Origin of the sequence: Roseateles hydrophilus (genome assembly GCF_026712245.1) — a bacterium.
GTDB lineage: Bacteria > Pseudomonadota > Gammaproteobacteria > Burkholderiales > Burkholderiaceae_C > Pelomonas > Pelomonas hydrophilus.
In genome coordinates, this window is record NZ_JAPPUY010000002.1 from 505,247 (window position 1) to 559,554 (window position 54,308).

General features: G+C 71.7%; 53 protein-coding genes (2 of these 53 running past the window's edge). 23 read left to right on the forward strand and 30 right to left on the reverse strand.

The genetic code is table 11. The features are described 5' to 3' along the window. The 15 genes from NYO99_RS09440 to NYO99_RS09510 all read right to left on the reverse strand — a co-directional run. Positions 1–440: the 5' portion of a hypothetical protein gene (locus NYO99_RS09440; protein WP_268166928.1), read on the reverse strand. Its footprint begins 1,042 nt before the window's first position; the window shows 440 of its 1,482 coding nt (coding positions 1–440); it begins with the start codon at positions 438–440; the stop codon falls past the left edge of the window. 165 nt (positions 441–605) lie between these two features. Beyond that, entirely contained in the window at positions 606–1,514 is a 909-nt protein-coding gene (locus tag NYO99_RS09445) for a hydroxymethylglutaryl-CoA lyase (protein ID WP_268166929.1), read from the reverse strand. 2 nt (positions 1,515–1,516) lie between these two features. Beyond that, the gene (locus NYO99_RS09450) at positions 1,517–3,499 is read right to left on the reverse strand and encodes an acetyl/propionyl/methylcrotonyl-CoA carboxylase subunit alpha (RefSeq protein ID WP_268166930.1); all 1,983 of its coding nucleotides are present in this window, start codon (positions 3,497–3,499) and stop codon (positions 1,517–1,519) included. Continuing rightward, positions 3,492–3,623: a hypothetical protein gene (locus NYO99_RS09455; protein WP_268166931.1), complete on the reverse strand. Its 132-nt coding sequence runs from the start codon at positions 3,621–3,623 to the stop codon at positions 3,492–3,494. The genes NYO99_RS09450 and NYO99_RS09455 overlap by 8 nt, the downstream gene beginning before the upstream one ends. Before the next feature lie 90 nt (positions 3,624–3,713). Beyond that, the gene (locus tag NYO99_RS09460) at positions 3,714–3,920 is read right to left on the reverse strand and encodes a hypothetical protein (RefSeq protein WP_268166932.1); all 207 of its coding nucleotides are present in this window, start codon (positions 3,918–3,920) and stop codon (positions 3,714–3,716) included. 1 nt (position 3,921) lies between these two features. Then, positions 3,922–4,962: a biotin synthase BioB gene (gene bioB / locus NYO99_RS09465; RefSeq protein ID WP_268166933.1), complete on the reverse strand. Its 1,041-nt coding sequence runs from the start codon at positions 4,960–4,962 to the stop codon at positions 3,922–3,924. Then, positions 4,959–5,663, reverse strand: a complete 705-nt coding sequence (gene bioD, locus NYO99_RS09470; protein WP_268166934.1) for a dethiobiotin synthase — start codon at positions 5,661–5,663, stop codon at positions 4,959–4,961. Before bioD ends, bioB begins: the two co-directional genes overlap by 4 nt. Next, a complete protein-coding gene (locus NYO99_RS09475) occupies positions 5,660–6,199 on the reverse strand; it encodes a hypothetical protein (protein ID WP_268166935.1) in 540 nt (179 codons plus the stop codon). The genes bioD and NYO99_RS09475 overlap by 4 nt, the downstream gene beginning before the upstream one ends. Continuing rightward, complete coding sequence (locus tag NYO99_RS09480) at positions 6,196–7,410, reverse strand: aminotransferase class I/II-fold pyridoxal phosphate-dependent enzyme (protein WP_268166936.1); 1,215 nt, start codon at positions 7,408–7,410, stop codon at positions 6,196–6,198. Before NYO99_RS09480 ends, NYO99_RS09475 begins: the two co-directional genes overlap by 4 nt. Beyond that, on the reverse strand, positions 7,397–8,683 hold the full coding sequence (gene bioA / locus NYO99_RS09485) for an adenosylmethionine--8-amino-7-oxononanoate transaminase (RefSeq protein WP_268166937.1): 1,287 nt from the start codon (positions 8,681–8,683) through the stop codon (positions 7,397–7,399). The genes NYO99_RS09480 and bioA overlap by 14 nt, the downstream gene beginning before the upstream one ends. Before the next feature lie 10 nt (positions 8,684–8,693). Next, on the reverse strand, positions 8,694–9,176 hold the full coding sequence (locus NYO99_RS09490; RefSeq protein ID WP_268166938.1) for a hypothetical protein: 483 nt from the start codon (positions 9,174–9,176) through the stop codon (positions 8,694–8,696). Positions 9,177–9,179: 3 nt separating this feature from the next. Then, positions 9,180–9,965, reverse strand: a complete 786-nt coding sequence (locus NYO99_RS09495; protein WP_268166939.1) for an enoyl-CoA hydratase/isomerase family protein — start codon at positions 9,963–9,965, stop codon at positions 9,180–9,182. Next, positions 9,962–11,155, reverse strand: coding sequence for an alpha/beta hydrolase family protein (locus NYO99_RS09500; protein WP_268166940.1), 1,194 nt, complete (start codon positions 11,153–11,155; stop codon positions 9,962–9,964). The genes NYO99_RS09495 and NYO99_RS09500 overlap by 4 nt, the downstream gene beginning before the upstream one ends. Beyond that, positions 11,152–11,685, reverse strand: coding sequence for a GNAT family N-acetyltransferase (locus tag NYO99_RS09505; protein ID WP_268166941.1), 534 nt, complete (start codon positions 11,683–11,685; stop codon positions 11,152–11,154). The genes NYO99_RS09500 and NYO99_RS09505 overlap by 4 nt, the downstream gene beginning before the upstream one ends. Continuing rightward, positions 11,685–13,292, reverse strand: coding sequence for a carboxyl transferase domain-containing protein (locus tag NYO99_RS09510; RefSeq protein WP_268166942.1), 1,608 nt, complete (start codon positions 13,290–13,292; stop codon positions 11,685–11,687). Before NYO99_RS09510 ends, NYO99_RS09505 begins: the two co-directional genes overlap by 1 nt. Before the next feature lie 159 nt (positions 13,293–13,451). Here NYO99_RS09510 and NYO99_RS09515 point away from each other — a divergent pair, with 159 nt between their 5' ends. The 5 genes from NYO99_RS09515 to NYO99_RS09535 all read left to right on the forward strand — a co-directional run bounded on the left by NYO99_RS09515 (position 13,452) and on the right by NYO99_RS09535 (position 20,999). Beyond that, the gene (locus tag NYO99_RS09515; RefSeq protein ID WP_268166943.1) at positions 13,452–14,144 is read left to right on the forward strand and encodes a TetR/AcrR family transcriptional regulator; all 693 of its coding nucleotides are present in this window, start codon (positions 13,452–13,454) and stop codon (positions 14,142–14,144) included. A gap of 113 nt (positions 14,145–14,257) precedes the next feature. Then, complete coding sequence (locus tag NYO99_RS09520) at positions 14,258–15,856, forward strand: FecR domain-containing protein (RefSeq protein ID WP_268166944.1); 1,599 nt, start codon at positions 14,258–14,260, stop codon at positions 15,854–15,856. After that, on the forward strand, positions 15,853–18,249 hold the full coding sequence (locus tag NYO99_RS09525) for a hybrid sensor histidine kinase/response regulator (RefSeq protein ID WP_268166945.1): 2,397 nt from the start codon (positions 15,853–15,855) through the stop codon (positions 18,247–18,249). Before NYO99_RS09520 ends, NYO99_RS09525 begins: the two co-directional genes overlap by 4 nt. Before the next feature lie 61 nt (positions 18,250–18,310). Next, positions 18,311–18,766, forward strand: a complete 456-nt coding sequence (locus NYO99_RS09530) for a (2Fe-2S)-binding protein (protein ID WP_268166946.1) — start codon at positions 18,311–18,313, stop codon at positions 18,764–18,766. Between the two features lie 10 nt (positions 18,767–18,776). Continuing rightward, complete coding sequence (locus NYO99_RS09535) at positions 18,777–20,999, forward strand: xanthine dehydrogenase family protein molybdopterin-binding subunit (protein ID WP_268166947.1); 2,223 nt, start codon at positions 18,777–18,779, stop codon at positions 20,997–20,999. Positions 21,000–21,068: 69 nt separating this feature from the next. Here NYO99_RS09535 and NYO99_RS09540 read toward each other — a convergent pair whose 3' ends face one another. Then, on the reverse strand, positions 21,069–22,031 hold the full coding sequence (locus tag NYO99_RS09540) for a hypothetical protein (protein WP_268166948.1): 963 nt from the start codon (positions 22,029–22,031) through the stop codon (positions 21,069–21,071). A gap of 79 nt (positions 22,032–22,110) precedes the next feature. Next, positions 22,111–22,320: a heavy-metal-associated domain-containing protein gene (locus tag NYO99_RS09545; RefSeq protein ID WP_268166949.1), complete on the reverse strand. Its 210-nt coding sequence runs from the start codon at positions 22,318–22,320 to the stop codon at positions 22,111–22,113. Between the two features lie 59 nt (positions 22,321–22,379). Here NYO99_RS09545 and NYO99_RS09550 point away from each other — a divergent pair, with 59 nt between their 5' ends. Genes NYO99_RS09550 through NYO99_RS09560 form a run of 3 tightly spaced genes read left to right on the forward strand, consistent with a single transcriptional unit; the run spans position 22,380 to position 25,947 of the window. Further along, on the forward strand, positions 22,380–24,503 hold the full coding sequence (locus tag NYO99_RS09550) for a heavy metal translocating P-type ATPase (RefSeq protein WP_268166950.1): 2,124 nt from the start codon (positions 22,380–22,382) through the stop codon (positions 24,501–24,503). Beyond that, on the forward strand, positions 24,500–25,054 hold the full coding sequence (locus NYO99_RS09555) for an NADPH-dependent FMN reductase (RefSeq protein WP_268166951.1): 555 nt from the start codon (positions 24,500–24,502) through the stop codon (positions 25,052–25,054). Before NYO99_RS09550 ends, NYO99_RS09555 begins: the two co-directional genes overlap by 4 nt. Continuing rightward, positions 25,051–25,947 carry a pirin family protein gene (locus NYO99_RS09560; RefSeq protein ID WP_268166952.1) on the forward strand — a complete coding sequence of 299 codons (897 nt, stop codon included), beginning with the start codon at positions 25,051–25,053 and terminating at the stop codon, positions 25,945–25,947. Before NYO99_RS09555 ends, NYO99_RS09560 begins: the two co-directional genes overlap by 4 nt. Here the strand turns inward: NYO99_RS09560 and NYO99_RS09565 are convergent. After that, positions 25,944–26,960: an STAS-like domain-containing protein gene (locus tag NYO99_RS09565; RefSeq protein WP_268166953.1), complete on the reverse strand. Its 1,017-nt coding sequence runs from the start codon at positions 26,958–26,960 to the stop codon at positions 25,944–25,946. The genes NYO99_RS09560 and NYO99_RS09565 overlap by 4 nt on opposite strands. 144 nt (positions 26,961–27,104) lie before the next feature. Here NYO99_RS09565 and fba point away from each other — a divergent pair, with 144 nt between their 5' ends. The 6 genes from fba (at position 27,105) to NYO99_RS09595 (ending at position 35,592) form a co-directional block, all read left to right on the forward strand. Next, entirely contained in the window at positions 27,105–28,169 is a 1,065-nt protein-coding gene (gene fba / locus NYO99_RS09570; protein WP_268166954.1) for a class II fructose-bisphosphate aldolase, read from the forward strand. After that, a complete protein-coding gene (locus NYO99_RS09575) occupies positions 28,166–28,594 on the forward strand; it encodes a gamma-glutamylcyclotransferase family protein (RefSeq protein ID WP_268166955.1) in 429 nt (142 codons plus the stop codon). Before fba ends, NYO99_RS09575 begins: the two co-directional genes overlap by 4 nt. Positions 28,595–28,696: 102 nt before the next feature. After that, positions 28,697–31,825: a PAS domain S-box protein gene (locus tag NYO99_RS09580; protein WP_268166956.1), complete on the forward strand. Its 3,129-nt coding sequence runs from the start codon at positions 28,697–28,699 to the stop codon at positions 31,823–31,825. A gap of 11 nt (positions 31,826–31,836) precedes the next feature. Further along, positions 31,837–32,733, forward strand: a complete 897-nt coding sequence (locus NYO99_RS09585) for a phosphoribosylaminoimidazolesuccinocarboxamide synthase (protein WP_268166957.1) — start codon at positions 31,837–31,839, stop codon at positions 32,731–32,733. Positions 32,734–32,755: 22 nt separating this feature from the next. Beyond that, on the forward strand, positions 32,756–33,877 hold the full coding sequence (locus NYO99_RS09590; RefSeq protein ID WP_268166958.1) for a hypothetical protein: 1,122 nt from the start codon (positions 32,756–32,758) through the stop codon (positions 33,875–33,877). A 59-nt stretch (positions 33,878–33,936) separates the two neighbouring features. Beyond that, the gene (locus tag NYO99_RS09595; RefSeq protein ID WP_268166959.1) at positions 33,937–35,592 is read left to right on the forward strand and encodes a serine/threonine protein kinase; all 1,656 of its coding nucleotides are present in this window, start codon (positions 33,937–33,939) and stop codon (positions 35,590–35,592) included. Between the two features lie 28 nt (positions 35,593–35,620). Here the strand turns inward: NYO99_RS09595 and NYO99_RS09600 are convergent, their stop codons facing one another. Next, positions 35,621–36,565: a tetratricopeptide repeat protein gene (locus tag NYO99_RS09600; RefSeq protein ID WP_268166960.1), complete on the reverse strand. Its 945-nt coding sequence runs from the start codon at positions 36,563–36,565 to the stop codon at positions 35,621–35,623. A gap of 112 nt (positions 36,566–36,677) precedes the next feature. On the opposite strand from NYO99_RS09600, the gene purE reads away from it, so the two are divergent. The 4 genes from purE to NYO99_RS09620 are packed head-to-tail and all read left to right on the forward strand — an operon-like array spanning position 36,678 to position 40,291. Then, positions 36,678–37,142, forward strand: a complete 465-nt coding sequence (gene purE / locus NYO99_RS09605; RefSeq protein ID WP_268167369.1) for a 5-(carboxyamino)imidazole ribonucleotide mutase — start codon at positions 36,678–36,680, stop codon at positions 37,140–37,142. After that, positions 37,142–38,329: a 5-(carboxyamino)imidazole ribonucleotide synthase gene (locus NYO99_RS09610; protein WP_268166961.1), complete on the forward strand. Its 1,188-nt coding sequence runs from the start codon at positions 37,142–37,144 to the stop codon at positions 38,327–38,329. Before purE ends, NYO99_RS09610 begins: the two co-directional genes overlap by 1 nt. Continuing rightward, a complete protein-coding gene (locus NYO99_RS09615) occupies positions 38,329–39,312 on the forward strand; it encodes an L-threonylcarbamoyladenylate synthase (protein WP_268166962.1) in 984 nt (327 codons plus the stop codon). The genes NYO99_RS09610 and NYO99_RS09615 overlap by 1 nt, the downstream gene beginning before the upstream one ends. Positions 39,313–39,340: 28 nt before the next feature. Then, complete coding sequence (locus tag NYO99_RS09620) at positions 39,341–40,291, forward strand: SGNH/GDSL hydrolase family protein (RefSeq protein WP_268166963.1); 951 nt, start codon at positions 39,341–39,343, stop codon at positions 40,289–40,291. 53 nt (positions 40,292–40,344) lie between these two features. Here the strand turns inward: NYO99_RS09620 and NYO99_RS09625 are convergent, their stop codons facing one another. After that, positions 40,345–42,087 (reverse strand): long-chain-fatty-acid--CoA ligase, encoded by a 1,743-nt coding sequence (locus NYO99_RS09625; protein WP_268166964.1) that lies wholly within the window; start codon positions 42,085–42,087, stop codon positions 40,345–40,347. A 64-nt stretch (positions 42,088–42,151) separates the two neighbouring features. After that, entirely contained in the window at positions 42,152–42,853 is a 702-nt protein-coding gene (locus NYO99_RS09630; protein WP_268166965.1) for a DUF8198 family protein, read from the reverse strand. A gap of 35 nt (positions 42,854–42,888) precedes the next feature. Here NYO99_RS09630 and NYO99_RS09635 point away from each other — a divergent pair, with 35 nt between their 5' ends. Further along, positions 42,889–43,752, forward strand: coding sequence for an esterase/lipase family protein (locus tag NYO99_RS09635; protein ID WP_268166966.1), 864 nt, complete (start codon positions 42,889–42,891; stop codon positions 43,750–43,752). On the opposite strand, the gene hppD is transcribed toward NYO99_RS09635, so the two are convergent. Together hppD and NYO99_RS09645 are read right to left on the reverse strand one after the other, a co-directional pair. Beyond that, positions 43,707–44,843 carry a 4-hydroxyphenylpyruvate dioxygenase gene (gene hppD, locus NYO99_RS09640; RefSeq protein WP_268166967.1) on the reverse strand — a complete coding sequence of 379 codons (1,137 nt, stop codon included), beginning with the start codon at positions 44,841–44,843 and terminating at the stop codon, positions 43,707–43,709. The genes NYO99_RS09635 and hppD overlap by 46 nt on opposite strands. A gap of 118 nt (positions 44,844–44,961) precedes the next feature. Further along, positions 44,962–45,714, reverse strand: a complete 753-nt coding sequence (locus NYO99_RS09645) for a substrate-binding periplasmic protein (RefSeq protein ID WP_268166968.1) — start codon at positions 45,712–45,714, stop codon at positions 44,962–44,964. Between the two features lie 54 nt (positions 45,715–45,768). Here NYO99_RS09645 and NYO99_RS09650 point away from each other — a divergent pair, with 54 nt between their 5' ends. Both NYO99_RS09650 and NYO99_RS09655 read left to right on the forward strand, forming a co-directional pair. Further along, complete coding sequence (locus NYO99_RS09650; protein ID WP_268166969.1) at positions 45,769–46,251, forward strand: Lrp/AsnC family transcriptional regulator; 483 nt, start codon at positions 45,769–45,771, stop codon at positions 46,249–46,251. Between the two features lie 117 nt (positions 46,252–46,368). Then, on the forward strand, positions 46,369–47,016 hold the full coding sequence (locus NYO99_RS09655) for a PEP-CTERM sorting domain-containing protein (RefSeq protein ID WP_268166970.1): 648 nt from the start codon (positions 46,369–46,371) through the stop codon (positions 47,014–47,016). On the opposite strand, the gene NYO99_RS09660 is transcribed toward NYO99_RS09655, so the two are convergent. The 4 genes from NYO99_RS09660 to NYO99_RS09675 all read right to left on the reverse strand — a co-directional run bounded on the left by NYO99_RS09660 (position 47,001) and on the right by NYO99_RS09675 (position 49,270). Beyond that, positions 47,001–47,834 (reverse strand): HDOD domain-containing protein, encoded by an 834-nt coding sequence (locus tag NYO99_RS09660; protein WP_268166971.1) that lies wholly within the window; start codon positions 47,832–47,834, stop codon positions 47,001–47,003. The two genes, NYO99_RS09655 and NYO99_RS09660, sit on opposite strands and share 16 nt — an antisense overlap. Positions 47,835–47,902: 68 nt before the next feature. Further along, positions 47,903–48,139: a hypothetical protein gene (locus NYO99_RS09665; RefSeq protein WP_268166972.1), complete on the reverse strand. Its 237-nt coding sequence runs from the start codon at positions 48,137–48,139 to the stop codon at positions 47,903–47,905. A gap of 67 nt (positions 48,140–48,206) precedes the next feature. Further along, the gene (locus tag NYO99_RS09670) at positions 48,207–48,398 is read right to left on the reverse strand and encodes a hypothetical protein (protein ID WP_268166973.1); all 192 of its coding nucleotides are present in this window, start codon (positions 48,396–48,398) and stop codon (positions 48,207–48,209) included. 287 nt (positions 48,399–48,685) lie between these two features. After that, a complete protein-coding gene (locus tag NYO99_RS09675) occupies positions 48,686–49,270 on the reverse strand; it encodes a hypothetical protein (protein ID WP_268166974.1) in 585 nt (194 codons plus the stop codon). 59 nt (positions 49,271–49,329) lie between these two features. Here NYO99_RS09675 and NYO99_RS09680 point away from each other — a divergent pair, with 59 nt between their 5' ends. Further along, a complete protein-coding gene (locus tag NYO99_RS09680; protein WP_268166975.1) occupies positions 49,330–50,733 on the forward strand; it encodes a M28 family metallopeptidase in 1,404 nt (467 codons plus the stop codon). Between the two features lie 67 nt (positions 50,734–50,800). Then, positions 50,801–51,988, forward strand: coding sequence for a PQQ-dependent sugar dehydrogenase (locus tag NYO99_RS09685; RefSeq protein ID WP_268166976.1), 1,188 nt, complete (start codon positions 50,801–50,803; stop codon positions 51,986–51,988). Here the strand turns inward: NYO99_RS09685 and NYO99_RS09690 are convergent. The 3 genes in view from NYO99_RS09690 to NYO99_RS09700 are tightly spaced (at most 8 nt apart) and all read right to left on the reverse strand, a layout consistent with a single transcriptional unit that may run on beyond the window. Next, the gene (locus tag NYO99_RS09690) at positions 51,985–52,680 is read right to left on the reverse strand and encodes a TorF family putative porin (protein ID WP_268166977.1); all 696 of its coding nucleotides are present in this window, start codon (positions 52,678–52,680) and stop codon (positions 51,985–51,987) included. The two genes, NYO99_RS09685 and NYO99_RS09690, sit on opposite strands and share 4 nt — an antisense overlap. After that, positions 52,680–53,864 (reverse strand): S8 family peptidase, encoded by a 1,185-nt coding sequence (locus NYO99_RS09695; RefSeq protein ID WP_268166978.1) that lies wholly within the window; start codon positions 53,862–53,864, stop codon positions 52,680–52,682. Before NYO99_RS09695 ends, NYO99_RS09690 begins: the two co-directional genes overlap by 1 nt. A gap of 8 nt (positions 53,865–53,872) precedes the next feature. Next, on the reverse strand, positions 53,873–54,308 hold the 3' portion of the coding sequence (locus NYO99_RS09700) for a zf-HC2 domain-containing protein (RefSeq protein ID WP_268166979.1). Its footprint extends 173 nt past the window's final position; only the last 436 of its 609 coding nucleotides appear in the window; its start codon lies beyond the right edge, outside the window; it ends in the stop codon at positions 53,873–53,875.

A 54,308-nucleotide genomic window follows, 5' to 3' on the forward strand; every position in this document is an offset into this window, starting at 1 on the left:
AGCAGCTCCGCGCCCCAGCGGGGCGTGGCAGGAATCACGGGGTCGTGGGGTTCCACCAGGCCGGTGCGGTCGCTGACGCGGTAGTAGCCCAGCATGCGGGCCCGGTAGCGCAGCGTGGCCGCATGGGCGACGCCGCTGTCGATGAGCAGGATGGTCTGGTCGGCCCGCAGCCGGGCCGGCAAGGCCTGACCCTGCGAAAAGCGGAGGTCGCGCAGCGTCTCGCAGTCGCCGGTCGTCGACTGGCTGCAGTCCAGCGTGGCAAGCCGGGCCTTCTGCTGGGCCACCCAGGTCTGCACCTGTGCGCGCAGCACGAGCTTGTCGATGCCCACCGGGTCACCCGGTGGCGGCGCTGGCTGAGGGGGCGGTGAGGCCTCCGTACTGCCGCCGCCGCCACAGCCCGCCAGCAGCAGGGCCAACACCCAGCTGGCGCACAGGGGCATCCCCGCCCAGCGCCTCGCCCGTTCACGCATGCCATCCTCTCCCTGGTTATCGGCCGTCGCGCGGCCGGCCAAGCTGCGGGCCGTCCGTCGCGGGGTGCCGATTCCAGCAGGTCAGAATGAACTGGGCGTTAAGTCATGGGTGCATCGCACCCGCTGATCGCCCTGTCAGCCTGTGCGCTTGGCCAGCAGCGCCCGCGCCACGCGCGACACCGGCGGGCGGCCAAGCACGCCGGAGATGAAGGCGCCGGCATCCACCAGCTTGTCCAGGTCGATGCCGGTCTCAATGCCCAGGCCGTTCAGCAGGAACACCACGTCCTCGGTGGCCACGTTGCCGGTGGCGCCCTTGGCGTACGGGCAGCCGCCCAGGCCCGCCACGCTGGCGTGGAAGCTGTGCACGCCCAGCTCCAGGCTGGCGTAGAGGTTGGTCAGCGCCTGGCCGTAGGTGTCGTGGAAATGGCCCGACACCTCCGCGGTGGGGAAGTGCTTCAGCGCCCGCTCCATGGCCGCCTGCACCTGGCGCGGCGTGCCCACGCCGATGGTGTCGGCAATGTCGATGGCGTCCACGCCCAGCGCGCGCAGCGGCTTCACCACAGCCTCCACCTGGTCGGCGCTGATGTCGCCTTCGTAGGGGCAGCCCAGCGCGCACGACAGCGCCGCGCGCACCTTCACGCCCGCCGCGTGCGCGCCTTCGATGACGGGCGCGAAGCGCTCCAGACTCTCGGCGATGGAGCAGTTGATGTTCTTCTGTGTGAACGCCTCGCTGGCCGCTGTGAAGACGAGGATCTCGTCGGGCTTGCTCGCCAGCGCCGGCTCCAGCCCCTTGAGGTTGGGCACCAGCACCGAGTACCTCACATCGGAACGCCGGCTGATTGCGGCCATCACCGCGGAGTTGTCGCCCATCTGCGGCACCCACTTCGGGCTGACGAAGCTGGTGACCTCGATTTCCTTCAGGCCGGCGTCCTGCAGCATCGCCACGAGCTGCGCCTTGTGCTGGGTGGCGACGTTCTCTTTCTCGTTCTGCAGGCCGTCGCGGGGGCCGACGTCGAGGATCTTGACGTGCGAGGGCAGGGCCATGCTCAGGCCTCCAGCTTCAGCAGTTCCGCGCCGTCGCTCACCTGGTCGCCCACGGCGAACAGCAACTCGGCCACGGTGCCGTCGCGCGGCGACGAGATGGTGTGCTCCATCTTCATGGCCTCCATCACGGCCAGCGGCTGGCCCTTGGTGACGGTGTCGCCGGCCTGCGCGAGGAAGGCGATGAGCTTGCCGGGCATGGGCGCGGTGAGCCGGCCGCCTTCCGTCCCGCCTTCGCCGGCGTGGGCGATGACGTCCACCTCGGTCAGCACGGCCGAGCCGTTCGCGGCGAACACGGCGACGCGCTCGCCCTGGGCGTAGGTCTTCACGCGAATGCGGTCGGTGCCCAGGAAGAGTTCATGTGTTTCAGCGTCGCTCGATTGCACGGCGAAATCGATGGCCTCGCCGGCGACCGTCAGCGTCATGCCGCCACGGTGGTGGCGGGCCAGCAGCACCTCATGGTGCGTGTCGCCCGCGGCCAGGTCGAAGCGGCGGGTGGCCGCGCCGAACAGGCGGAAGCCGTCGCGCGCGCTCCACGGGTCGGCGCCTTGCGTGGCCGCTTCCACCGCCAGCGTGTGGGCGACGACGGCAGCTGCGCTCACGCGCAGCGGCAGGCCGGGCTGGTCGAACAGCACGGCCTTCTCGCGCTCGATGAGGCCGGTGTCCAGGTCGGCGCCCGAGAACGACGCCGTGGCCGCGCAGCGGCGCAGGAAGGCGACGTTGGTGTGCAGGCCGACGATGTGGGTGTCGCGCAGCGCGGCGTCCAGCCGGGCCAGGGCTTGCGCCCGGTCCTCGCCCCAGACGATGAGCTTGGCGATCATCGAGTCGTAGAAGGGGCTGATCGCGTCACCCTCGCGCACGCCGGCGTCGATGCGGGTGTTGCCTCGTTCAAACGCGACATGGTCCGGCCAGCGCGCCACGTCCAGCGAGCCGGTGGCGGGCAGGAAGCCACCATCCGGGTTCTCGGCGCAGATGCGGGCCTCGATGGCGTGGCCGTGCATGCGCAGCTCCGATTGCTTGAGCGGCAGTGGCTGGCCCGCGGCCACACGCAGTTGCCACTCCACCAGGTCTTGCCCGGTGATGGCTTCCGTCACCGGGTGCTCCACCTGCAGGCGGGTGTTCATCTCCATGAAGTAGAAGCGGCCGTCCTGCTCGGCGATGAATTCCACCGTGCCGGCGCCCACATAGCCCACGGCCTTGGCGGCGGCGACGGCCGCTTCACCCATCTGCGCGCGGCGCTCCGGCGTCATGCCGGGCGCGGGGGCTTCTTCCAGCACCTTCTGGTGGCGGCGCTGCACCGAGCAGTCGCGCTCGAAGAGGTAGACGCAGTCGCCGTGGGTGTCGCCGAAGACCTGGATCTCGATGTGGCGCGGGCGTTGCACGTAGCGCTCGATCAGCACCGCGTCGTCACCGAAGCTGTTGATGGCTTCTCGCTTGCAGGAGGCGAGTGCGGCGTCGAACTCGTCAGCGCTGAACACCGCGCGCATGCCCTTGCCGCCGCCGCCGGCGCTGGCCTTGATGAGCACCGGGTAGCCGATGCGGTCCGCCTCGCGCTTGAGCAGCGCGGGGTCCTGGTCGGCACCGTGGTAGCCGGGCACCAGCGGCACCTTGGCCGCTTCCATCAGCCGCTTGGACTCGGCCTTCAGGCCCATCGCCTGGATGGCGCTGGGCGGCGGGCCGATGAAGACGACGCCGGCATCGGCGCAGGCCTGGGCGAAGGCCTCGTTCTCGCTGAGGAAGCCATAGCCGGGGTGCACGGCCTCGGCGCCGGTCGCCTTGGCGGCGGCCAGGATGCGCTCCCATTGCAGGTAGGAGTCGCGCGGCGCGGGGCCGCCGATCAGCACGGCCTCGTCACAAGCCTTGACGTGCTGTGCGTTGGCGTCAGCCTCGGAATAGACGGCGACGGTCTGGATGCCGAGGCGGCGCGCAGTGGCCGCGACGCGGCAGGCGATTTCCCCTCGGTTGGCGATGAGGATCTTCTTAAACATGGCGTGCTCCCGAGGGGAACTCGCCTGTGTGCTCGGCTGCGCCGAGCACCATGCAATTTGTCGCTTGCGCGACCGCGCCTTCGGCGCGAGCACCGCGGTTGGCGATCAGGATCTTCTTGAACATCTCTCTTGTCTCCGGTCTTGTGAACCTTCTACAGGCTTGTTCTTCTGGGGCCGGGGTCACCGGCGGGTGAGGCAGGCAGGCGGCGGGCGGTCAGCCCGGCTGGCCTTCCTTCAAGCGCTTGCGGCGCGCCTCGTAGTCGTCATAGGCCGGCGCGTTGCGCTTCTCGCAGGCGCGGCGGTCCTGCGGGTTGCTGTTGCTGCTGGCGCACTGGGACTGCGCCACCTCCTGCGCGTAGTCGTAGACAACAGCGCAGCCGGACAGGGCGAGCGAGGCGAGGATGAGCAGGGCGTACTTCATGTCAGTGCGTGCAGACCTGCACCTTGGCGGCGGCGTCAGACGGTGTCAGCTCCGCCTCGGTCGAGCAGCGCATGCCCAGGCGCTCCAGCAGCGCGCGGTCCTTCTCGGCCTGCGGGTTGCTGGTGGTCAGCAGCTTGTCGCCGTAGAACATGGAGTTGGCGCCGGCCAGGAAGCACAGGGCCTGCATGGTCTCGGGCATCTCCTCGCGGCCGGCACTCAGGCGCACCATCGCGCGCGGCATGGTGATGCGGGCGACGGCAATCGTGCGGATGAACTCCAGCGGGTCCAGCGGCGCCACGCCGGCCAGCGGCGTGCCCTCGACCTGCACCAGGTTGTTGATGGGCACGCTCTCGGGGTAGGGGTCGAGGTTGGCCAGTTGCACGATGAGGCCGGCGCGCTGGCGGCGCGTCTCGCCCATGCCGACGATGCCGCCGGAGCAGACCTTCAGGCCCTGCGCGCGCACGCGGTCCAGCGTGTCGAGACGGTCCTGGTAGGTGCGCGTCGTGATGATCTGGCCGTAGAACTCGGGCGCGGTGTCGAGGTTGTGGTTGTAGTAGTCGAGGCCTGCTTCCTTCAGCTGCTCGGCCTGGCCGTCTTCCAGCATGCCGGCCGTCAGGCAGGTCTCCAGGCCCAGCGCCTTGACCTCGGAAATCATTTCGCCGATGGCTTCCAGATGGCGGGCCTTGGGCGCGCGCCAGGCGGCACCCATGCAGAAGCGCGTGGCGCCGTTGGCCTTGGCGGCGCGGGCAGCTTCCATCACCTCCTGCAGCGGGATCAGCTTCTCGGCCTTGAGGCCCGTGTCGAAGTGGGCCGACTGCGGGCAGTAGGCGCAGTCCTCCTCGCAGCCGCCGGTCTTGATGGACAGCAGCGTGGACAGCTGAACCGCGTTGGCGTCGAAGTGCTCGCGGTGCACGGTCTGTGCGCGGAACAGCAGGTCGTTGAAGGGCAGCTCGAACAGCGCGGCCACCTCGGCCACGGTCCAGGGCTTGGCCTGGCGGCGGTCGGCGTCGGTGGTGGGGGTGAGGGTCTGGATCTGGTTCATGCGAAAGCCACCAAGGGGGAAATGTCGAGACACGCCGGCGCGGCCAGCGGGTCGGAAAGTCGGGGGATGTGTCCGAGGCAGGGGGCCTTCAGGCCGGCCTGCAGCGCGTGCAGATTGTCCGTGACGTGGGGTTGATGGGCGTCCACGGTGTTGGCCACCCACGCGGCGAGTCGCAGGCCGCGCGCGCGCACCGCTTCGGCCGTCAGCAGCGCATGGTTGATGCAACCCAGCCGCAGGCCCACGACGAGGATGACGGGCAGGCCCAGGTCCACGGCGAGGTCGGTCGTGTCCCAGGTGTCGGTCAGCGGCACGCGGAAGCCGCCGACGCCTTCGACCAGCGCGAGGTCGGCCCGGGCCGCCGTGGCGCGGATGGCGGCCAGCAGCGCGTCGCGGGCGATGCCGCGGCCTTCCAGCCGGGCCGCGATGTGCGGCGCACAGGGCTCGCGGAACTGCAGCGGGCCCACCTCCGCGTCGGTCAGGCCCAGGTTCTGCGCCGCGAGCAGCGTGGCCACGTCCTCGTTGACCCAGCGGCCGTCGACGAATTCCTGCCCGGCGGCCAGCGATTTGACCGGCGCGACGCGCCGGCCCGTTGCCGCCAGCGCGCGGGTCAGCGCGGCGGTGACGAAGGTCTTGCCGATCTCGGTGTCGGTGCCGGTGATGAAGAAACCCTGCATGGCCTGGGCGAGTGGGCGGAGTGTCATCGGAAGGTCGCCCACGAAAACCCGTTGACCGGGTGGTTCATATGCAGCACGGGACATTGGCAGTCCGATGAACGCACCACGGCGACGGAGACCGGCAGTTGCGCCAGTGCCTGGAACTGCGGCGAGCCGGCGACCTGCTGCTCGAAGGCCAAGGCGTTCGCCTTGTCCCAGCAGTCGAGGGTCGCGACGACGGGGCTCAGCTGGAAGATGCTCAGGTCGGGGTTGGCGCCGATCTGCAGGGTCAGCTGCGATGCTCGTCGCCAACCGCTGCGGCCGAGGGCGTCGGCATCGGCCGCGGCCGCCACCACGCGGCAGAGCGTCATCACGAAGTTCGTCCTCCGGTCCCGGAGCAGGTCGAAGTTGACGACCAGCCCGTCGTCTGGCGCATCCCCCAGATCATTGACCGCGGTGGTGCGCCAGTGCTGGACGAAGCTCGCCAACGCCTGCGCCATCGATAGGGATTTCAGCGTCGGCGTTTCGCGGCGCAGCGCTGCCCGCAGCGACTTCTCGAGCTGGTCGTGCGCAATGGCGCTCATGCCGCCATCTCCTGCGCCGCCGCAGCGCGTTCCAGCGCGGTCAGCAGCGCGTCGACATCCGCCGCCGTGTGCGTGCCGCACAGCGTGATGCGCAGCCGCGCGGTGCCGGCGGCCACCGTGGGCGGGCGGATGCCCGGCACGCGCAGGCCAGCCGTCTCCAGCGCGGCGGCCAGCGCCATGACCTCGGCATTGCCGCCGACGATCAGCGGCTGGATGGGCGTGGCCGCGTCAGTGAGCTGCCAGCCCAGGTGCGGGTGGCGGGTGATCAGTGCCAGCAGTCCGTCACGCAGTTGCGCTTGCCGCGCAACGAGGTTGGCGCGGCGTTGCGCGCCCAGCGGGCCTTCGATGAGCGCGAAGCTGGTCAGCAGCGCATGTTCTACCGCCGGTGGCGACGCGGTCGAGAAGATGAAGTTGCGCGCGGCCTGCAGCAGGTACTCGACGATGGTGGCGTGCGCCGCGACGAAGGCGCCGGCCAGGCCGGCGGCCTTGCCCAGCGTGCCGACGAGGATCAGCCGCTCGCTGTTCAGGCCGAAGTGCTCCAGCGTGCCACGGCCGCGCTCGCCCAGCACGCCAAAGCCGTGGGCGTCGTCCACCACCAGCCAGGCGTCGAACTCGTTCGCCAGCGCGAGCAGCGCGGGCACGGGGGCGAGGTCGCCGTCCATGCTGAACACGGCGTCGGTCACGATGAGCTTGACCTTGGCCGAGCTGGCCGCCAGCAACGCACGCAGGCCGGCCACGTCGGCATGGCCGTAGCGCTTGACGGTGGCCTTGGCGAGCCGCGCCGCGTCGATGAGCGACGCGTGGTTCAGCTGCTCCGAGAAGATCTCGGTGTGCTCGTCGCCCAACGCGGTGACGACGGCGAGGTTGGCCATGTAGCCGGTGCAGAAGCCGATGGCGCGGGCCTGCGGGATGTGGGGTGCGTACCAGCGCGCCAGCGTGTCGGTCACGGCTTCGTGCGCAGCGCTGTGGCCGCTGACGAGCGGCGACGCGCCGGAGCCGCCGCCCCAGCGGCGGGCGCCGTCGGCCAGCGCGTCGGCAATCGCCGGTTCGGCGGCCAGGCCGAGGTAGTCGTTCGAGCAGAACATCAGCAGCTCGCGGCCGTTGACGGTCTGGCGGGGCGCGGTGCCGGTGTCGGCACGGCGCAGGGCGCGCTTGAGGCTCTGCGCCGAGATGGCGCCGAGCTTGGCGCTCAGGTGATCAAGCAAGGACATCGTTCAGCGTCGCCGTCACGGCCTGGGCCAGGAAAGCCGCGGTCGTGTCGTCGATCAGGTAGGGGGGCATCAGGTAGACGGTGCTGCCGATCGGTCGGATCAGCAGTTCGTGCGCGCGGGCCTTCAGGTGGAAGGTCTCGGCGAAGCGCGCGGGGGCGTTCGGCACATCGAAGGCCAGGATCATGCCGCGTTGGCGCAGGTGGGTCACGCGGCCGGCCAGTGGCGCGAAGGCGCGGGTGAGGCGGTCGGCCTGCGCGCGGGTGTCGTCCAGCAGGCCGGCGTCGAAGCGGTCCAGCACCGCGTTCGCTGCCGCACAGGCCAGCGGGTTGCCGGTGTAGCTGTGCGAATGCAGGAAGCCGCGGGTGACATCGTCGCTCCAGAACGCGGCGAACACGTCATCGGTGGTGAGCACCAGCGACAGCGCCATGGTGCCGCCGGTGATGCCTTTGCTGAGCAGGATGAAGTCGGGCCAGTCGGCGCCAGTGTGTTCCCAAGCGAAGAAGGTGCCGGTGCGGCCGCAGCCCACCGCAATCTCGTCGGCGATGAGGTGCACGCCGAATTCGCGTGTCAGCGCGCGCAGGCCGCGCAGGTACTCGGGCGAGTACATCACCATGCCCGCCGCGCCCTGGATCAGCGGCTCGACGATGACGCAGGCGATCTGCGCGTGCCGCTCAGTCAGCAGCGCGCGCATCGCAGCCAGCGCCTCGGCCTCGTTGCCCCGGCGGGCATCGGGCGAGGCCACGATGTGCGCGCGCATCAGCAGCGGGTCGTAGGCGTCGCGGAACACCTGCACGTCGGTCACGCTCAACGCGCCGAGCGTCTCGCCGTGGTAGCTGTTCTGCAGGCACACGAACTCGCGCTTGTCCGCCTGCCCCCGGTTCTTCCACGAGTGGAAGCTTTGCTTGAGCGCAATCTCGACAGCGCTGGCGCCGTCGCTGCCGAAGAACACATGGCCCAGCGCACCGCCGGTGCGGGCCGACAGGCGCTCGGCCAGGCGCACGGCGGGCTCGTGCGTGCAGCCGGCCAGCATCACGTGGGGCAGGGTGTCGAGCTGCTGCTTGATGGCGTCGTGCAGGGCGCGGTCGCTGTGGCCGAACAGGTTGACCCACCAGGACGAGTTGGCGTCGAAGTAGCGGCGGCCGTCGGTGTCGATCAGCCAGGGGCCCTCGCCGCGGGCGATGGGCAGCGGCGGCACGTTGGCGAGGCGGGCCATCTGCGTGCAGGGGTGCCAGACGGCGGCGCGGCTGCGTTGGGCGAGGTCGGGGGCGGTCATCGGGGAAGGGTCAGGGCAGGCGCGGCTTGAAGTGCGGCACCGTGGCGTTGAACAGGGCGAGCGCGGCCGCCCGGTCGGGGCCGCAGATCATCAGGAAGTGCAGCAGTTTGCGCGGCGTGGCGTAGCCCAGGTACAGCGCCACCTGTTGGCCGGGCAGCTCGGCGGCGAACGACAGCTCCAGCCCGGCGTCGCTGCGGTGCGGGCGCACCTGCTGCTGCAGCGTCTGCCAGTCGCCGGGCGTGGCCTGGGCCAGCGCGGCGAGGCGCTGCGCGATGACCTGCTCGCCCAGCGCCTGCAGGTCGTCGGCACCGCTGGCGATGAAGTCCACCGACACGACCAGCGCCGCGTCTGCGGCCGGTTGGTGGAAGGCGACGGCGTTGTCTGCTTCCGGCGCCTGCGCTTGCCAGGCCGGCGGCAGGTCCAGCACGAACTCGGAGTAGACCGAGTCGCGCGTGGTCGCTGGCGTCAGCGAGACGGTGTAGCGGTAGACCATCGCTCAGCTCGCCAGCCAGCCTGGCTTGCGCTTGGCGAGGAAGCTCTGCACGCCCTCGCGGCCTTCGGCGCTGGCGCGGATGTCGGCGATGCGGCGCGCGGTGTCGTCGCGCAGCGCGGGCGTGATCTCGCGGCCGGCCACGTCCTTCACCAGCTGCTTGCAGGCGCGCACGGCGGCAGGGCCGTTGGCCGCGATGGCGGCGGCAAGCTCGTCGACCTTGGCGTCCAGCGCGTCGGCCGCGACGACTTCGTGCACCAGGCCCAGCCGCTGCGCCTCGGCGGCGCCGAAGCGCTCCGCCGTCATGAAGTAGCGGCGCGACGCCTGCTCGCCGAGCGCGCGCGCGACGTAGGGGCCGATGGTGGCGGGCAGCAGGCCCAGCTTGGCTTCGCTGAGGCAGAAGCCGGCGGTGTCCACCGCCACGACGATGTCGGCACACGCCACCAGGCCCACGCCGCCGGCGTAGACGTCGCCCTGCACGCGGGCGATGACGGGCACGGGGCAGCTGTAGAGTGACCACAGCATGTCGGCCAGCCGGGTGGCGTCGGCATGGTTTTCCTCCCACGAGTAGCCAGCCATGGCCTGCATCCAGTTCAGGTCGGCCCCGGCGCAGAAGGCCTTGCCCTCGGCGGCCAGCACGACGGCGCGCAGCGACGCGTCCTGGGCCAGCGTCGTGAAGGCGTGGGTCAGTTCGGCGATCAGCGCCTCATTGAACGCGTTGCGCACGTCGGGGCGGTTCAGTGTGACGCGGGCGGTGTGCCCGTGGCGGGCCAGCGTGAGGTGAGAGGTCATGGCGTGCTGCGGACGAGGGCGTCGTCGACCGCGTGGAGGTGGCAGGTGGAGGCGGGCGTGCCGTCCGTGGCGGTGGGCACATGGCGCTGGCAGAAGGCCAGGGCGCGCGACAGTGCGTCGTCGCCTTGGGCGTAGCCCCAGCGACCGGCGCCGTCGGTGGCGAAGGCGCGGGGCGGCTGGGTGGCGAGGAACTTCTGGAAGCCTGCCCGCAGCCGGGCCGGTGCGCTGGCCTCGCCGTCCAGCGGCCGCACGGGCGCAGGCCGGGCGACGCTGCCGGGCTGGCCGAACCCCAGCGGGGCCAGGAACTCGTCAACCAGTGGCTGCCAGACGTCGTTGCCGGCCGCGAACAGCTTGTGGCCGTCCTCGCCGTGCGCGGGCAGCAGGCGCAGGTCCACGGCGCCGCCGCCGTCGGCATAGGCGCTGGCCCAGCGGCTGGCATGGCTGGGGGCGAAGTAACGGTCGTTCTCGGCGTAGATCCACAGCGTGGGTGTCGCCGCCCCGGCGGCCGCGTTGGCCTCGGCGTAGGCGCGGTAGAGCTTGCGCAGCTGGTCGCTCTGGCAGGGGGAGCCGGGGCGCTTTTCCGGGTTGCCGCCGTGGCCGCCGGCGAAGCTGATGGCGGCGACCTGGCCCGGTGCGCGCGCCGCCGTGGCCGCGATGGTGGCGATGCCGCCGACCGACACGCCCACCAGCACGGTGCGGTTGGCATCGATGTCGGGCTGGCCGGCCATGAAGTCGCGCACGGCCAGGATCTGCTGGGCCGCCGCCCTCAGTGCGGTGCCGTAGCGCGGCGCGTCGCAGGACACGCTGCTTTCCGGGTCGCCCGCGTCGGCCAGCTCGCCATAGCCCAGGCGCAGCGGCACGGCGACGGCGAAGCCCTTGCGCACGAAGTAGCGCGCGGCAGACTCGAAGCGCGGGCGCTTGTAGTCGGCTCGCTTGTCCGAGTTGCGCCCGTGGCTGATGACGGCCAGCGGGAACGGGCCCGGCCCCGCAGGGCGGAAGGTGGTGACGAGCAACTCGCCCTCGACCGGCTTGCCGAAGGCATCCACCACACGGGCTGGCACGCGCACGATGGCTTCGCGCACATCCGCCTGCAGGCGCTCGGGCGCCGAGGCGGACGCGTCCGCGGAGGCGGGCGGCTGCGCGTGCGCCAGGGCCGCGCCAGCCAGGCAAGCCATCAACAGCCACTTCATGCCACGGCCTCCGGCGCGGCCAGCGTCTTGACCATCAGCACGCTGGCGTAGGTTTTGCCCCGCCACTGCACGCCGCCCACGGTGCGGTAGCCACGGCGCTCGTAGCGGCGGCGCAGCGCGGTGGCGGGCTCGGCGGTGTCCAGCGCGATCTGCGTGAAGCCCTGGGCGAGCGCCCAGGCCTCGGCGGCGGCGATGAGCTGCTCGGCCAGGCCCTGGCCGCGGCAGTCCGGGTGCACGGCCAGCTGCGACAGGATGGCCGTGCCCGGCGTGGTGTAGAGCGCCGGTGGCGGGTCGGCGATGTAGGCCTCGCCCGCTGGCTTGGGGCCTCGCACGGCCACGGTGCCTGTCAGCCGACCGTGCTGCTCGGCCACGAAGGCCTGCGCCCCGGCCAGCCGCTGGCGCGTGACCTCCACCGGCTGATCCACCGCCGTGAAGTTCCAGCCCTGGGCGGCCAGGCTGGCGTAGGCGGCGTGCAGCAGGTGGGTGAGGTCGTCGAGCGAGTCGCTCGGTTGCAGGGGGCGAACGGTCATCACATCCGGAACACGCCGAACTTGGTGTCCGGGATCGGCGCGTTCAGTGAGGCGGACAGGCCCAGCGCCAGCACGCGGCGGGTGTCGGCGGGGTCGATGACGCCGTCGTCCCACAGGCGCGCCGACGCGTAGTACGGGTGGCCCTGGTCTTCGTACTGCTGGCGCAGCGGGGCCTTGAAGGCTTCTTCCTCGTCAGCGCTCCAGGTGCCGCCCTTGGACTCGATGGCGTCGCGGCGCAGGGTGCTCAGCACGCTGGCGGCCTGCTCGCCGCCCATGACGGAGATGCGCGCGTTGGGCCACATCCACAGGAAGCGCGGGCTGTAGGCGCGGCCGCACATGCCGTAGTTGCCGGCGCCGAACGAGCCGCCAATGATCACGGTGAACTTGGGCACCTGGGCGCAGGCCACGGCCGTCACCATCTTGGCGCCCGCGCGGGCGATGCCCTCGTTCTCGTACTTGCGACCCACCATGAAGCCGGTGATGTTCTGCAGGAACACCAGCGGAATCTTGCGCTGGCAGCACAGCTCGATGAAGTGCGCGCCCTTGTTGGCGCTCTCGGCGAACAGGATGCCGTTGTTGGCGACGATGCCCACCGGCATGCCCTCGATGTGCGCGAAGCCGCAGACCAGCGTGGTGCCGTAGCGCGACTTGAACTCGTCGAACTCGCTGCCATCGACGATGCGGGCGATGACCTCGCGCACGTCGAAGGGCTTGCGCGTGTCGGTGGGGATGACGCCGTGCAGCTCGGTGGGGTCGTAGGCGGGTGCCTTGGGGGCCTGCACGGCCAGCGGGTTGGTCTTGCTCCAGTTCAGGCGGGCGACCGACTGGCGGGCGATGGCCAGCGCGTGGGTGTCGTTGTTGGCGAGGTGGTCGGCCACGCCGGACAGGCGCGTGTGCACATCGCCGCCGCCCAGGTCTTCGGCGCTCACCACCTCACCGGTGGCGGCCTTCACCAGCGGCGGGCCGCCCAGGAAGATGGTGCCCTGGTTCTTGACGATGATGGTTTCGTCGCTCATGGCGGGCACGTAGGCGCCGCCGGCCGTGCACGAGCCCATGACGACCGCGATCTGCGGAATGCCCTGGGCGCTCAGGTTGGCCTGGTTGAAGAAGATGCGGCCGAAATGGTCGCGGTCGGGGAACACCTCGTCTTGATTCGGCAGGTTGGCGCCGCCGCTGTCCACGAGGTAGATGCAGGGCAGGCGGTTCTGGTCGGCAATCTCTTGTGCGCGCAGGTGCTTCTTGACGGTGATGGGGTAGTAGGTGCCGCCCTTCACGGTGGCGTCGTTGCACACGATCACGCACTCGACGCCGGCCACGCGGCCGATGCCGGCGATGACGCCACCGCCCGGTGCGGCGTTGTCGTAGAGGTTCAGGCCGGCCAGCGGGGCAATTTCCAGGAAGGGCGTGCCCGGATCCAGCAGCATCTCCACGCGGTCGCGCGGCAGCAGCTTGCCGCGGGCGGTGTGCTTGGCGCGCGCCGCCTCGCCGCCGCCTTGGGCGATCTGGGCGAGCTTGGCGTTGAGGTCGTCGATCAGGCCGCGCATCGCGTCGGCATTGGCCTTGAAGTCGGCCGAGCGCGGGTTGAGCTGCGTGTTCAGGACCGGCATGGAGTCTCCTGGAGCGGGGCCCGGCAGTGCTTAAGCTGGGCTCAATTATTTGAAGGTCGGCCCGGTAAGGCGCGCAAAGGCCGTCAGGATAGACCAGCGATTGCATGGATGCAATGCCGACTTGAGTGATCCTCAAAAGTTGCGCAGAATGCGTCTGCCATGTGCGCGCTCGCTCCCCCACCGCAACGCCGTTCGCCCGCCGGCCCCAAGGCCGAGCAGCGCGTGCGCGACATCCTGCGCGTGGGCCGTGAGGTGTTTGCCGAGCGCGGCTACGAGCGCGCCACGACGACCGAGGTGGCGCAGCGGCTGGGCGTGTCCGAGGCCACCGTCTTCACCTACTTCCGCAGCAAGCGGGAGCTGTGCGTGCGCGTCATCCAGGACTGGTACGACGAGATCATCGCGGCCATCGAGGCCGGCCTGCCGCGCGAGGCGCCGGTGCGCGAGCAGCTGGAGTTCGTCGTGCTGACCCATCTGCGGCTGTTCCTCATCCAGGGCACGGGGCTGTGCGCGCTGGTGCTGTCCGAAGGCCGGACCAAGGGCCAGGACCTGGGCGAAGGCTTCGTCGAGCTGCAGCGCCGCTACACCGCGCCGCTGATGGACCTGCTGGCGCGCGGCCAGCAGGCCGGCGAGGTGCGCAGCGACATCCCGCTGCGGCTGCTGCGCTCGCTGGTGTTCGGGCCGATGGAACACATGCTGTGGGAGGTGGTCATCACCGGCCGGCAGATCGACGTGGCGCAAAGCAGCCGCGACCTCGTCGCGCTGCTGTGGCCGGCGCTGCAGGCGCCCGAGCATGAATTGCTGCAACTGCGCGCGCTGCGCGATCAGCTTCGCAGCGCGCTCGCGCACACCTGAACCTTCCCTGAGGGGCAGGGTGCTGACAGCGCAGTCGCTACCATCGCCCGCTGGAATTTCAGGGAGGGTCTGCGATGAACGGACGCAAAGTCTGCTTGGCAGGTTTGTTATGGATGAGCGCCGCATGGGCGGGTGCGGCGCCGGAGGCGGCTGACGCCGATTGGCGCTACACCATTCAGCCCGGCGACACCTTGCTGTCACTGACCGAGGCCTGGCTGGACGCGGGCAAGACCTGGCGTGACCTGCAGAAGCTCAACCGCGTGCCCGACCCGCTGCGCCTGCGCCCCGGCGCCACGCTGCGCATGCCGGTGGCCTGGCTGCGGCGCGAGGCCGGTGTGGCCGAGGTGCTGTTCGTGCGCGGCGATGTGCAGCGCCAGCGCGGCGCCAGCAGCGAGCCGCTGGCCGCCGGCGCCACGCTGCAGGGCGGCGACCGCCTGCGCACCGGGCCGCAGGCCAGCGTGTCGCTGCGCTTTGCCGACGGCTCGCGGCTGCTGCTTCCGCCCGGCAGCGAGGTGACGCTGACGCAGCTGCTGGTGCTGGGCCGCGGCGCGCTGCCGGCCGTGCGGCTGAACCTCGACAAGGGCGGTGCCGACAGCCGCGTGGCGCCCAATGCGCAGCGCGTGCCGCTGTACGAGCTGCGCACGCCGCACGTCAACCTGGGCGTGCGCGGCACCGAGTTCCGCGTGCAGGCTGCGGCGGCACAAAGCCGCATGCAGGTGCTGGCCGGTGCGGTGCAGGCCCACGGCATGGCGGCCACCGTGAATGCCGGGCAGGGCCTGCTGGCCGATGGCCAGGCGCTGTCGGTGAGCGCGCTGCTGCCCCCGCCGGACCTGGGCGGCATCGCGGCCGTGGCCGATCGCCTGCCGCTGCACCTGGCCTGGACGGGCGGCCCGGCTGGCGCCCAGACCTGGCGCGCACAGCTCTACCCCCGGGGCGACTTCGACCGCCTGCTGCTGGACGCCGAGGTCGGCGAGCCCGCCGTCACCTGGCCCGAGGCGCGCGAGCTGCCCGACGGCGACTACACGCTGCGCGTGCGCGCCATCGACGCCCGCGGCCACGAAGGGCGCGCCGCCGATGCCGAGCTGCGCCTGCAGGCGCGGCCCGAGCCGCCGTTCATCCAGGCGCCCGCGCCGGGCGCCGTGGGCTACGGCAGTGGCATGGCGCTGGCCTGGAGCCGCAACACGGCGGCCCCGGCCGTGCGCCTGCAGATCGCCCGCGACGCCGCATTCAAGGATCTGGTGCTGCAGCCGCCGCCGCTGGACGCGGCCCGCTTCGAGGCGCGCCTGGCCGACCTGGGCGGCCACGGCGTCTATCACTGGCGGGTCGCGTCCGTGGAGGCCGGCGGCCGCGCCGGGCCATTCAGCGAGGCGCAGAGCTTCGAGCTCCAGCCGCCGCCGCCCGCGCCGCCGCCGGCCCAGCCCGACCTCAGCGGTGACCAGCTGCAGCTGCGCTGGCGCGCCGACAAGGGCGTCGTGCGCTACGAGCTGGCGTGGAGCAGGACGGACGCCTTCGACGGCACCGACGTCCAGCACTTCACGACCGACAAGCCCGAGCTGACCATGCCCAAGCCGTCCTGGGGCCACTACTTCCTGCGCGCACGCGGCGTGAACGCAGCCGGTGTGGCCGGCCCCTGGGGCCAGACGCAGCGGATCGAGGTGCCTTACCCGCGCTGGTTGTGGTTGCTGCCGCTGCTGCTCGTGCCCGTGCTTTGAAGCACCTGCGCTGGCTGGCCCTGCCTGCGGCGCTGCTGCTGTGGGCGCTGCTGGGCCTGGTGGGCGTGCAGCCGCGGCTGGACCGTGCGCTGGCCGACCTGCTGCTGCAGGCCACGGCGGCGCCCGCGCCGCGCGCGTCGGGTAGCGTCGTCGTGGACATCGACGACGCCTCGCTGCGCGCGCTGCGCGAGCCGCTGGGCGAGTGGCCGTACTCGCGCGAGGTGCATGCGCTGATGCTGGACTACCTGCGCCAGGCCGGCGCGAAGCTGGTGGTGCTGGACATCGTGTTCGCCGGCCCGCGCGAGGGCGATGCACGGCTGGCGCAGGCGCTGGCCCAGGCGCCGCCCGTGGTGCTGGCTGCGGCCGGGCTGGCGCCCGGGCAGCGCGCCGCCGTGGAGCTGGCGCCGGCCACGCCGGCCGAGCGGGCGGCGCTGCAGCGTCTGGGCGGGCCGCCGGCCGGCATCGCCTGGGCCGGGCTGACGCCGCCGGCCGACGTGCTGCTGGATGCACTGACCGCGCCCGGCAGCCTGGGCGTCATCTCCGCCGCGCTGGACGACGACGGTCGGCTGCGCCACCTGCCGTTGCTGCACCAGGTGCAGGGCCGCTCGCTGCCCAGCCTGGCGCTGGCGGCGCGGCTGCGGGCCGACGGCGCGACGGGCTGGCGGCTGGACGGCGGCGAGCTGGTGGCCGGCGCGCGGCGCTGGCCGGTGGACGCGCAGGCCCGGCTGCGGCTGCGCCTGCCGCCACAGGGCGGCGAGCTGCCGCGCGTGAGCTGGCAGCGGCTGATGCGCGCCGCGCTGGGTGAGGCCGACGATGCGGAGCTGCCTCGGCTGCTGGCGGGGCGCAGCGTGTTCGTCGGCAGCAGTGCGTTTTTTGCGGACGAGGTCATGCTGCCCGAGGGGCGCGTCAGTGGCACGGTGCTGAACGCGGCGGTGTTCGAGGCCCTGGGGGCTGAGCCCCTGCCGCTGCTGCGCGAGCGCGGCGCGGCGGTGTGGGTGCTGAACGGCCTGCTGCTCGCGCTGGGCGCCCTGCCGCTGCTGCTGCGGCGCCAGCTGCTGGCGGCCGGCCTGGCGCTGGCCGGGTTGGCGGCGGCGGCCTGGGCTGCCGTGGGGGGCGGGCTGCTGCCGTCGCCGGTGCCGGCGCTCTATGGGCTGGCGGCGGCGCTCGCGCTGAATGCGCTGCTGCGCGCCCGCCAGGCCCGTGCGCGCGAGCGCGAGCTGCTGCGTGAGCGCGAACTGGCCGACGCGCGCAGCCGCGCCAAGACGGAGCTGCTGGCCCAGGTCAGCCACGAGATGCGCACACCGATGAACGCGGTGCTTGGGCTGTCCGACATCCTGGCGCGCTCGCCGCTGCGGCCCGAGCAGGCGCATCACGTCGAGGTGCTGCGCCACGCCGGCCGTCAGGCCTTCGCCCTCATCAACGACCTGCTGGACAACGCCCGCATCGAGAGTGGCCGCCTGACGCTGGCCTCACACCCGTTCAACCTCGTGGACCTGGTGGAGCTGCAGCTGGAGCTGCTGCGCGAGCGTGCCCAGGCGCAGGGCCTGTGGCTGCGCGTGTTTGCGCGCACCGACGCGACGGGCTGGGTGCTGGGCGACGAGCAGCGCGTCGCGCAGATCGTCAACAACCTCGTGGGCAATGCGATCAAGTTCACCTCGCAGGGTGGCGTGGTGGTGGAGTTGTCGCGCGAACCCGGCGACGGCGTGCACGAGGGGCGCATCGTCATCGCTGTGCAGGACACCGGCATTGGCATCGATGCGGCGCAACTGGCCCGCATCTTCGAGCCCTTCGAGCAGGCCGATGCCAGCATCTCGCAGCGCTTCGGCGGCACGGGCCTGGGCCTGCCCATCACGCGCAGCCTCGCGCGGCTGATGGGTGGCGACATCAGCGTGCGCAGCACGCCCGGCGAGGGTAGTCGTTTCGAGGCGCGGCTGGACCTGCCGCCCGGCCGGCCGCCTCAGGACGACGGCGTGCCGCCACGCGCCGAGGGCGTGGCGCCCACGCGCGCGCTGTCGCTGTTGCTGGCCGAGGACAACGAGGTCAACGTGCTCGTCATCGAGGGCATGCTGGCGCCGTTGGGCCACCGCGTCACGCGCGTCAGCGACGGCGCGCAGGCCCTGCAGGCGCTGCAGGCCGGGCAGTTCGACCTGGTGCTGATGGACATGCTGATGCCGGTACTGGACGGCCTGTCGGCGACGCGCCAGTGGCGCGCCGTGGAGGCCGCCGAGGGGCGCGTGCGCACGCCCATCGTCGCGCTGACGGCCAGCGCGGCGGACACCGACGCCCAGCAGTCGCTGGCGGCCGGCTGCGATGCTCACCTCACGAAGCCGCTGAGCCTGGCCGCGCTGCTGCAGGCGCTGGCCCGTCATGCCCGCCGCGCGGGCAATGCCTGACTGGCAGACGGGGGCAGGCGTTCTGGCTAGAGTGCCCGCTTCCCACACCCGGAGGCCCCCGATGATCAACCTGACCGTGAACGGCCGCGCCGTTGCACTGGACGCCGAGCCCGACATGCCATTGCTGTGGGCCGTGCGCGAGGAGCTGCAGCTCACCGGCACCAAGTTCGGCTGCGGCGCCGCGCAGTGCGGCGCCTGCACCATGCACGTGGCCGGCGCCCCGGTGCGCTCCTGCCTGATGCCGGTGTCCGCCGTGCAGGGCCCGGTAACCACCATCGAGGGCCTGGCGAACGACAAGGTCGGCCAGGCCGTGCAGGCGGCCTGGGTGGCGCACGACGTGGCCCAGTGCGGCTACTGTCAGAGCGGCCAGGTCATGAGCGCCACGGCCCTGCTCAAGGCCAACAAGAAGCCCACCGACGCGCAGATCGACGAGGCCATGGCCGGCAACATCTGCCGCTGCGGCACCTATCCCCGCATCCGTGCGGCCATCCACGCCGCCGCCGCGGCCCTGGCTTGAGGAGAACGGCATGCTGAACCCCCGTCGCATCGACGAGATCGTGACCGGCGGCCTGTCCCGCCGCGCCTTCGTGGCCACCACGGTCGGCGGCGCCGTCGGCCTGGCGCTGCTGCCCGGCGCCGCGTCCGCCCAGGCCGCCGCCAAGCCTGGCAGCAAGCCCACCGAGCAGCCGCTGGCCTTCGTCAGCATCGCGCCGGACGGCACCACCACCATCCTGTGCAACCGCATGGACATGGGCCAGGGCATCGAGACCGGCCTGGCCATGATCTGCGCCGAGGAGCTGGAGGCCGACTGGAGCAAGGTGCGCACCGGTTTCGGTGACCAGCGCGGCGCCTACGTGGACCCGCTGTTCGGCATGCACCTGACCGGCGGCTCCAACTCCATCAAGAACAGCTACGGGCAGTACCGCGAGCTGGGGGCCCGCACCAAGGCCATGCTGGTGGCCGCGGCGGCGCAGCGCTGGGGTGTGCCGGCCGCGTCGCTGACGGCGGCCAACGGCGTCGTCAGCGGTGCTGGCCAGTCGGCCGGTTATGGCGAGCTGTTCGAGGCCGCGATGAAGCTGCCCGTGCCCGAGGCCGTCACGCTGAAGGACCCCAAGGCGTTCAAGCGCATCGGCCAGCCCACGGGGCTGGTGGTCAGCCAGGCCAAGAGCAGCGGTGCCCAGGCCTACGGCATGGACGTGCAGTTGCCCGGCATGGCGGTGGCCGTCATCCAGCGCCCGCCGGTGTTCAACGGCAAGGTCGCCAAGCTCGATGCCAGCGAGGCGCTCAAGGTCAAGGGCGTGAAGGCCGTGCTGCCGGTGCCGCTGGACCGCGGCGGCCAGGGCGTGGCCGTCGTCGCCAGCGGCTACTGGGCCGCCAAGAAGGGCCGTGACGCGCTGAAGGTGGACTGGGACCTCGCCGGCCTCGGCAAGCCCGACACCGCCGCGCTGACGAAGCAATACTTGGCGCTGGCCAGGACCGCCGGCACGCCCGCGCCCAAGCCCGAGTTCCAGGCCGACGTCAGCGGCTGGAGCAAGGCGCCGAAGAAGATCACGGCCGACTTCTTCTTCCCCTACCTGAACCACGCGCAGATGGAGCCGCTGGCCTGCACGGTGGACCTGAAGGCCGATCGCTGCGACGTCTACTACGCGGCGCAGATGCCGGGCCTGGACGCGATGGCGCTCGCTAAGACCGTGGGCCTGAAGCCCGAGCAGGTGCAGATCCATGTGCAGATGGCCGGCGGCGGCTTCGGCCGCCGGGCCACACCGGCCAGCGAATGGCCGCGCGAGGCGGCCGCCGTCGCCGTGGCCCTGCAGCAGTCCGGCAAGCCCATGCCGGTCAAGGTGATCTGGAGCCGCGAGGACGACGTCAAGGCCGGCTACTACCGGCCCATGACCGTGCACCGCGCCGAGATCGGCTTCGACGCCACAGGCAAGATCGCCGGCTGGCAGCACCGCATCGTCAGCCAGAGCATCCTGAAGGGCTCGCCCCTGGAGGGCTTTGGCTACCAGAAGGGCGTGGACGGCACGACCACGGAGGGCATGCGCGACCCCTACGACATCCCGATGCACCTCAGCGTGCACCACCCGGACGTCAACGTGCCCGTGCTGTGGTGGCGCTCGGTGGGCGCCACGCACACGGCCTATGTGATGGAGACGCTGATCGACGAGATCGCGTTCACCACCAAGCAGGACCCGGTGGCCTACCGCCTCCAGCTGATGGCCGGCAACGCCAAGGCCGAACGCCACCGCCTGGCGCTGCAGGCGGCGGTGGACAAGAGCGGCTACGGCAAGCGCAAGCTGAAAGTCGGCCAAGCCTGGGGCGTGGCGGTGCACGAGAGCTTCGAATCCGTCGTCGCCTACGTCGTCGTCGCCAGCCTGAAGGGCAAGGGCAAGGACCGTCAGCCGGTGCTGCAGGAAGTGCATGCCGGCGTGCACTGCAACCTCTGTGTGAACCCCAAGGCGGTGGAGGCCCAGGTGCAGGGCGCGGCCATCATGGCGCTGGGCACGACGATGCCGACGCACCGCGTGACCTTCAAGGACGGTGTCGTGGAACAGGGCAACTTCTACGACATGGCCATGCCGCGCATCACCGACGCGCCGGCCGTGATGACCGTCAGCATCGTGCCCAGCCAGGACCCGCCCAAGGGCATGGGCGAGCCGGGCCTGCCGCCGCTGGCTCCGGCGCTCGCCAACGCCGTGGCCCGGCTGACCGGCCAGCGCCAGCGCGAGCTGCCGTTCCGCTTCGCCTGAACGGCCAAGGCGCGGGCGTGAAAAAGGCGGGCCAGCGGCCCGCCTTTTCTTTGGCTGTTGGTGCTGCGCTCAGCCTTGGCGGCGGCGGCGCACGCCGGCGGCGGCCAGCAGCGCGGTCAGTGCGAGGCCGGCGCTCATGGGCTCGGGCAGGCCGGCGGGCACGTCTTGCACGCGGGCGATGGCAGGGAAGGGGTCGCCCGTGCGTGCGCCTGCGCCGCAGTAGGACGTGAAGGCCTCGCCCCGGGGCTCATCCGGGACTTCGGCCACCAGAGCCGCCACCTCACCGCCGCCTTCCAGGTTCTTGTTGCTCTGCAGGTAGGCGGTGCAGACGCTGGTCTGGGACACCTGGCCCGAGGCCGTTGACGTCATCACGTAGGAGATGTCGTAGGTGCCGGCATCCAGCGGGATGAAGTAGTTGCCGCCCGCGAAGCCGTAGCTGTAGAAGCCGTCTGCGGCGCCGCCCGTGCCGCTGGAGCTGATCGCGTAGGTGCCGTTGGACGTGTAGCTGTTCGTCACGGCGCCACCGGCGGCAACTTCCACGCTCCACAACTCGTCCAACCAGGTGGTGGTCTGGCCCGAGGTGGTGTTGGTGATCTGCAGCTTGATGGCCAGCATGGCCTTCTGGAACTCGCCAGCTGCGAAGGCCGTGCTGCCGAAGGCGCCCACTTCGCCCGCGTCCAGGTAGAAGCTGAAGCCGTCAGCGGCGTCGAGCGTCAGCTGGGTCAGCACCGAGCCGACGCCGTTGGCGTAGAAGGTGTTCTCGCCGGAGGCACGGCTGCCGAAGTAGTTCGGCGTGCCATCGCAGGCGTAGGCGTGGACGACGATGTTGTTGCCGTTGGCATCGCCGTCGAACGCGATGGCGTCCTGGCCCAGTGCCGCGCCGCAGCTGGAACTGCCGGCGGCCGTGAGGCCGGGCGGTGTGGCGCTGCCGAGGTTGTAGCTGCCGACGCCGGTGTAGGTGGGGGCGGCCCATGTGGGCGCGGCGAGCGCAGCCAGCGTGGCGGCGAGGGCGATGTGACGGACGTTGTGCATGACGGATTCCAGCGCGGAGGTGCGTCATGCTAGGCGGCGCGGTCGTTGCTGCCTGTCCCGTGCTTCAGGGGCGCCCCCCTCAAATGCGGGTGGCGTCCGGCGCGGGCGGGTAGCCGGCCTCGGCAAGCGCGGCGGCCAGCGTCTCGCGGGGCAGGGCGCTGTCCACCTCGGCCGTGCGGGCGTCGCGGTCGATGGCGATGCGGGCCTGCGCGTCCAGCGCCTGCAGCGCCTCGGTGATGGCCGCCACGCAGTGGCCGCAGCTCATGTCGGGCAGGGTGAAGCGGTACATCGCGAGGGCTCCTGGCGCAGATCAAGTCGGGGCGTCATCGTAGTCCTCATACTCGGGGCATGAGGACGCTGAAGCTGAAGATCTCGGGCATGAGCTGTGCCAGTTGCGTGGGCCGGGTCGAGAAGACCTTGAAGCGGCAAGCGGGCGTGCTGGGCGCCGAGGTCAACCTCGCGGCCGAGACGGCCCGTGTGTTGCTGCAGGACGACGCCCGCGCGGAGCCGTTGCTGGCCGCGCTGGCCAAGGCCGGCTACCCCGCGGCGCTGGACGGCCCGCTGCGCACGCCCTGGGGGCAGACCGGCTGGCCGGTGCTGATCGGCGTGCTGCTCAGCCTGCCGCTGGTGGCGCCCATGCTGCTGGGCCACGGTGCCATGTTGCCGGGGTGGTGGCAGCTGGCGCTGGCCGCGCCGGTGCAGTTCGTGCTGGGCGCGCGCTTCTACGCCGCCGGCTGGCGGGCGCTGCGCGACGGCAGCGGCAACATGGACCTGCTGGTGGCGCTGGGCACCAGCGCGGCCTTCGGGCTGTCGCTGTTCGAGTTGTGGCGCGGGCAGGAGCATGCGCTTTACTTCGAGTCCGCCGCCGTCGTCATCACGCTGGTGCTGGTGGGCAAATGGCTGGAGGCCCGCGCCAAGCGCGGCACCGGCGAGGCTATCCGTGCGCTGGCCCGCCTGCAGCCCGAGACGGCGCGGGTGCTGCGCGAGGGTGCGGAGCAGGAGCTGCCCATCACCGCGCTGCGCGTGGGCGACCTGGTGCGCGTGCGGCCCGGCGAGCGGTTGCCGGTGGACGGCGTCGTCACCCAGGGCCACAGCGCCGTGGATGAGGCCCTCATCACCGGCGAAAGCCTGCCGGTGGCCAAGACCGAGGGTGATGCGGTGACCGGCGGTGCGGTCAACGGCGAGGGGCTGCTGACGGTGCGCTGCACGGCGCTGGGCGCGGAGTCACGGCTGGCGCGCATCGCCCGCTTCGTGGAAGACGCGCAGGGCGCCAAGCCGCCCATCCAGCAGCTGGTGGACCGCGTGTCGGCCGTGTTCGTGCCCGTGGTGGTGGGCCTGGCGCTGCTGACGCTGCTGGGCTGGGGCTTCGCGCGCGGCGACTGGGCGCAGGCACTGCTGCACGCGGTGGCGGTGCTGGTGATTGCCTGCCCCTGCGCGCTGGGCCTGGCCACGCCGGCGGCGCTGATGGCCGGCATGGGCGCGGCGGCGCGGCACGGCATCCTCATCAAGGACGCGCAGGCGCTGGAGTTGGCGCGTGGGCTGGATGTCGTGGCCTTCGACAAGACCGGCACGCTGACCGAGGGCCGGCCGCGCCTGGTGGCGCACAGCGCACCGCTGGCGCTGGCCGCCGCACTGCAGTCCGGCAGCGAGCACCCGTTGGCCCGGGCCGTGTGCGACGCCGCGCCCGGTGTGCCGCCTGCGCAGGCGCTGCAGGCCGTGCCGGGCCGGGGTGTGCGTGGTGAGGTGGACGGCCAGCTGCTGGCGCTGGGCAGTACCGCCTGGCTGGCCAGCCTGGGCGTGGCGCTGCCCGACGATGCGGCCGCCGAGGCGCAGCGCCGGCAGGGCCACAGCCTGTCGTGGCTGGCGCAGCTGGGCGAGGCGCCGCGGGTGCTGGGCTGGCTGGCCTTTGGCGACGAGATCAAGCCTGCGGCCGCCGAGGCCGTGGCCGCGCTGCATGCGTTGGGCGTGCGCACGGTGCTCATCAGCGGCGACCACCGCGCCGCAGCCGAGGCGGTGGCGCACCGGCTGGGCATCACCGAGGTGCATGCCGAGGTGCTGCCCGAGGACAAGGCCCTCGTCGTGGCCCAGCTGCGCGGCGCCGGCCGCGTGGGCATGGTGGGCGATGGGCTGAACGACGCGCCCGCGCTGGCGGCGGCCGATGTGGGCCTGGCCATGTCCACCGGCACCGAGGTGGCCATGGCGGCGGCCGGCATCACGCTGATGCGCGGCGACCCGCGCCTGGTGGCGGCGGCCATCGAGCTGTCGCGCCGCACGGTGGCCAAGATCCGCCAGAACCTGTTCTGGGCCATGGCCTACAACGTGGTGGGCATCCCGCTGGCGGCGCTGGGGCTGCTGAGCCCGGTGTTCGCGGGCGCGGCGATGGCGCTGTCCAGCGTGTCGGTGGTCAGCAATGCGCTGTTGCTGACGCGCTGGCATCATGGCCCGGCCATCCGTGGAGAGACCCGCCCATGAAGATCCTCGCCCTCAGCGGCGCGCTGCGCCGCGCCTCCGTCAACACCGCGCTGCTGCGCGCCGCCGCCACGCTGGCGCCTGCGGGCGTCACGGTCGACGTGCGCACGCTGCACGGCATCCCGCTGTACGACGGCGACGTCGAGGCCGAGGGCATCCCCGCGGCCGTGACGACGCTGCGCGAGGCCATTCGCGCCGCCGACGCGCTGCTGATCGCCACGCCCGAGTACAACAACAGCATGCCTGGCGTGCTGAAGAACGGGCTGGACTGGCTGTCCCGCCCCAGCGGCGAGGGCGGCAAGCTGTTCGGCGGCAAGCCCACCGCGCTCGTCGGCGCGACGCCCGGAGGCTTCGGCACCGTGCAGGCGCAGGACGCGCTGCTGTCCGTGCTGCGCGCCTTCGGCAACGACTTCTGGATGGGCGGGCGCCTGATGGTGTCCAAGGCCGGCACGGTGTTCGACGCCGACGGCCAGCTTGTCGACGACAAGGTGCGCGCGCAGCTGCAGCAGTTCGTCGCGGGCTTCGTCGGCTTTGTGCAGCAGCGGTCGGCATGAGCGCCGTGCTCGTCGAGCGCATCACCAGCCACGTCGGCGACGTGGGCGGCCTGCCCATCCAGCGCGCACTGCCGAACAAGGGGCGCCGCGTCATCGGTGCCTGGTGCTTTGCCGACCACGCCGGCCCGGCCACGACAGTCAAGCGCATGAATGTCGGCCCGCATCCGCACACGGGGCTGTCCACCTTCAGCTGGATGATCGAGGGCGAGATCCTGCACCGCGACAGCCTGGGCTCCGAGCAGGTGCTGCGCGCCGGCCAGGTGAACCTGATGACGGCCGGCCACGGCATCTCGCACAGCGAGGAGTCGCTGAGCGACCGTATCCACCTCGCGCAGCTGTGGATCGCGCTGCCTGACGCCGAGCGCGAGCGCGCGCCCAGCTTCCAGCACTTCCCCGAGCTGCCGCGCTGCGCGGTGGGCGGCTTCGACGGCACGCTGCTGGTCGGCGAACTGGACGGCCAGCGCTCGCCGGTGCCCAGCTTCACGCCGCTGCTGGGCGTGGACCTGGCGGCCGACGGCCCGGCGGATGTGACGCTCACGCTGAACGCGGACTTCGAGCATGGCGTCATGCTGCTGGAGGGCGAGGTGGAGGTGGCGCCGGCCGGCCATGACACGGTCGAGACCGTCGTGCCGGGCACGCTGCTCTACATCGGGCCGGGCTGCGCGTCCGTCGAGCTGCGCTGCCTGTCGGCCACGCGCTTGTTGCTGCTGGGCGGCGAGCCCTGGGCCACGCCGCCGCTGCTGTGGTGGAACTTCGTCGGCCGCGAGCCGGCGGAGATGCAGGTCTGGGCCGAGGACTGGGCGCGGGAGGACGGCGGCCGCTTCGGCACCGTGACCGGCTATGTCGGCCCGCGCATCGCGGTGCCGCCGGTGCCGGCCTTGCGCAAGCCTTAGGTGCGGGCGCTCTTGATGAGCGCCTCGATGCGCGGGCTGGTGTTGACAGCCACCAGCTCCACCTGCGGATTGGCCTTGGCGAACACGCGGAACAGCTCGTCCGTGAAGCCGTGGCCCACGTCGGTCACGCCGTCGAAGTCGATCTCGGCGCGCTTGAAGGTCGTCAGCCGCGAGCCCACGCGGCGGGCGGCGGCGCGCGAGTCCAGCGCCTGGCCCTCGGTGGTCAGCAGGCGCAGCTGCACGCGGGTCTGGTCGAACTCGATGCCATCGCCGCTGAGGCTCCACGCGTTCATCACGCCGTCCAGCGTGCGCGTGGTGTTCAGCGCCAGTGCCATGTAGATGGAGCTGCCCTGGCGTGGCAGACCCTTGCCCTTTTTCCAGCCTGAGGCATCCCAGGCGCGGCGCTGGTAGGCGGTGTTGTTGGCGTGGATGTCGAACACATCGGCCAGCTGGCTGCTGAAGAACAGGCCGCGGCCGGTGTGCGCGTCGGGCGCGCTGGTCAGCCGCCCCTTGCTGAGCTCCAGCATCGCGTGCTGGGGATCCTCCAGCTGGAAGGCGGTGCAGATCTTGTCGAACACGCCCACACCGTCGTCGCTGACCAACAGTTGGACGTGGGACGGCGTCTGGCGCAGCGACACCGTGACACTGGTGCCGCCGGAGTGGTCGGCTGCGTTGTTGACCAGCTCGGTGAAGCCGTGCTGCACCATGCGCTCCACATGCTTGGGCAGCGCGAAGTGCGGCGCGAAGTCGCGTTGCCAGGGCAGGTCTTCCTGCAGGCCGTACAGCGTGTAGCTGCGCACCACCTGACGCAGCGCGCCGGGCGCGAACACCGGGCGGCGGCTGGTGCCGCTGCGCGTCAGCCAGCCGGCGTCCACCAGGCGCTTGAGCGCGGCGAGCGCGGCGCGGCGGCTGGCGCCGGTGCGCTCCTCGATGTGGGCGGCCAGGTCCAGCGAATGTTCGCCAGCGGCGGCCGTGATCCAGTTGGTCAGGTGGTCCAGCACCAGTCGTGTCATTTGCGCATTGTGCTGACTACTCCTATCCGTGGGGGTGGGGCATGCCCGCGCCTCCATAGAATCCCCTACCAGTTACGGCGCGGTTACCACCTACGTTGGCAGTCGCAGTCGGCCCAGATTTCTCAACTCCACCCGGGATTTCCCATGCCTCTCGTCTCCATGCGTCAGCTGCTGGACCACGCCGCCGACAACGGCTACGGCATTCCAGCCTTCAACGTCAACAACCTGGAGCAGGTGCAGGCCATCATGGCCGCTGCCGACGAAGTCGGTGCGCCGGTCATCCTGCAAGCCAGCGCTGGCGCCCGCAAGTACGCGGGCGAGCCGTTCATCAAGCACCTGATCCAGGCCGCGGCCGAGATGTACCCGCACATCCCGCTGGTCATGCACCAGGACCACGGCACCAGCCCCAAGGTCTGCCAGGGCGCCATCGATCTGGGCTTCGGCTCGGTGATGATGGACGGCTCGCTGATGGAAGACGGCAAGACGCCGTCAAGCTTTGAGTACAACGTCGAGGTGACCCGCAAGGTCGTCGAGATGGCGCATGCCGTGGGCGTGACCGTCGAGGGCGAGCTGGGCTGCCTGGGCAACCTGGAAACCGGCGATGCCGGCGAGGAAGACGGCATCGGCGCTGCCGGCAAGCTGGACCATTCCCAGATGCTGACCGACCCCGAGGAGGCCGCCACCTTCGTGAAGGCCACGCAGCTGGACGCGCTGGCCATCGCCATCGGCACCAGCCACGGCGCCTACAAGTTCAGCCGCAAGCCCACCGGCGACATCCTGGCCATCAGCCGCGTGAAGGAAATCCACGCGCGCATCCCCAACACCCACCTCGTGATGCACGGCTCGTCGTCGGTGCCGCAGGACCTGCTGGCCATCATCAACCAGTACGGCGGCAAGATGAAGGAGACCTTCGGCGTGCCGGTCGAGGAGATCCAGGAAGCCATCAAGCACGGCGTGCGCAAGATCAACATCGACACCGACATCCGCCTCGCGATGACGGGCGCGGTGCGCAAGTTCATGGCCGAGAACCCGGACAAGTTCGACGCCCGCGAATGGCTCAAGCCCGCCCGCGAGGCCGCCAAGGCCATCGCCAAGCAGCGCTACATGGAGTTCGGCTGCGAAGGCCAGGCCGCCAAGATCAAGGGCCGCACGCTGGTCGACATCGCCGCCGCCTACGCGCGCGGCGAGCTGGCGCAGAAGGTGCAGTGAGCACGGCTCACTGCTTCACCTACGGCTCGCTGATGTGGGCCGACATCATGGCCCGCGTCTGCGGGCGTGAGTTCGCCAGCGAGCCCGCCTCGCTGGCGGGCCACAGCCGCCACCCGGTGCGTGGGCAGGACTACCCCGGCCTGCGGCTCGCGCCCGAGGGCTGTGTGCCCGGGCGGCTGTACCGCGACGTGGATGCCGCGGCCTGGGCACGGCTGGACGCCTTCGAGGGCGAGGAGTACGAGCGCGTCGAGGTGCCCGTGGCGCTGGCCGATGGCCGCAGCGAGACCGCCTGGGTCTACCGCTTCCGCCCGGCGTTCGCCGAGCGCCTGCTGCCCGGCGCCTGGGATGCCGACGCTTTCGAGCGCGAGGGCCATGCCCGCTTCACCGCACGCTACGTCGGCTTCGAGCTGTTGACGCCGCGCTGAACCGGCCGGCGCGCCAGCGGAAAACAGTTCCCCCGCCGGCCCGACAAGTCGTCACAATCAGCCGACATAACCTCACTTTTTGAGTGAGGCGGGGAGCGTGTGATGGACGAGCTGACCGGTTTGGTGGCGCGGGCAGGCTTCCTGCCCCACGGCTATTGCTTCCAGTGGTCGCCGGGGCTGTTGTGGACCATGGTCGGCTCCGACCTGGGCACGGCGCTGGCCTACTTCTCGCTGCCCTTCATCATCACGCGCCACGCGCGGCTGCGCCCGCAGCTGAACCTGGGGCGGCTAGCCACGCTGTTTGCGGTGTTCATCTTTGCCTGCGGCATCACGCATGTGCTGGATGTCTGGACCATCTGGCGCCCCGACTACGAACTGCAGACCCTGGGCAAGACCGTCACGGCGCTGGCCTCGGTGCTGACGGCCATCGTGGCCTGGCGGCTGAGCCCGCGACTGCTGGCGCTGCCCTCGGTCGAGGAGATGCGCCAGGCCAACGAGGCCTTGCGGCGTGAGATCGACCGCCGCGCCAGCGCCGAGGATCACTTGCTCGAGACTGAGCAGAGCCTGGCCACCACGCTGGCATCCATCGATGCCGGCTTCCTCACCACGGATGACCGCGGCTGCATCACGCGCCTCAACGCCGTGGCCGAGCGCCTGACGGGCTGGCCGGTGGGCGAAGCCCGGGGGCTGCCGCTGTGGGAGGTTTTCGTGTGCGAGGGCCTGCCGCCCGAGTGGGCCGGCCGCAACCCCGTGGACCTGGTGCGCGACCAGGCGGCCGACGTGGCGCTGCGGCGCCAGGCGGTGTGCCTGTCTCGCGAGGGTGGGCGCTGCCCGGTGGAGTTGCAGGTCAGCCCCACGCACCACGCTGACGGCCGGGTGCGCGGCCTCACCGTGGTGTTCCGCGACATGGGGCGGCTGACCCAGGCCGAGGCCGAGGTCAGGCGGCTGGCGGCCGTGGTCGAGTCCTCGGCCGACGCCATCGTTGTGAAGTCGCTGGACGGTCGCATCACCAACTGGAACGCGGCTGCCGAGCGCATGTTCGGCTACACGGCCGATGAGGCCGTGGGGCGGCCGGTGCAGATGCTGATTCCCCCCGAGCGCGAAGCCGAGGAGCGGCGCATCCTCGCTGCGCTGGCGCGCGGCGAGCAGGTGCCGCCGTTCCGCACCGTGCGCCTGGCCAGTGACGGGCGGCGCGTCGAGATTTCGGCCCAGGTCTCGCCGCTGCGCGATGCCGGCGGGCGCATCGTCGGCGGCATCAGTTCGGCGCGTGACCTCACGCACCAGCGCCAGATCGAGGCTGCGCTGCGCCAGAGCGAGGCCCGGCTGCGCTTTGCGCTCGAATCGGCCGCCATCGGCGACTGGGAAATGGCGCTGCACAGTGGGCAGATCCTGCGCTCGCGCCGCTATGACCAATGCTTCGGCCTGTCCGATCCGGCAGCGCCCTGGGATCGCGAGTGCCTGCTGGCGGCTGTGCACGCCGAGGACCGCGCAGCCGTGCAGGCCGGCCTGGCCGCGCCGCAGGCGCCCGACGCCATGCCCTCGCCCTGGCATGCGGAGTTCCGTGTCCTCTGGCCCGACGGCAGCCTGCACTGGCTGCGCATGGATGCGCGCGCCACGCGCGACGAGGGCGGCGAGCCCCGCCTGGTGGGCATCGTGGCCGACGTGACGGCCACGCGCACGGCTGAGCAGGCGCGCCAGCAGTCGGTCTGGCTGGCCGCCGAGAACCACCGCGTGCAGGAAGGCAGCCGGCTCAAGAGCCTGTTCCTGGCCAATATGTCGCACGAACTGCGCACGCCGCTGAACGCCATCATCGGCTTCTCCGACCTGCTGACCATGGGCGGCCCGGCCGTCGACCCGGCGCGCCAGCAAGAGTGGCTGCAGCACATCGGCAGCAGCGGCCGCCACCTGCTGGCCATGATCAACGACGTGCTCGACCTCTCCAAGATCGAGGCCGGCAAGATGGACTTCCGCGCCGAGCCCGTCGACCTGCCCGCCGTCGTGCACGACGTGATGACCACTGTCGATGTGCTGGCGAGCCAGCGCGGCCTGCGCCTGGTCGCCAGCATCGAGCCCGGCTTGAGCGGCCTGGTGCTGGACCCGTCGCGCCTCAAGCAGGTGCTGCTGAACTACCTGTCCAACGCGGTGAAGTTCACGCCCGCCGACGGCCAGGTGACGCTGCGCGTGCTGGGCGAGGGGCCGCGGCTGTGGCGGCTGGAGGTGGAGGACACCGGTGTTGGCATTCCGCTCGATCGCCAGGATCAGCTCTTCGTCGAGTTCCAGCAGCTCGATGACAGCGCCACCAAGCGTCACCAGGGCACGGGGCTCGGGCTGGCGCTGACGCGCCGCCTCGTCGAGGCCCAGGGCGGGCGGGTCGGTGTCTACAGCGAGCCCGGCCGCGGCAGCCGCTTCTACGCCGTGCTGCCGCGCACGCCCGAGCCGGCGCTGGCGCCCCGCGCCGAGCATCACCAGCTGGTGGCGCTGCGCGCGCACCCGCTGCGCGACGGCTTGGCCCGCGAGCTGGCCCAGGCCGGCGTGGCGGTCGATGTGGCGGCCAGCGCAGCCGATGTGATGCGGCTGGCCGGCGCGCGCCGCTACACCGAGCTGGTGCTGGACCTGGCGCTGCCCGACGCGCAGGGGCTGGGCGTGCTGGCCCAACTGCGCGGCGGCGGTCCGTCCATGCATGCCGCGGTCAAGGCGCTTGCGCTGACGCCGCCGTCGAGCGCGGGTGTGGCCTTTCCCGTCTTCGACGTGCTCGCCAAACCGCTGCGCCGCGTGGCGCTGGCGCGTGTGCTGGTGCCGCTGCGCGCCCGCCTCGGGCCGGGGCGGCCCATGCTGGTGGTGGACGACGAGGCCGCCTCGCGCGAGCTGATGTGCGCCGCGCTGGCCGCGCACGGCATCGAGGCCGTCGCGGTGAGCGGCGGCGCCGAGGCGCTGCAGCTGCTGCCCCGCCTGCAGCCGGGCGCGCTGATGCTGGACCTGATGATGCCGGGCATCGACGGCGTGCAGGTGCTGCACGAGCTGCGCAGCGAGCCGCGCTGGGCCGAGCTGCCCGTCGTCGTCTGGACCGCGCTGTCGCTCGGGGCCGACGATGTGGAGCTGCTGGCGCGCTCGGCCAGTGCCATCGCCACGGCCCAGGAGGCGCCGCCGCTGGCCCAGGTGCGCGATGCGCTGCTGCAGGCCGCCCGCCAACCCCGCCCCGGCCGCCGCCGCGCGAGCGAACCGGGCACCTAAAATCCGCCGCCATGCCTCAAGCCCTCTACGAATCCAGCCTCACCTCCCTTCCCCTGCTCGGCCGCGGCAAGGTGCGTGAGAACTACGCCGTTGGCGACGACCGCATCCTGATGATCGCCAGCGACCGGCTCTCGGCCTTCGACGTCATCATGGGCGAGCCCATCCCGGGCAAGGGCGCGCTGCTGACCAAGATGGCGCTGTTCTGGTTCGACAAGCTCGACGGCATCGTCCCCAACCACCTGACCGGCGAAGACCCGCTGTCGGTCGTCACCGACGCTGAGCGCGCGCAGATCCGCGACCGCGCCATGCTCGTCAAGCGCCTGAAGCCCCTGCCCATCGAGGCCGTCGTGCGCGGCTACCTGGCCGGCAGCGGCTGGGCCGAGTACCAGAAGACCCAGAGCGTCTGCGGCGTCGCGCTGCCCGCCGGCCTGCGCAATGCCGACAAGCTGCCCGCGCCCATCTTCACGCCCGCCACCAAGGCCGAGATGGGCGACCACGACGAGAACATCTCGTTCGAGCAGGCCGCGGCCATCATCGGCACCGAGCTGGCCGCCCGCGTGCGCGACATCTCCATCCAGCTCTACCAGCGCGCCGCCGACTTCGCGCTGACCAAGGGCATCATCATTGCCGACACCAAGTTCGAGTTCGGCCTCGACGCCGATGGCACGCTGACGCTGATGGACGAGGTGCTGACGCCCGACTCCTCGCGCTACTGGCCCGTCGAGAGCTACGCGCCCGGCAGCAACCCCCCGAGCTACGACAAGCAGTTCGTGCGCGACTGGCTGGAGCAGGCCACCGTGGACGGCCAGCCCTGGGGCAAGGTTGCGCCCGCGCCCGCGCTGCCGGCCAGCGTCATCGCCAAGACCGTCGAGAAGTACGAGGAAGCGCTGCAGCGGCTGACGGCCTGAGCGCCGCGCGAAGGGTGCACCCGTGACCGTCAAGCTGCGCAGCCGGTTGGCCCAGCGACTGGATGGCGAGATCGCCGCCGTTGCCGCCATGCCGGGGCGCAGCGCCGTGCTGCAGGTGCAGCGCGCCATCCTGTGGCTGCGCCATGGCCGGGAGGCCGAGGCCCGCGAGGAGCTGAACCGCCTGCAGGCCCGCGCGCTGGCGCAGCCGCGCATCGAGCTGGCGGCCTGGCTGCATCTGGCGGAAGGGCTGGCCGCCTACTTCGCGGCCTTCGGCGGCGGTGCCCGTGACCGCGTGCGCCGCGCCCAGGTGATGGCCGCCGCGGCCGGCCTGCGGTCGCTGCAGGCGCTGGCCGACGCGTGGCTGGCGCAGATGGCCTTCGTCGATCGCGACATCGACCGCCTCGTCGCCCACGCGGCCGCCGCGCTGGCGGCGCCGGCCGACAACGCCGCCGCCTGCCGCGTGGCCTCGGCGCTGGGCATGGCCTGGGACCTGGCCGGCGACCCGGCGGCAGCCTCGGGCTGGTATGCCTTCGGCCGCCGCGCGGCCGGCGCGGATGGCGACGACGCCGGCCTGGCGGCGCTGCTCTACAACCAGACCCAGATGCGTGCGCTGCGCCTGCGCCACGCGGCGCTGGCCGGCGAGCCCGGCGAGGCGCCGGCCGTGCTGCTGGGCGTGGATTCCATTGGCCACTTCGACGAGGCCGTGGGCGGCTCCGCGCGGGCCGATCTGACGCCGCTGCTGCGCGCGCAGCTGCTCACCGTGCAGGGCGATTTCGCCGCCGCCGCCGCGCTGCTGGAAGCCCACCTGCCCGACGCCGTGGCCACGGGCTTGGCCCGCGTGGGCGGCAGCCTGCTGGCCGACCTGGCCTGGTGCTGGGTCAACAACGGCGAGGCCCTGAAGGCCCGCGCGCTGGCCGACCAGGCCGCCGTCGAGGTGCTGGCCGAAGACTCGCCGCACTGCGACCTCGACGAGCGCGCCGCCCTGCACGCGCGGCTGGCGCAGGTCTACGCGCGGCTGCGCGACGAACTGCTGGCCACCCGCCATGCCGATGCCGCCCAGGCCGCCTGGGCTGACGACGCTGCCCAGCGCCGGCAGTGGGCCCAGCGGCTTGCCGACGCGGGCCTGACGAGCCCGCCGCGCTGAGCAGCGCGTCGCTTTTTTCCGGCTGTCGGCCGTGCGGCGCTGCGTTACCCTCGCGCGCCATGACCGCCGCTGCTGACGACGCCGACAACGCCCTGCTGGCCCTGCCAGCCGGCACGCGCTTCGGCGAGCTGGAGATCCTGGGCACGTTGGGCGTGGGCGGCTTCGGCATCGTCTACCTGGCGCGTGACCATGCGCTGGAGCGCGAGGTGGCGATCAAGGAGTACATGCCCAGCCAGTTCGCGCAGCGCGACGGACGTTCGCACGTGTCGGTGCGCTCCGCCGCGATGCGCGACACCTTCGAGCTGGGCCGGCGCAGCTTCGTCAACGAGGCACGGCTGCTGGCCCGCTTCGACCACCCGTCGTTGCTCAAGGTCTACCGCTTCTGGGAGGCCAACGGCACGGCCTACATGGCCATGCCCCGGCTGGTGGGCCAGAACCTGCGCGAGGGCCGCAAGACGCTGCCCACGCCGCCGCCCGAGGCCTGGGCGCGGCGCGTGTTCGACGCCGTGCTCAGCGGCCTGGAGGCGCTGCACGCGCAGCAGGTGTGGCACCGCGACGTCGCGCCCGACAACATCTTCCTGCCCGCGGATGGCGCGCTGCCCATCCTGCTGGACTTCGGCGCCGCTCGCCAGGCAATCGGCGACCGCACGCAGGTGTTCACCGCCATCCTCAAGCCCAGCTTCGCGCCCATCGAGCAGTACGCCGAGGCCGCCAGCCTCAGGCAGGGCCCGTGGACGGACTTCTATGCGCTGGCCGCCGTCATGCATGAGCTGCTGACCGGCCACCCGCCGCCGCCCTGCACCGCGCGTGCGATGGGCGACGAGCTGGCGCCGCTGGCCGTGCCCGGCTTTTCGCCGGCCTTCCTGTCCGCGCTGGACTGGGCGCTGCGCGTGGCGCCGCATCAGCGGCCGCCGAGCGCCGCAGCATGGCGCGAGGCCGTCGACGGGCGCGCCGAGGTGCCGGCGCCCCAGGCGCTGCACGCTGCCGCGCCGCGGCCGGCGCCCGTCATGGACGACGCCGAGGCGCCGACCGGCCGGCTGGACATCGAGTTCGCCGACACCGTGCAGGCGCTGCCCGAGGATGTGCCACCGCTGCCCGTCGTGGCGCCGCCGCCCCGCCGCCAGCCCTGGCTGCTGGCCGGTGCCGGTGTGATGGCGGTGGCCTTGCTCGGGGCCTTCGTGCTGCAGTTGCGCCACAACCTGCCGGCTGCGGCGCCGGCGCCGGTGGATGCCGCCGCCAGCGCAGCGTCCGCGGCCGCGTCGCCGGCCGATGCCGTGCTGGCCGATGCCGTGCTGGCCGCCTCGGCGCCTGCTCCCGCCAGCGCCGTGCCCGTGACCCAGGTGACCACCGTCTCGCTCGCCGGGCCGGCCTCGGCGCCGCGTGCGTCGGCGGCGCCGACCTCACCGACGCCCCGGCGTGAGAGCGGGGCGCTCAAGCCCATCGTCACCGAGAAGGCGGGAGAGTTCCGCCCGGTGCCGCGCAGCCCGGTGTTCGCGGCGCCGGAGCCGGCCGCCTCGGCCGTGGCCGCACCGGTGCAAGCTGCGGCGGCCTCGGTCGCCGCCGAGCCCCGCACGGCGGCTGAGGCCTGCGGCGGCCGCGTGCTGCTGGCGCGTGCCTGGTGCATCGACCGGCAGTGCGAGAAGCCGCAGTTCCGCAACGATGCGGAGTGCGTGAAGCTGCGCGAGCTGCGCAGCAACCACGGCGGCGTGCCTTAGGCGGCTCGGCCGCGGGCGGGCCGGTGCGTCAGAACAAGGCCATCGACAGCCGGCGGCGGTAGCTGTCGATCAGCGGGTCGCTCTGCACGACGGCGGCCTTGCCGGCGAGTTCCAGCGTGCCGGTCTTGGCCTCGGCTGCCGGCTTGGGCGCGGGCTTGGTCAGCAGCTCCAGGATGGCCACGTAGGCCTTGCGCGCCGCCTCGCCGTTCCAGGCCTTGTCGCGCATGATGATTTCCAGCAGCTCGTCCATGGCGTCGGTGAAGCGCTGGCCGGCCAGGTGGGTCTGGGCCAGCGCGAAGCGGGCGTCGAAGTCGCGCTTGTTGGTGGCGATGGCTGCCTGCAGCGCGGCGGGGTCGGCGCTGGCGGCGGCTTCGCAGGCGGCCAGCCACGTGGCCAGCGCGGCCAGGCGGGGCGAGGGCACCAGCGTGTCGGCCGCCTTGGCGGCCACGGGTGCGAAGGCTTCGCGGGCCTCGGCCACCAGGCCCAGCTCCAGCAGCGCCTTCACGTAGTCGAAGCGGGCGGCGTCGTTGGCCGGGTCGGCCTGCACGGCGTGGGCCAGCTTGCCCAGCACGGTTTCGAGGTCGGCATCGCCTTCGGCATCGGCGGGCGCCTCGTCCTCGGCGGGCAGTTCCTCGCCGGGCGGCACATGCTTGTCCAGGAACTCGCGGATCTGTGCCTCAGGGAGGGCGCCGACAAAGCCGTCCACCGGCTGGCCGCCGGCGAACATCACGCAGAACGGGATGGAGCGCACGCCGAACATCTGGCTCAGCTGCGAGGCGATCTCGGGCACCTCGTCGCTGTTGAGCTTGGCCAGCGTGAAGCGGCCCGCGTAGGCCGTCTCCAGCTTCTCCAGGACGGGGCCCAGCGTGCGGCAGGGGCCGCACCACGGCGCCCAGATGTCCAGCAGCACGGGGCGCTGCTGGGAGGCGACGATGAGTTCGGCTTCGAAGTTCTGGAGGGTGATGTCGATCATGGTCGGAGGGAGTTGAGGCCCCGGCTTCTACAATTCAAGGCTTTTCTGGCCCTCGGAGTGCGTCTTGTCCATCACAGCCCCCACGAACCCTGACGCCGTGATCGGCATCGTCATGGGCTCCAGCAGCGACTGGGACACGATGAAGCTGGCGGCCGAGATTCTGACCGAGTTCGGTGTCGGCTTTGAGGCGCGGGTTGTGTCGGCCCACCGCATGCCCGACGAGATGTTTGCCTATGCCGAGGCCGCCAGCGGCCGGGGCCTGAAGGCCATCATCGCCGGTGCCGGCGGCGCCGCCCACCTGCCGGGCATGCTGGCCGCCAAGACGACCGTGCCCGTGCTGGGCGTGCCGGTGGCCAGCCGCCACCTGCAGGGCGTGGACTCGCTGCACTCCATCGTGCAGATGCCCAAGGGCATCCCGGTCGCGACCTTCGCCATCGGCACGGCCGGTGCCGCCAACGCGGCGCTGTTCGCCGTGGCCATGCTGGCCACGGGCGACGCAGTGCTGCTCGAGAAGCTGAACGCCTTCCGTGCGAAGCAGACGGCCGCCGCCCAGGCCATGACCGAGGACCTCCGCTGATGACGGCGCTGCTTCCGGGCGCCCCGGTCGCGGGCGAATCGCGTCAGGCGACGCTGGGCGTGTTGGGGGGCGGCCAGCTGGGCCGCATGTTCGTGCACGCCGCCCAAGCGCTGGGCTACCGCTGCGTGGTGCTGGACCCCGACGCCGTCAGCCCGGCTGGCGCCGTGGCCGAGCAGCACATCCAGGCTGATTACCTGGACTCCTTCGGCCTGGCGCAGCTGGCGCGCGACTGCGACGCCATCACCACCGAGTTCGAGAACGTGCCGGCGTTGGCGCTGGAGACGCTGGCCGGCATGCGCACGGTGGCGCCGGCCGCTGCCTGCGTGGCCGTGTGCCAGGACCGTGCGGTCGAGAAGGCGCACTTCGAGGCGGCTGGCGTCGCGTGCGCGCCGCATGCCGTCATCACCAACGACATCGAGCTGGCGGCTGTGGACCCTGCGCTGCTGCCCGGCATCCTCAAGACCAGCCGCATGGGTTACGACGGCAAGGGCCAGGTGCGCGTGAGCACGGCCGCCGAGCTGGCCGCTGCCTGGAATGATCTGAAGCGCGTGCCCTGCGTGCTGGAGCAGCTGCTGCCCCTGAAGGCCGAGCTCAGCGTGCTGGTGGCGCGCGGCGCCGATGGCCAGCTGGTGAACTATCCCGTGCAGCAGAACCTGCACCGCGGCGGCATCTTGTCCGTTACCGAGGTGCCGGCGCCCGCCGTGCCGGCCGACGTGCAGCAGCAGGCCGTGGCCGCCGCCCGTCAGGTGGCCGAGGCGCTGGGCTACGTCGGTGTGCTGTGCATCGAGTTCTTCTGGCTGCAGGACGGTCGCCTGGTCGTCAACGAGATGGCGCCGCGCCCGCACAACTCCGGCCACTGGACGATGAACGGCGCCAGCGTGTCGCAGTTCGAGCTGCAGGTGCGGGCGCTGGCCGGCCTGCCGCTGCCCGAGCCGCGCCAGCACTCGGCGTCCGTCATGCTGAACCTGCTGGGCGACCTGTGGTTCAGCGATGAGGGCGGCCCGACCCCGCCGCCCTGGGACCGCGTGCTGGCCCTGCCGGGTGCGCACCTGCACCTGTATGGCAAGGCCGAGGCGCGCCACGGCCGCAAGATGGGTCACCTCAACATCACGGCCGCGACGGCCGAGGCGGCGCACCTGATCGCGCTGGAGGCCGCCCTCATCCTCGGCCTGCCGACCGACTTCTGATGCTGCAGCCCGGCACCGACCCCGCCGCCGTCGAGGCCGCCGCGCGCCGCCTGGCTGATGGTGAGCTGCTGGGGCTGCCCACCGAGACCGTTTACGGCCTGGCCGCGCGGGCCGACCGTGACGAGGCCGTGGCCAAGATCTTCGCGGCCAAGGGGCGGCCCAGCGATCACCCGCTCATCGTCCATGTGCTGGACGCCGCGGGCGCCGAGCCGTTTGCCGATCACCTGCCCGACACCGCACGTCGGCTGATGGATGCCTTCTGGCCGGGGCCGCTGACGGTCATCGTGCCGCGCGCGCCCGGCATGGCCGAGGCTGCCGCCGGCCGGCAGGCCACGGTGGCGCTGCGCTCGCCGGCGCACCCGGTGGCGCGTGCGGTGCTGGCCGCCGCGCGCGACCTGGGCGTGTTGGGCGTGGCTGCGCCCAGCGCCAACCGCTTCGGCCGCGTGAGCCCGACGCTGGCGACCCATGTCGTCGAGGAGTTCGGCGCTGGCCTGCTGGTGCTGGACGGGGGCGCCTGCGAGGTGGGCATCGAGTCCAGCATCGTGGACTGCAGCCGCGCCCATCCCGCGCTGCTGCGCCCGGGCCTGCTGAGCCGCGCGCGCATCGAGGCCGCGCTGGGCCAGCCGCTGGCCGAGCCCGATGCGGCCGCGCCCAAGGCCTCCGGCACGCTGGCTGCGCACTACGCGCCGGCTGCCCGCGTGCGACTGCTGGATGCCGCGGGTCTTTCTTTACGTCTGGCGGCCGCGACCGCCAGCGGGAGCCTGGAAGGGCTGGCGGTATATTCACGCGCCCGGTTGCCGGCCTGGCGCTGGCAGGCCCAGCCGTCCGATCCGGCCACGGCGGCCCACGAGTTGTTCGCGGTGCTGCGGGCGCTGGATGCGGCTGGCGCCCGGGAAATCTGGGTCGAGGCGCCTCCGCACGACCCGGCCTGGGATGGCGTCCGGGACCGGCTCAGCCGGGCCGCCGCCGCCTTCACCGATTGAGTTTTCCCCTGTCCCTGAATTGATCGCCATGCAACGTGTTGTCTCGAAGAAACTGAAGCGCGGACTGGCCGCGATGGCGGTTGCGGCGCTGGTCGCTGGCTGCGGCGGCGGGGGCACCGCGCAGATCGAACCCTTCGCACCCAACCGCATCATTGCCTTCGGTGACGAGAGCGGCACCATCCTGCAGAGCGGCAAGAAGTACACGATCAACGGCCTGAATGCCGACACCCGGCAGGTGGAGTGCGCCGGCAACCCGGTCTGGACGCAGGTGCTGGCCAGCGGTTTCGGCTTCGTCTACTCGCAGTGCAACACGTCGTTCGTGGCGCTGCCGCAGGGCATCATGTACGCAGCGGCAGGCGCCAAGGTGGCGGACGTTCGCGACAAGATCGATCAGCACCTCTCCAACGACCGCTTCGGCCCGAAGGATCTGGTGTCCATCATGGTGGGCGTGAACGACATCCTGGAGCTGTACCGCCAGTTCCCGGCCGTCAACAAGGACTCGCTGATCAACGAGGCCAAGGCGCGCGGCAAGCTGCTGGCCCAGCAGGCCAACCGCATTGCCAATGCCAACGGCCGCGTGGTCATCGCCACGATCTTCGACGTGGGCCTGACGCCGTTCGGCCAGAACGAGCGCCTGCAGCAGACCGACATCGACCGCGCCGCCTTCCTGGACCAGCTCAGCGCGGCCTTCAACGTCGAGATGCGCCTGAACCTGCTGAACGACGGTCGTCTGGTCGGCCTGGTGCTGGTGGATGAAACCATCCAGCAGATCGCCCGATTCCCGGCCGCTTTTGGCTACTCGGACGTCACGCAGGCCGCCTGCCGCAGCGACGTGGCACAGCAGGACTGCACGACGGAGACGCTGAAAGCGGACGCGTCGTCGACCTGGCTGTGGGCCGGTGACACGCTGTTGGGCCCGACCGCGCAGCAGCGCATCGGTGTGCTGGCGCTGACGCGCGCCAAGAACAACCCGTTCTGATCGGTTGCTGTGGCGGCGCCAGGCGGTAGGCCGGGCGCCGGCCTGGCTCGCCGTCAGGCGGTGTTGGTGCGCAGCTCGCGGCGCAGGATCTTGCCGACGTTGCTCTTGGGCAGCTCGTCGCGGAACTCGATGAACTTGGGCCGCTTGTAGGCCGTCATTTGCTGGGCGCAGTAGCTGGCCAGGTCTTCCTCGGCCAGCGCCGGGTCGCTCTTGACGACGAACAGCTTGACGGCCTCGCCGGACTTGGCGTCGGGCACGCCGACCGCGGCGCATTCCAGCACGCCCGGGTGCATGCCGACGACCTGCTCGATCTCGGTCGGGTACACGTTGAAGCCGCTGACGAGGATCATGTCCTTCTTGCGGTCGACGATGCGCACGTAGCCGCGCTCGTCCATGATGCCGATGTCGCCGCTCTTGAAGAAGCCGTCGTCGTACATGACGTTGGCCGTTTCGTCCGGGCGGCGCCAGTAGCCGGCCATGACCTGCGGGCCGCGGATGCAGATCTCGCCGCGCTCGCCCAGGGGCAGGTCTTGCCCGTCGTCGTCGCGGATGGTGATCTCGGTGCCCGAGATGGGCAGGCCGATGCTGCCGTTGAAGGCGCGGATGTCCAGCCGGTTGATGGTGGCGGCCGGCGCGGTCTCGGACAGGCCGTAGCCCTCGACGACCGGGCAGCCGGTGACCTTGAGCCAGCGCTCGGCCGTGGCCTGCTGCACGGCCATGCCGCCGCCGTTGGAGATGGTCAGCTCGGAGAAGTCCAGCCGCGCAAACGCAGGCTCGTTGGCCAGCGCGTTGAACAGCGTGTTGACGGCCGGGAAGATGTGGATCTTGTGGCCGCGCAGCGTCTCGATGAAGCCGGGGATGTCGCGCGGGTTGGGCACCAAGATGTTCAGGTGGCCCATGCGCGCGCCGAGCATGAAGCAGGCTGTCAGCGCGTAGATGTGATACAGCGGCAGCGCGCAGACGTTGGTGAACTGCACGTCGCCGTTGTCGTAGCCGGGCACGGTGGACAGCATGGGCTGGAACCAGGCCTCCACCTGCAGGATGTTGGCGACGATGTTCCGGTGCAGCAGCGTGGCGCCCTTGGACACGCCGGTGGTGCCGCCGGTGTACTGCAGGAAGGCGACGTCGTCGGGGCCCAGCTCGGGCTTCTTGAGGTGCAGGCGCTCGCCGTGGCCGAGCGCCTCGTTGAAGCGCACGACGGTGCGGCCGTCGCCGACGGGCAGGCGGAACTCCGGCACCATCTTCTTCAGGTGGCGCACGGCGAAGTTGATCAGCGGGCCCTTCCACCAGCTCAGCAGGTCGCCCATGGAGGCGAGCACGACGTGGTGGATGTCAGTGGCGGTGATGACCTCGGCCAGCGTGTGCGCGAAGTTCTCCAGCACGACGATGGCGCGGGCGCCCGAGTCCTTGAGCTGATGCTCCAGCTCGCGGGCGGTGTACAGCGGATTCACGTTCACGACGACAAAGCCGGCGCGCAGGATGGCGGCGATGGCCACGCCGTACTGCAGCACGTTGGGCATCATGATGGCCACGCGGTCGCCCTGCTTCAGGCCCTGGGCCTGCAGCCAGGCACCGAGCTGCACGGACAGCCGGTCCATCTCGTCGAAGCGCATGCGCTGGCCCATGCAGATGGCGGCATCGCGGCGCGCATGCTGGCGGAATGCGGCTTCCAGCAGGTCTACCAGTGAGCGGTAGGTGCTGGTGTCGACCTGCGCCGGTACGCCGGCGGGATAGCTCGCCAGCCACGGTTTGGCGCGAGATGTCACATGCGGGACGTCGGCAAGAACGGCGGTCATCGGCGGGCCCTTTTGGCGTGCTCTGCGTGAAGCCGCCGATGGTGGGACTGCCGGTTACATCGAGCTAGGGGAGTTGCCCTAGGGCGGCGGTATCGGCTTGAAAGAGAGCGCGCGCCAATGTGTCTTCGCGCTGTCGCACAGTGGACAGGAACTCGGCCGCGCCGCGCATCGCGCGGAAGGTGTCGAAGCCGGTTTCCAGGAAGGTCTGCAGCGTGCCCAGGCCCGCGACCTGCGCGGGGCCGCGCATCAGTCGCAGGGACTGGCGCAGCAGCGGCTTGCGCGTGAGCCGGTCGAGCGAGTCGCCGACGGCCATGGTCAGCTCGATCTGGCGCTGGCGCGCGTCCGGCTCGCCGCAGGCACGCCATGCGAGGGCGTAGTCCGGCGCCGTGATGGCGGGTGAAGCCAGGTGCTCGGCCATGCGCGTGTCCAGGCGTTCCGACAGCGCGTGCAGGCGGGCGAGCTTGGCGACGGTGTCCACCACCTCGTCGGGGAACAGCCGGGTCAGTGTGGGGATGACGCGGGCGAATTGCGCGTCACGCTGGCGGTAGTCACCAGGGCCGTAGAGCTCGTGCAGGAAGAAGCGCGTGGCAGCGGCATAGCGCGGCGTGGCGAGCAGGTCGGCGTAGGTGTGGGCGAAGCGCTGTTGCTGGTAGCCCTTCAGGGCCTGGACGCGCGCCTGCAGCGCGGGGTCGGCGGCGCGCCGCGCACGCTCGGCGTCGACGGCGCGCAGTTCAGTCAGCAGGGATTCGGCGCTGCGGGAGTCCATGAGGCGCACCGATTTTGCCTTCCTACACTGCGGCGATGAATGCACGACTGCAGAGGATCTGGGTATTGCTGCGGCTGGCCGTGGCGCTGTGGGTGGGCTGGCGTTTCGGCTGGGCCTGGGGCGTAGCGACCTTGGGCCTGCATGCCGCGGTGCTGGCACTCGGCTTTGCGCAGCTGCGCTGGGTCAACCGGCCTGCGCCGGGCTGGGGTCAGCTCTTGCGTGCCTGGGCGGGGGAGGTGGCGGCCAGCGAACTGGCGTTCTCCTGGCGGCAGCCGTGGCGGGAGTGGGCCGAGCCCGATCACCTGCCGGCTGGCGCCACGCAGGGCGTGCTGCTGGTGCATGGCTTCTCGTGCAACCGCGGGCGCTGGAACGGCTGGATGCGGCGTCTGCGCGCGCAGGGCGTGGCCTTTGTCGCGCCGACGCTGGAGCCCGCCTTCGGCAGCATCGACGCCTATGCCGATGAGATCGAGGCCGGCGTGCAGCAGCTCAAGCGCCTGACCGGCCGCATGCCGCTGCTGTGCGCGCACAGCATGGGCGGCCTGGCGCTGCGGGCCTGGTGGCGCCGGCACGGCGCGGGGCACGGGGAGGCGCCGCGCGTCATCACGCTGGGCTCGCCGCACCAGGGCACGCGCATGGCGGCGTTGGGGCTGGGCGTCAACGCGGCACAGATGCGCCAGGGCAGCGCCTGGCTGGCGCAGCTGCCGGGATTGCCGGACGTGGACTGCTTCTGGACGCCGTGCGACCAGATCGTCAACCCGGCCGAGCGCGCCGTGCTGCCCGGCGCGCGGGCGCACCGGCTGGACGGCGTGGGCCACATGGGCCTCGTGCATGCGCCCGAGGCCTGGCAACTCGTTCAGGACGCGCTGGCTTCTTCTTTCAGCACGCCGCGGCGGATCTGATCGAGCTCGATGCTCTCGAACAGCGCCTTGAAGTTGCCCTCGCCGAAGCCCTCGTTGCCCTTGCGCTGGATGAGCTCGAAGAAGATCGGGCCGATCACTTCCTTGGTGAAGATCTGCAGCAGCAGCTCGTTGTCGGCGCCCAGGTGCGTGGCGCCGTCGATGAGGATGCGCAGGCGGCGCAGCTCCTCGACCTTCTCGCCGTGGTTGGGCAGGCGCTTGTCGATGAGGTCGAAGTAGGTGTCGATGGTGTCCTGGAACACCACGCCCGTGCCCTTCATGCCCTCGACCGACTTGTAGATGTCGGTGGTGCCCAGCGCCACGTGCTGGATGCCTTCGCCGTGGTACAGGTCCAGGTACTCGGCGATCTGGCTCTTGTCGTCGGAGCTCTCGTTGATGGGGATGCGGATCTTGCCGCAGGGGCTGGTCATGGCCTTGCTCTTGAGGCCCGTGAGCTTGCCCTCGATGTCGAAGTAGCGCACCTCGCGGAAGTTGAAGAAGCGCTCGTAGAACTCCGACCATTCCTTCATGCGGCCACGGAAGACGTTGTGCGTCAGGTGGTCGATCTCGGTCAGGCCGTGGCCGACGGGGTTGGCATCGACCGGCTGGCCGGCCGCGTCCAGCAGCGGCACGAAGTCCACGTCGTAGATGCTGATGTTGCCGATGGCGCCCGGCTTGGCGCCGCCCTTGCCCTGCCAGCGGTCGACGAAGTAGATCAGCGAGTCGCCGATGCCCTTGATGGCCGGGATGTTCAGCTCCATCGGGCCGGCCTTGTTGTCAAAGCCCCAGGCGCCCAGTTCCAGCGCGCGCTGGTAGGCGTGGGCGGCGTTGTCGACGCGGAAGGCGATGGCGCAGATCGACGGGCCGTGCAGGCGCGCGAAGCGCTGCGCGAAGGAGTCGGTCTCGGCGTTGATGATGAAGTTGACGCCGCCCTGGCGGTACAGCGTCACGTTCTTGTGGCGGTGGCGGGCCACGGCCGTGAAGCCCATCGTGCGGAACAGCTCGCCCAGGGCGGCCGGATCGGGGGCGGCGAACTCGATGAACTCGAAACCGTCGGTGCCCATGGGGTTGTCCCAGGGGGTGAACTTGGCCATGTCTGCCTCGTGAGCTGTGCTGTGGAAGCCGAAAATTCTGCGGCGCCGCATCCGCAGAATTCATGCAATCTGTGGCGCCATGTTTTGATATGGCGCAAGATTCATGCGCGTTGTGAGGCTATGGCGCCGGCCATTCCGGCAGCCCGTAGCCTGCCAGGATGGCTTTCAGGCGCCCGCTGCGGCGCAGCTTGGCCATGCCCTCGCTGAAGGTGCGCGCATGGCTGTGCGCCTGCGGATGCCGTGGCGACAGGGCCAGGTAGGCATAGCTGGGCGCTTCGCAGCCGGCGTTGCGCGCCGCCAGCCCGGGCTGCTGCTTCAGCGTGTAGGCCACGAGGTTCTCTTCCTCGATGAAGGCATCCAGGCGGCCCAGTTGCAGCCGGCGCAGCATGCGCTCGGTCAGGCCGTCGCCGGTGTGCAGCTCGAAGCGCTGCGGCGCTGCTCTGACGGCGGCGTCCAGCCCGGCGCCGTACGAATAGCCCCGGATGACGCCCACATGGCCCAGCGCGTCCAGGCTGGCCGGGCCGCGGTAGCGCCAGGTGGTGTCGGGCCGCGTGTAGACGCAGTAGCGGTTGCGCGAGATGGGCTGGTCGGGGAAGACGAAGTCCGGTGCCTCCTCGCGCAGCGTGGACGGCGTGGCCGTGTAGACGCCAGCGCGCACGTCGAGCAGCGCGCGGCTGTAGTTCTGGTTGACCAGGCGCACCCGGTGGCCGGCGGCGGTGAAGATCTCGCGCACGATGTCCACCGTGAAGCCCTCCTGCGCCGCACCCGCCTTGCAGCTGAACGGGCACCAATAGTCGGGCGACGCGAGCACGATCTCGTCCGCCTGCGTCGGCAGGATGGTGGCAATCAGCAGGGCGATCAGGGCTTTCACGGGCGGCCCCACTGTAGGGGCGGGGCCGCGCACGAAGGCTGCACAATTTCCCGCATGGACGCCCCCCTCGAGCTCGACACCATCGATCGCCGCATCCTGCGCGCGCTGCAGGCCGACGGCCGGTTGACGTATGACGCGCTCGCCGCCGAGGCCGGGCTGTCGTCGTCCGCCGTGCTGCGCCGCGTGCGCCGGTTGGAGGAGGCGGGCGTCATCGGCAGCTACGTGGCGCTGGTGCCGCCGGAGCGTGTGGGCCTGGGCCTGACGGCCTACATCAATGTCAGGCTGGAGAAGCAGACCGAGAGCCCGCTGCGCAACCCGCGCGACCTCTTTCGTGCGGCCGTGCAGACCTGGCCCGAGGTGGTGGAGTGCGCTGCGCTGACCGGCGAGATGGACTATCTGCTGCGTGTGCTGGTGCAGGACATGCAGCACTACGCCCGCTTCATCAGCGACACGCTGCTGATGCACCCCAGCGTGCAGGACTGCAAGACCAGCTTCGTGCTGGAGCGGCTGAAGAACACGACGGCGGTACCAGTCTAGGGGGGTGAGGCGCCGGTGCTTGAACCGGCGGTCGGGCCGGCGGAACCCATGGCCCATGGTCGGCGCCGCAGCCTGCGGCTTGCCGGCCATGTCAGCCCATCCACTCAGGAGTTCTGCATGCGTCTACTTGCTCATACCGCCGCCCTGGCCCTGCTGGGCCTGCCGCTGGCCAGCCACGCGCTGGACGGCGTCACCGATCCCAAGGGCGACTTCCTCGCCACCTTCGCCGGCAGCGCCGCCGCCAGCGCCGACCTGGACGTCGTCGCCGCCAGCGTGTTCTACAACGCCGGCACCGACACCTTCACGCTGACGGCCACGATGGACGGCAACGTCGGCAGCACCGCCACCGGCCTGTACGTCTGGGGTGTGAACCGCGGAGCCGGCGTCGCCAGCTTCGCCAACAGCCTGGGCCTGAACGGCGTGCGCTTCGACCGCGTCGTCCTGCTCAACGCCAATGGCACGGGCACCGTGGCCGGCGCCGGGGCGCTGCCGACGGGCGCGGTCGTCATCAGCGGCAAGACCATCACTGCCACCGTCAGCGGCGCGCTGCTGCCCAGCACCGGTTTCGCCAACAAGCTGGACTACACCTTCAACCTGTGGCCGCGCAACACGACGTTTGCTGGCGTCAGCGCCATCTCCGACTTCGCGCCCAACAACGCCAACTTCACCGCCACGCCGGTGCCGGAGCCGGCCAGTGCGGCAATGTTGCTGGGCGGCCTGGGCCTGGTGGCCCTGTACCGCCGCCGCCGTCAGTCGAACTCGTGAAGTAGCTTCAGCGCGTGGGTTTCGCTGAGGTTCAGCAACTCGGCGATGTCGTGCAGGTCATCCGGCACGCCCGCGTCATCCCAGCCCCGGGCCGTGTGCCGCGCCAGGCGCACGGCCAAGTGCACGCAGCGCACCTGCGGGTCGCGCTCGTGGCGGTCGTTGGTGATGCGCATCAGCAGCTCGGGCAGATGCCAATGCTGCATCAGCGCCTGCTCCAGGTCGGCCAGCTCGATGCCCAGCACCTGGCGCTGCGCGGCTGCGCTGCGCAGCTGGCGGTCGGCGTCCTGCAACTGGGCGATCTGCAGCGCCAGGTCGGGCGCGTGCAGCCACAGCAGCATCTCGGCGAAATCGTGCAGCAGCGCGGCGCTGTGGATGACGGCGGCGTCGGGGTCGGCGCGGTGCGCCGCAAAGCCCAGCGCATAGCGCGAGGCCCGCTCGGCGCGCTGCATCACGCGTGACAGGCCCATCAGGGCCTCGTCATGGCCGGCCAGCGCGGCCTCCATCGTCGGTTGCGGCCCGAAGGCGCGGAAGAAGGGCGTGATGCCCATCAGCACCAGCGCCGCCGTCACCGTCTCGGTGTCGGCCATCAGGCGCCCGCGCTTGAGCTCGCTGGCGCGGGCGATGACCTTCAGCGACATCAGCGGGTCGGTCACGATGAGCTCGGCCAGCCCGTGGGCGTCCACATCGTCTTCGTTGGCGCGCATCAACTCCAGCGCCTCGGCCGTCTCGGCCAGCACCGGGATCTCGGCACGTGCAAAGGCGTCGACCCAGGCATCGAGGCTGGGCAGCGGAGCGGTGAGGGGCAGGCGCACGGGCATGGTGACGCGATGCTAGGCCGATGCGGGGGCGCGCGCTCGCCGCATGCGCCCCCTTTTCACCACTCAGTTCACAGTCTGCGCACGCCGTCCAGCTGTGCGGTCAGCTCACCGTCGGCATACAGCGCGCCCTCCGACGCGCCAGCCTCGGCATAGAACTCCAGCTGGCTGCGGAGGCGCCGGCGGCGGTGGGTGGGGGCGAACACCAGCCGGATCGCGCGGGCCGCGCGCTTGAGGCGGACCCAGCGGCGGGCCCAGGCGGCGTGGGTGTCGGCGGCGTCGGGGCCGCGCAGTTCGATCAATCTCATGAGGGTCTCCTTGGCACCGGCCGGCGGCCCTCATCACATGGATCGAGGGGCCCGCGGTGCGGTTGATTCAGGGGCTGTCGTCGGGGAAGCGGTCGCGCAGCAGTCGTCGCAGTTCCAGGCGGGCTTGCTGGCGTAGCGCGTGGGCGTCGGTGGCGCTCTGGTGTCGGCCGGCCTGGCGCTTGAGCGCCGGCGCAACCAGCGGATTGCGGGGCTTGCGCAGCTTGATCTGCAGCGGGCGAGGGGATGTGAACTGGGGCATGGACAACAACTCCGGTGAAGGCCGCGTGGGCGGCGGGCAATGCAGCGGCTCGACCCAGCAGGGCCTGGCGTTTGCGGCAAGAGGTCAGGGCGCCCGGGGCGTGCGCGCAGTGGCAGCGCGGGCCGGGCGGGTCAGGGATGGCGGGAGGGGCACTCGCCGTGGCGCAAGGACTGCCGCGCCACAACTTGCGCAAATGATAAACAAACGTTGATCTTGCGCAAGGGGGATTTATCGAGCCTCCCCAAGCTTGGGGAGGCCTGCCGTTGGCAGCCGGACAGGCGCCGGGCTCAGCGCTTCTTGGGTTTCAGCGGCGCGATGCCCGACTGCAGCTTGCGCCAGTCGTCCAGCTCGGCTTGCGGGCTGGGAGCGGCGGGCTTGGGTGCCGCCCGCGGGGCCGCGGCGGGCTCGGGGGTGAGCACCTCGCCCAGCAGGTCCAGCAGCCGCGTGCGGGCGCGCTGCGGGTGGCGGCGGTAGTAGGTCAGCACCAGGCCCACGATGAAGCGCTCGTCGTCGTCCTGCGGCAGGCTGGGCGAGGGCTCGGGGGGCGGCGGCGGCACATGGCCCATGGCCGCGGCCATCGAGGTCAGCGGCGCGGGCGTGGCCACGGCGCCGTGCTCCAGGTCCATCCAGCCGGGCGTCTTGTGGCACAGCTGTTCGAACTGGCGCGCCAGCCGCTCGCCGATCTGGCGCGAGCGGCCCTTGATCTGGCTCCAGTAGCTGGGCTGGATCTGCAGCTTCTCGGCGAAGCGGCGTTCAAGGCCACGCAGGGTGGCGGCATCGGGATGTTTGACGGTGGCGCTGACGAACTCTTCGAACAGCCGCATCGCGTTGTCCAAACGGATCTGCGCGACGTCGCGGGGGGCGCTGGGCATGGGGCGGATGATAAATGAGCGTTCACCTGGGGCTTGCCGCCGGTCGCAGAATGCGCCGCATGAAATGCCGACTCAGCGCGCTCGTTCTTTCCTTGTTCGCCACGGCCGCCCCCGCGCAGGGCAGCGCCAACGAACTGCAGGCCATGCTGGCCGAGGTCAGCCCCGCGCGCATCGAGGCGCGCATCCGCAAGCTGGTCAGCTTCGGCACGCGGCACACGCTGTCCGACATCGCCTCCGACACGCGCGGCATCGGCGCGGCGCGGCGCTGGATCACGGCGGAGCTGCAGGCCTGCGCCAAGGCGTCCGGCGGGCGGCTGCGGGTGGAGGCGCAGAGCTTCATCGAGCCCGCCGGCAACCGCGTGCCCCGGCCCACCGAGCTGGTCAACGTCGTCGCCACCCTGCCGGGCAGCGGCGCCGGCAAGGACAGGCTGCTGGTCGTCAGCGGCCACTACGACTCGCGTAACAGCGATGTGATGGACAGCCTGGGCGACTCGCCCGGCGCCAACGACGACGCGTCGGGCACGGCGGTCGTCATGGAGCTGGCCTGCGTGATGGCGCGCCGCCAGTTCGATGCGACGCTGGTGTTCATGGCCGTGCCGGGCGAGGAGCAGGGCCTGCTGGGCGCGGCGCAATGGGCGCGCGAGGCGCGGGCCCAGGGGTTGAACGTGGAGGCCATGGTCACCAACGACATCGTCGGCAGCTCGCGCGGCGATGCCGGCCAGCACGATCCCCGGCGGCTGCGGCTGTTCGCCGACGGGCTGGACCCGCTGGTGCGCCTGCTGCTGCAGGCCCAGTCCAACCGGCCGGCCTCCGTCGCCGACCAGAAGGCCTTTGCCGCGATGCAGGCCGAGCTGCTGCCGCTGCTGCAGGCCGGTGGCAACGAGGACCTGCCCACCCACCAGTTGGGCCGCCACCTGAAGGCGGCCGCCGAGGCGGCCATGCCCGGCTTCACCGTGCAGCTCATCCAGCGCCGCGACCGCTACCTGCGTGGCGGTGACCATCTGCCCTTCCTGGAGCGCGGCTATGCGGCGGTGCGCTTCAGCGAACCCTTCGAGAACTTCTCCCATCAGCACCAGAACGTGCGCACGGAGAACGGCATCACCTATGGCGACCTGCCCGAGTTCGTCGATTTCGCCTATGTGGCCGACGTGACGCGGGCCAACCTTGCCGGTTTCGCGACGCTGGCCTGGGCGCCCGCGCCGCCCAAGGGCGTGCGGCTGGACGCCAGCGGCCTGACCAATGACTCCACGCTGGAATGGCTGGCCAGCGACGACCCCGAGGTGGCCGGCTACCGCATCGTCTGGCGCGACACCGACGCGGCCACCTGGCAGCACGCCCGCGATGTGGGCCGCACGACGCGCGCCACGCTGCCCGTCAGCAAGGACAACGTGGTGTTCGGCGTGCAGGCGCTGTCGCGCAAGGGCCATGCGAGCCTGGCCAGCTTCCCGCTGCCCAAGCGCTGAGCGGCCGCAACATTTGCTTGCGCCGGGCCGCGGCGGCTTGCGCCAACATCGCGGCCAGGAGTTGCCCATGACTGCATCGAATCCCCGCGTGCTCAGCCTGCTGCTCGGTCTGGCCCTGTTGGCGGGCTGTGGTGGCGGCGGTGGCACGGCCGCTGCCCCGACGCCGCCACCGGTGGCCACCACGCCCCCGCCCACGCCCGTACCCAGTGGCCCGCCGCGCGCCACCGTGCAGCCGGTGCAGCTGTCCAGCCCCTGGGGCCTGGCGCAGTTGCCCGATGGCAGCTGGCTGGTCACGCAGCGGGCGGGCAGCGTGGTGCGGGTGTCGGCCGACTACACCACCAGCCAGCCCGTCAGCGGCGCGCCCGTCGTGGACAGCGCCGGCCAGGGCGGCCTGCTGGACGTGGCGCTGGACCCCGACTTCGCCAGCACGGGCCACGTGTTCCTCAGCTACTCGGAGCCCGGCAGCGGTGTCGAGGCCGGCCGCTCCGGCACGGCGGTCGCGCGTGCCCAGCTGGTGGGCAATGCGCTGCAGGGGTTGACGGTCATCTTCCGCCAGGCGCCCAAGGTCAGTGGCGGCGGCCATTACGGCTCGCGGCTGGTGTTCGGGCGTGACAAGACGCTGTTCATCACGCTGGGCGACCGCCAGCTCGGCAGCCCCGCGCAAGACCTGGCCCAGACGCTGGGCAAGGTGGTGCGCGTGAACCGCGACGGAAGCCTGCCCACTGACAACCCCAGCTTCGGTGCCGGCGCCCGGCCGGGGCTGTGGAGCCTGGGCCACCGCAACCCGCAGGGCGCGGCGCTGCACCCAAGCACCGGTGAGTTGTGGGTCAGCGAGCATGGCTCGCAGGGCGGCGACGAGATCAACATCGCCCGGGCCGGCGCCAACTACGGCTGGCCCACGGTGAGCTACGGCTGCAACTACGGCGACCCGGTGGGCACGGCCTGCGCCATCGGCGGCGGCACGCATGCGCCGCGCTTCGTCGAGCCGCTCACGTGGTGGGTGCCGACCTCCATTGCGCCCGCCGGCATGGCCTTCTACGAGGGCACCCTGTTCCCGGAGTGGCAGGGCAACCTCTTCGTCGGGGCGCTCGCCGGCCAGGCTCTGTGGCGGCTCACGTTGTCGGGCAACAGCGTGACGGCGCGCGAGAAGCTGTTCGACGACCTGGGCCAGCGCATCCGTGCCGTCAAGGTGGCCCCGGACGGCGCCTTGGTGTTGCTGACCGACGGCGGGCGTCTGATCCGCGTCGCGCGCTAGAACGCCGCGCTCAGGGTCAGCTGCGCCGTGCTGCGGCGCGTGGCGCCCGCGCCCACGACCGGCCCGCCGCGGCTGGCCCAGACCCAGGCTGCCTGCAGCTCCACGGCCTCGCCCAGCTGCCACGAGCCGCCCGCGCGCAGGTCGGCGCGCGTGGGGCCGTCTGCGTTCCGGGGCCGGCCCCAGCGCGAGTTGCCGGCGGCGTGCAGCACGCCCGCATGGGCCAGCCAGGCCAACGGCGCCGTGGCGGGCCAGCGCAGATTGGCCTCGAGGTAGACGCTGCGCTGGCCGCTGCCGTAGTGGTTGGGCGCGCCATGCAGGCGCAGCTGCCAGCCCTCGCCCAGCAGGCCGGCAAAGGCCTCGGCGTGGTCGTAGCGTGACAGCTGCGCGTAACGGTGCAGCACCAGGCCGGCCTCGGCGTCCAGCCCGGGCCGCAGCGTGATCACCCGGCCGCCATAGGCCCGCCACCAGCGGCCCCGGCGGGTGGCATCGAAGCGCACGGGCGCCAGCGACACGCCGGCATACCAGCCGCCCGTGCCGTCCCAGCCCAGGCCCAGCTGCGCGCCCGGCTGGTTGTCGCTGTAGGACTGGCCGCGCTCGCGCGCATCGGTCTGCAGGGATAGCGTCATGCCGACATCGGCGCGCGCAGCGCTCATCAGCAGCAGAAACAGGGGCAGCAGGCGGGCGGCGGGCATCACTCCGCAGTGTGCACGACCGCTGTGCACGCGGCGTGACGCGGCCCGGCCCAGCGGGCCAGCGTGGCGCAGCCGTCGATGCGGCCCTGCGCGGTGCTCACCAGCGTGGCGTGCCCGTCCAGCTCGCGGGCCAGTGCCAGCAGGCCGGCGGCGTGCGCTGCCGCAAAGGAGCTGCCCGTCACCACCGTCCAGCCGCCGCCCGGCGCGGTGCTGGGCACGTCACGCCCGGGCGCCAGCAGCGCACCACTGGGCACCGGCGGTGCGCTGCCCACCACCAGCACACCCGGATGCTTGGCCGGAAAGGGCGCGTCGCGGCTTGGCAGTGCGGCAACGACGGTGGCGCCGCGCGCCTGGGCCTGGTCCAGCAGCAGGGCCAGCAGCCGGTCGTCCGGCCCGCCCAGGCTGAGGTTGATGATGTGGGCGCCCTGCTGGATGGCGGCGTACAAGGCCTTGGCGAGGCCCAGGCCGGTGCACAGCGTCTGCGCCGGGCTGGCCTGCCAGCAGGCCCGCAGCGCCAGCAGCTTGGCCTGCGGTGCGATGCCGGCGATGCCGGCGCCGTTGTCGGCCCGCGCCGCAATGATGCCGGCTACAGCCGTGCCGTGGTGCTCTGCCGGCGGCGGCTGGTCGCCGACGAAGTTCTGGCTGTGCACCACCTGCCCGGCCAGGTCGGGGTGGCGGGTTTCGACGCCGCTGTCCACCACGGCCACGCGCACGCCGCGGCCCGTGGCCACGCGGTGCAGCTCGGCCAGCCGCCATTGCTGGGCCACCGGCTGGGCGGCGTACAGCGGCTCCTGCGCGCTGCTGCCCTCGGCTTGGTAGAGGCCTACCGGCTGCGCCCAGGCCACGCGGCGGTCCTCCGACACGGCACGCGCCACGTCGGCCGAGGAGCGTCGGTCGCCGGCAGGCAGCTGCATCACGAAGCAGTCCACACCGGCCAGCGGCATGGGCCATTCGCTGCGCATCTCCAGGCCGTGCTGGCCCGCCAGGCTCTGCGCCACCTGCTGGCGGGACTGCCGGCCCATGCCGGCGCCGTAGTGGCCGGCGTAGCTGCCGTCGGGCCGGTAGTGCGCCTTGGGCAGCTGCAGCATCACCAGCACCTGGCGCTGCGCTTCTTCAGCCTGCGCGATCGCTGCGCCACCGATCAGGCTGCAGGTCAGCAGCCACAGCAGTTGCAAGCCCAGCATGAGGTGCTTCATCGCGCCGGCCCCGGCTGCAGCGGCTCGGCCAGCTGCACGATGGGCGCGGCCCGCAGCGCGGCCAGGCCGCGGGCGTCCACGTGCAGCAGCCAGGCGCCCGTCTCGGTCGGGCCGGCCACCACGCGGGCGCCCTGCGCTTGCAGCAGCTCGCGCAGCGCCTGCTCGGTGGTGCCGGGTTTGAACATCACCAGCGCGTCCGCCGCCACCGGCGCCGTGCCGGCCGCCGACAGGCCTTCGTAGGCCGGTGCCTGCGGCGGCGCCTGCAGCCACAGCGTCAGCAACAGCACGCAGGCCGCGCCTTGCAGGCCCAGTGCCCAGGGCATCCAGCGCGGCGCCTCGCGCCGAGGGGCGGGCGGTTGCAGGCGGGCATGCAGCCGAGCCAGGCCGGCTTCCACGTCGCCGCCCGCAGGCGCAGCCCCGGCGCCGGCCAGC

What these genes read in the sequence shown, in the direction of transcription:
- NYO99_RS09630 (WP_268166965.1), bottom strand. Translation starts at nt 42,853, where the DNA reads ATGGACTCCCGCAGCGCCGAATCCCTGCTGACTGAACTGCGCGCCGTC.
- NYO99_RS09490 (WP_268166938.1), bottom strand. Translation starts at nt 9,176, where the DNA reads ATGGTCTACCGCTACACCGTCTCGCTGACGCCAGCGACCACGCGCGAC.
- NYO99_RS09620 (WP_268166963.1), top strand. Translation starts at nt 39,341, where the DNA reads ATGCAACGTGTTGTCTCGAAGAAACTGAAGCGCGGACTGGCCGCGATG.
- NYO99_RS09585 (WP_268166957.1), top strand. Translation starts at nt 31,837, where the DNA reads ATGCCTCAAGCCCTCTACGAATCCAGCCTCACCTCCCTTCCCCTGCTC.
- NYO99_RS09475 (WP_268166935.1), bottom strand. Translation starts at nt 6,199, where the DNA reads ATGAGCGCCATTGCGCACGACCAGCTCGAGAAGTCGCTGCGGGCAGCG.
- NYO99_RS09495 (WP_268166939.1), bottom strand. Translation starts at nt 9,965, where the DNA reads ATGACCTCTCACCTCACGCTGGCCCGCCACGGGCACACCGCCCGCGTC.
- NYO99_RS09530 (WP_268166946.1), top strand. Translation starts at nt 18,311, where the DNA reads ATGATCAACCTGACCGTGAACGGCCGCGCCGTTGCACTGGACGCCGAG.
- NYO99_RS09545 (WP_268166949.1), bottom strand. Translation starts at nt 22,320, where the DNA reads ATGTACCGCTTCACCCTGCCCGACATGAGCTGCGGCCACTGCGTGGCG.
- NYO99_RS09565 (WP_268166953.1), bottom strand. Translation starts at nt 26,960, where the DNA reads ATGACACGACTGGTGCTGGACCACCTGACCAACTGGATCACGGCCGCC.
- purE (WP_268167369.1), top strand. Translation starts at nt 36,678, where the DNA reads ATGGGCTCCAGCAGCGACTGGGACACGATGAAGCTGGCGGCCGAGATT.
- NYO99_RS09610 (WP_268166961.1), top strand. Translation starts at nt 37,142, where the DNA reads ATGACGGCGCTGCTTCCGGGCGCCCCGGTCGCGGGCGAATCGCGTCAG.
- NYO99_RS09500 (WP_268166940.1), bottom strand. Translation starts at nt 11,155, where the DNA reads ATGAAGTGGCTGTTGATGGCTTGCCTGGCTGGCGCGGCCCTGGCGCAC.
- NYO99_RS09595 (WP_268166959.1), top strand. Translation starts at nt 33,937, where the DNA reads ATGACCGCCGCTGCTGACGACGCCGACAACGCCCTGCTGGCCCTGCCA.
- hppD (WP_268166967.1), bottom strand. Translation starts at nt 44,843, where the DNA reads ATGGCCAAGTTCACCCCCTGGGACAACCCCATGGGCACCGACGGTTTC.
- bioA (WP_268166937.1), bottom strand. Translation starts at nt 8,683, where the DNA reads ATGACCGCCCCCGACCTCGCCCAACGCAGCCGCGCCGCCGTCTGGCAC.
- NYO99_RS09535 (WP_268166947.1), top strand. Translation starts at nt 18,777, where the DNA reads ATGCTGAACCCCCGTCGCATCGACGAGATCGTGACCGGCGGCCTGTCC.
- NYO99_RS09510 (WP_268166942.1), bottom strand. Translation starts at nt 13,292, where the DNA reads ATGCCGGTCCTGAACACGCAGCTCAACCCGCGCTCGGCCGACTTCAAG.
- NYO99_RS09625 (WP_268166964.1), bottom strand. Translation starts at nt 42,087, where the DNA reads ATGACCGCCGTTCTTGCCGACGTCCCGCATGTGACATCTCGCGCCAAA.
- NYO99_RS09615 (WP_268166962.1), top strand. Translation starts at nt 38,329, where the DNA reads ATGCTGCAGCCCGGCACCGACCCCGCCGCCGTCGAGGCCGCCGCGCGC.
- NYO99_RS09580 (WP_268166956.1), top strand. Translation starts at nt 28,697, where the DNA reads ATGGACGAGCTGACCGGTTTGGTGGCGCGGGCAGGCTTCCTGCCCCAC.
- NYO99_RS09600 (WP_268166960.1), bottom strand. Translation starts at nt 36,565, where the DNA reads ATGATCGACATCACCCTCCAGAACTTCGAAGCCGAACTCATCGTCGCC.
- NYO99_RS09550 (WP_268166950.1), top strand. Translation starts at nt 22,380, where the DNA reads ATGAGGACGCTGAAGCTGAAGATCTCGGGCATGAGCTGTGCCAGTTGC.
- NYO99_RS09445 (WP_268166929.1), bottom strand. Translation starts at nt 1,514, where the DNA reads ATGGCCCTGCCCTCGCACGTCAAGATCCTCGACGTCGGCCCCCGCGAC.
- NYO99_RS09650 (WP_268166969.1), top strand. Translation starts at nt 45,769, where the DNA reads ATGGACGCCCCCCTCGAGCTCGACACCATCGATCGCCGCATCCTGCGC.
- NYO99_RS09635 (WP_268166966.1), top strand. Translation starts at nt 42,889, where the DNA reads ATGAATGCACGACTGCAGAGGATCTGGGTATTGCTGCGGCTGGCCGTG.
- bioD (WP_268166934.1), bottom strand. Translation starts at nt 5,663, where the DNA reads ATGACACTCCGCCCACTCGCCCAGGCCATGCAGGGTTTCTTCATCACC.
- NYO99_RS09450 (WP_268166930.1), bottom strand. Translation starts at nt 3,499, where the DNA reads ATGTTTAAGAAGATCCTCATCGCCAACCGAGGGGAAATCGCCTGCCGC.
- NYO99_RS09540 (WP_268166948.1), bottom strand. Translation starts at nt 22,031, where the DNA reads ATGCACAACGTCCGTCACATCGCCCTCGCCGCCACGCTGGCTGCGCTC.
- NYO99_RS09685 (WP_268166976.1), top strand. Translation starts at nt 50,801, where the DNA reads ATGACTGCATCGAATCCCCGCGTGCTCAGCCTGCTGCTCGGTCTGGCC.
- NYO99_RS09675 (WP_268166974.1), bottom strand. Translation starts at nt 49,270, where the DNA reads ATGCCCAGCGCCCCCCGCGACGTCGCGCAGATCCGTTTGGACAACGCG.
- NYO99_RS09555 (WP_268166951.1), top strand. Translation starts at nt 24,500, where the DNA reads ATGAAGATCCTCGCCCTCAGCGGCGCGCTGCGCCGCGCCTCCGTCAAC.
- NYO99_RS09655 (WP_268166970.1), top strand. Translation starts at nt 46,369, where the DNA reads ATGCGTCTACTTGCTCATACCGCCGCCCTGGCCCTGCTGGGCCTGCCG.
- NYO99_RS09670 (WP_268166973.1), bottom strand. Translation starts at nt 48,398, where the DNA reads ATGCCCCAGTTCACATCCCCTCGCCCGCTGCAGATCAAGCTGCGCAAG.
- NYO99_RS09505 (WP_268166941.1), bottom strand. Translation starts at nt 11,685, where the DNA reads ATGACCGTTCGCCCCCTGCAACCGAGCGACTCGCTCGACGACCTCACC.
- NYO99_RS09480 (WP_268166936.1), bottom strand. Translation starts at nt 7,410, where the DNA reads ATGTCCTTGCTTGATCACCTGAGCGCCAAGCTCGGCGCCATCTCGGCG.
- NYO99_RS09660 (WP_268166971.1), bottom strand. Translation starts at nt 47,834, where the DNA reads ATGCCCGTGCGCCTGCCCCTCACCGCTCCGCTGCCCAGCCTCGATGCC.
- NYO99_RS09695 (WP_268166978.1), bottom strand. Translation starts at nt 53,864, where the DNA reads ATGCTGGGCTTGCAACTGCTGTGGCTGCTGACCTGCAGCCTGATCGGT.
- NYO99_RS09460 (WP_268166932.1), bottom strand. Translation starts at nt 3,920, where the DNA reads ATGAAGTACGCCCTGCTCATCCTCGCCTCGCTCGCCCTGTCCGGCTGC.
- NYO99_RS09520 (WP_268166944.1), top strand. Translation starts at nt 14,258, where the DNA reads ATGAGCGCCGCATGGGCGGGTGCGGCGCCGGAGGCGGCTGACGCCGAT.
- NYO99_RS09680 (WP_268166975.1), top strand. Translation starts at nt 49,330, where the DNA reads ATGAAATGCCGACTCAGCGCGCTCGTTCTTTCCTTGTTCGCCACGGCC.
- NYO99_RS09690 (WP_268166977.1), bottom strand. Translation starts at nt 52,680, where the DNA reads ATGCCCGCCGCCCGCCTGCTGCCCCTGTTTCTGCTGCTGATGAGCGCT.
- NYO99_RS09560 (WP_268166952.1), top strand. Translation starts at nt 25,051, where the DNA reads ATGAGCGCCGTGCTCGTCGAGCGCATCACCAGCCACGTCGGCGACGTG.
- fba (WP_268166954.1), top strand. Translation starts at nt 27,105, where the DNA reads ATGCCTCTCGTCTCCATGCGTCAGCTGCTGGACCACGCCGCCGACAAC.
- NYO99_RS09455 (WP_268166931.1), bottom strand. Translation starts at nt 3,623, where the DNA reads ATGTTCAAGAAGATCCTGATCGCCAACCGCGGTGCTCGCGCCGAAGGC.
- NYO99_RS09665 (WP_268166972.1), bottom strand. Translation starts at nt 48,139, where the DNA reads ATGAGATTGATCGAACTGCGCGGCCCCGACGCCGCCGACACCCACGCC.
- NYO99_RS09515 (WP_268166943.1), top strand. Translation starts at nt 13,452, where the DNA reads ATGTGCGCGCTCGCTCCCCCACCGCAACGCCGTTCGCCCGCCGGCCCC.
- bioB (WP_268166933.1), bottom strand. Translation starts at nt 4,962, where the DNA reads ATGAACCAGATCCAGACCCTCACCCCCACCACCGACGCCGACCGCCGC.